The sequence below is a fragment of the Stenotrophomonas sp. 109824_Sma genome, from assembly GCF_056480025.1.
In genome coordinates this window covers 1533524-1588439 of record NZ_CM151078.1, presented here as the reverse complement: position 1 = coordinate 1588439, position 54916 = coordinate 1533524, and the positions used below count along the sequence as shown (strand labels likewise).

Sequence of the window (54916 nt, the reverse complement as noted above, 5' to 3'; positions counted from 1 at the left end):
TGCGACAGGCGCGCCTGCACCACGGCGATCGGCACGCGCAGCTCGTGCGCGGCGTCGGCAAGGAACTTGTCGCGCGCGGCATAGCCCTGCTGCACTTTGTCGATGGCGTCGTTGAACGCTTCCACCAGCGGTGCCACTTCCGTGGAGACCAGCTGCGCATCCAGGCGTGCACCGGGCTGGCCGATGTCCAGTTCCTTGGCCTGCTGCGCGGAACGGCGCACGCCTCGCATCGCACGGTGGATCACGGTCGGCATCACCAGCAGGGTGACGACGATCAGTGGCAGGAAGAACCACAGGCCGATCAGGCGCAACACCATCAGCGCGCCATCCAGCAGCCCACCCTTGGGTGCGCCACCGACCATCACCGTGATGCGGCGCCCATCCTCGTTGCGGATCATCACCCGTGCTACGTCCAGATAGGGCGGTACCAGCGAACCCAGTTCAGTGGCACCCACGGTCGGCAGGCGGGCGAGCAGCGGCGCGTGGATTGCCGGAATGGTGCCGCGCTCCAGCCACATACCCTTGTCGTCCACAGCGGCGAACCAGAGATTGCCGCCGGCGTTGGCATCGAGCTTGTCCCAGCGCGCCTGGTCCAGCACCAGGCGGCCGCCTTCGCTGTGCACCGCCTTGGCCACGGCCTCGGCAACGAACATGTCCATGCCCCAGGAGTCCTTGTCCCCCCAGGTCAGGATCAGCGCGACCACCGCGAACAGCACGGTAAAGGCCTGCGCCAGGAACAGGCGCCAGGCCAGGCCAAGGGTGATCGAACGGATCGGACGGGCCATCTCAGGCCTCCGCCAGCAGGTAGCCGACGCCCCGTATCACGTGGATCTCCACGCCGGCACCGGCCTGCTGCAGCGCCTTGCGCAGCTTGGAGATGTGCGCGTCGAGCGCATTGGACTGGATCTCATCGTCGAAACCGTACACCGCAGCCTCCAACGCACTGCGGGTGACCGTGCGCCCCTGCCGCATCGCCAACGCCTGCAGCACCAGCACCTGCCGCCGTGGCAATGCCAGTGGCTGGCCCTCCACCTGTGCCTGCAGCGATTCGAAATCGAACTCGAGCCGCCCCAGCCGCAGGCTTGGCGTCACCATCGCCGAGGGCCTGCGCGAAACGGCGCGGATGCGTGCCATCAGTTCCTCGATCGCCACCGGCTTGACCAGATAGTCATCGGCACCGACGTCCAGGCCTTCGACCTTGTCCGACAGCGTGCCCTTGGCGGTCAGCATGATCACCGCCAGGTTCGGCCGCAGCGCGCGCGCCGTCGCGACGAAGCCGGCGCCATCGCCATCGGGCAGCTGACGGTCGAGCAGCAGCAGCTGGTGCACCGGTTCGCGCAACGCGAGCGCGGCCTCGGCCAGGCTGCCGACCACGTCGGCGACCACGCCCTGCCGCTCCAGGCCCGACTGCAGGGCACGGGACAGATCAGGATCGTCTTCGACCAGGAGGATGCGCATCAGGGACTCGTCAACCGGAAACGCTGCCGATCATAGTGCCTGGCGCCGTGATTTTGCGCCCATGCATGCCGAACGCGCGGGCGCAATGTTCTGACAATGTTGCCCCGTCACCATGCGCAGCCATCCTCTGCAACGTGGCTGATCGATGCCGTCGCTGTCCCCGACCCTGCTGCGCCCGCTGCTGTTCACTGCTGCCCTCGGCGTGCCGCTGCTCGCCCATGCTGCCGGGCAGGACCCGGGCGTGCAGGCCGGCATCAGCGCTGGCGCCACCTCCGGCGCATACGCGCACTATGACGTCAAACCGCTGGTGGTACCGGCCGTTGCCTGGCAGGGCGAGCGCTTCTTCGCCAGCCCTGGCTCGCTGGGCATGTACCTCTACAAGGGCCAGGGACTGCGCCTGTCGGCGGCGGTCACGCCCTACACGCTGCGCTTCAAGACCGACGATGTGAACGATGCGCAGCTGCGCCGCCTGCACAGCCGGCAGATGTCGGCCATGGCGGGGATCAACGGTGAGTACAGCGCCGACTGGGGCATGGTCGAGGCCAGCGTGATGCGGGAAGTCACCGGCCATGGCGGCGGTATCGAGTCGCGCCTGCATTACAGCTACCCGATCCAGGCAGGTCGCTTCACCTGGGTGCCGCGGGCGGGTGTGGTGCATTCCAGTGCACGGCTGCTCGACTACTACTACGGCATCAGCGACGAAGAAGCACTGCGCTCGGGCCTCGCCGCTTACCGCCCGGGCAGTACCACGTCGCCGAGCCTGCAGATCGCGGTCAGCACGCCGCTGGGCACGAAATGGCGCGCCACCGGCGTGGTGGCCAACCAGTGGTTCGGTGATGCAGTGAAGGACAGCCCGATGGCACGACGTGGCACGCAGACGTCAGCCTTCGTTTCCCTGATGCGCGCCTTCTGAGCGCGTGCCCCCTACGGACAAGGACCCCCCATGGCCTCCGTCTCCCCCGCCACCGAAGCCCACGCGATCCTGCGCGCGCCCGACCTGGACAGCGCCGAGCGCGTCTATCTGGGGCTGATGCCCGACCTTGAACACGTGAACGCACTGGCACGCCGTGCAGTGGGCCTGTCACGCGTTGCCGACGCCGCACGCGGCTATGCGCTGTCGATGACCCTGGTCGGACTGCGCCTGCAGGAGCTGGAGATGGGCGAACCGACGGCCCGGGAACATCGCCAGGCGACCCTGCGCAGCCTGCGCCAGGCCTTCAGCGCCTGACGACACACGCACGGACACTGCCGCCGCACCCTTGCGGCGGCACCCGCATTCACTGCATCAGCAGAGAAGCCCGCGCGGCAGCGTCGCTCAGCGCAGCGTGGTCCACGCCAGCAGCGCGCACAGGATCGCAACCCAGATCACTGCCTTGAACGTGCCTTCCAGCATGTTGCCGCCGAACAGGCGTTCCAGGAACGGATTGGGCCTGGACACCGGGACGTGATCGCTCATGCGGCAGCTCCTTGCAGTGATGGCGCGGTTGCGCGGTAGCGCCGAGTCTACGCCTGCGCGGCCCGGATTCATCGGCGCCTGCCTGCCTTTGGCGACGCAATCCCCGCCTTCGTCGCAGGCCGGCTGCGGTGCCCGGCCGGCCATGCCAGCCTGCATGCACTTTCCCGCTGGAGCACCGTGCCATGCCGATGCTTGCCCTGATCCTGCTGTTCTCCAGCCTGTTCGGCAACGGCAGCGGGCCCACCGAGGATGCCCTGCGCAGCCAGATCCTGCGCACCGAGGGCCCGCAGGACACGCATGAAGCGCTGCCCCTGCAGCTCTATCACCTGCGCCAGGACCGCGTGCTGCGCCTGGGCAGCCAGCAACCGGCAGGCGACCACGGCGGCAGCCCTCATGCTGCGCTGGCCCGGGTACGTGTGGCGCAGCTGTGGGAGCGCATCGATGGCCACTGGCGGATTCAGCGTTCGATCACCATCACCCGCTGATTTCACGCCACTGAACCGGTAGGGAGGCGGCTTCGCGGAAACGCCGGGGCACTGTCCCCGGAACGAAAAAAGCCGGCCCCGGGGCCGGCTTTCATCCTTTCCACCGCTACACCGGCAACGCCGGGAGCAGGTGGTGGGCGGTACAGGGTTCGAACCTGTGACCCCTACCATGTCAAGGTAGTGCTCTACCGCTGAGCTAACCGCCCATCTTGTTCTTGCCGCCCGAAGACTGGCCTTGTTACGTAAAAACCCGGCGCCAGGGCCGGGCTTTGCAGTTCACGACAGCCCTCCTGCGAGGACTTCGTGGTGGGCGGTACAGGGTTCGAACCTGTGACCCCTACCATGTCAAGGTAGTGCTCTACCGCTGAGCTAACCGCCCGTTTTGCTTCTGCATTTCCGCGATTGCGTAGGTGCAGGCCGCGTATATTACGGATGCCGGCAGGGAAGCGCAACACTTTTGTGAAGATGATGCTGCACTGCCGCGTTCAGCCCAGGCTGGCTTCCTTCAGCTGCCGGATCTGGTCACGCACGCGCGCGGCATCCTCGAATTCCAGGTCCTTGGCGTGCTGGTACATCTGCTGTTCCAGCGCCTTGAGACGGACCCCAAGCTGCGCCGGCGACAGCGAACGATAGTCGGCCGCCTCTTCGGCCACGCCCGCCCGACCCTTGCCCTTGCCCTTCTTGGATTCCTTTTCCGCGGCATCCGAACGCGCGCCTTCGAGGACATCGACGATCGGGCGCGCCACCGAGCGCGGCACGATGCCATGTTCTTCGTTGTACTCGACCTGCTTGGCGCGGCGACGGTCGGTTTCATCGATTGCCGCCTGCATAGAACGGGTGATCCTGTCGGCATACAGGATCGCCTTGCCACGCACGTTGCGGGCAGCGCGGCCGATGGTCTGGATCAGCGAGCCGGTGGAACGCAGGAAGCCCTCCTTGTCGGCGTCGAGGATCGCCACCAGCGATACCTCGGGCATGTCCAGGCCCTCGCGCAGCAGGTTGATGCCGACCAGCACATCGAACTTGCCCAGGCGCAGGTCGCGGATGATCTCCACGCGCTCGACCGTGTCCACGTCCGAGTGCAGGTAGCGCACGCGGATGCCATGCTCGGTCAGGTATTCGGTGAGGTTCTCGGCCATGCGCTTGGTCAGCGTGGTGACCAGCACGCGGTCACCCGCCTTGATGCGCTCGTTGGCCTCGCTCATCAGGTCGTCGACCTGGGTGCCCACCGGGCGGATCTCCACCACCGGGTCGATCAGGCCGGTCGGGCGCACCACCAGCTCGGTGATCTCGTCACCGGCCTCGCGGTATTCGTAAGGCCCCGGCGTGGCAGACACGTAGATCGCGCGCGGGCAGCGCTCCTCCCATTCCTCGAAACGCAGCGGACGATTGTCCAGCGCCGACGGCAGCCGGAAGCCGAACTCGACCAGGGTCTCCTTGCGTGAGCGGTCACCCTTGAACATGGCGCCGATCTGCGGAATGGTCACATGCGATTCGTCGATGACCAGCAGCGCATCCGCCGGCAGGTAGTCGAACAGGGTCGGTGGCGGCTCGCCGGCGGCCTTGCCGGTCAGGTGCCGGGAGTAGTTCTCGATGCCGTTGCAGTAGCCGACCTCGGCCATCATCTCCAGGTCGAACTGGGTGCGCTGCGCCAGGCGCTGCGCCTCCACCAGCTTGTTCTGCGCGTACAGCTGCTCCAGCCGTTCCTTCAGCTCCACCTTGATCGTCTCGATCGCCGCCAGCACGCGCTCACGCGTGGTCGCATAGTGCGTCTTCGGGTAGACCGTGAAGCGCTGCATGTTGCGCAGCGTCTCGCCGGTCAACGGATCGAACAGGGTGATCTTCTCGACCTCGCCATCGAACAGCTCAAGGCGCAGCGCTTCGCTGTCCGATTCGGCCGGGAACACGTCGATCACTTCGCCGCGCACGCGGAAGGTACCGCGCTGCAGTTCGTACTCGTTGCGTGTGTACTGCAGCTGGGTCAAGTGGTTGATCAGGTCGCGCTGGTCGATGCGCTCGCCCCTGGACAGGATCAGGCGCAGCGACAGGTAGTCTTCCGGTGCACCCAGGCCATAGATCGCCGACACCGTCGCCACCACGATCGCATCCGGGCGCGACAGCAGGGTCTTGGTTGCGGCCAGGCGCATCTGCTCGATGTGCTCGTTGATCGAACTGTCCTTCTCGATGAAGGTGTCCGACGACGGCACGTAGGCTTCCGGCTGGTAATAGTCGTAGTAGCTGACGAAATACTCCACCGCGTTGTGCGGGAAGAACGCCTTGAACTCGCCATACAGCTGCGCCGCCAGCGTCTTGTTCGGCGCCATGATCAGCGTCGGCTTCTGCACGTTCTGGATGACGTTGGCGATGGTGTAGGTCTTGCCCGAGCCGGTCACGCCGAGCAGGGTCTGCTTGGCGATGCCGGCCTCGAAGTTGCTGGTCAGCTTCGCGATGGCATCGGGCTGGTCGCCCGCCGGCGAATACGGCGAGACAAGTTCAAAACTGTCGCTCATGGTGTTGCCAGTTCCCGGGAATGATGAGTATACGGGGCGAGGGGTGACGGCTGGCTGAGGGTTCGCCGGGCAGTCCGCCACGGGGATTCCCGATGGCGGCCGCACAGCCCGGCGCGGAGGCTGGATACATGTACTCGACCCATGCCCCCTGCCCCCTCGGCCCCCGCTCAGCGCGGGGCGTGCACCTGACTGAACTGCTGGTGGTCATCGCCGTGCTGGCGGTGCTGCTGGCCGCGTCCTGGCCGGCGCTGCAGCCCCTGCTGCTGCGGCAACGCGCCGATGCACTGCAGCTGACCCTGCACGCGAGCCTGTCCAGCGCGCGCAGCGAGGCAGTGCGCAGGCGTGAGCTGATCGGCCTCTGCGCCAGTGTCGACGGCCTGCGCTGCAGCGACGACTGGAGCGCAGGCTGGATCATCTACCGCAGTGGCGACCGGCGCGGGGAGCCGGCGTCGTCGGAGGTGATCCTGAGCCATCACACTGGGCGCTCGGACGTCTCGATCCATGCCCAGGCCAGCAGTGGGCGCCCGCAGCTGTTCTTCCAGGCAGATGGACGCAGCCCGGGGGCCAACCTGACCCTGCGCATCTGCGCAGGCAACCGGCTGCACGGTGCGCTGATCGTCAACAATGGCGGCCGCGCCCGCAGTGAGCGCGTGGACCGCGATACACCCTGCTGAATGCTCTCGCAGAAAAGCAAAAGCCGCGATTTCTCGCGGCTTTTGCAGTATCTGGCGCCCGAAGTTGGACTCGAACCAACGACCCCCTGATTAACAGTCAAGTGCTCTAACCGGCTGAGCTATTCGGGCGGGGAGGCGCATTGTACTGGTCGATTACAGGAAGATCAACACCTGTTTCACCAGCAGCTGGCAACGCCGCCGTCAGCCGTCTTGCGGTTGGCCTGGTCCACGCTCATCGTGCCGCAGCTGTCCTTGGCCTGCGTGCCCTGCGGGGTGGCGGTGATGGTGAAGCTGGTGCCATCCCCCTTGTAGTCCAGGTTGTAGCGCACGGTACCGCCATCACGCGGCGACACCTTGGTCGGCAGCGCGTAGCCGGTGTAGGAGTTGTTGCTGGTGTGGTAGCGCTCGGCACGCTGCGCGTACTCGGCCAGGTCCGCCTTCACCACCGCACGATGCGATCGGCGCACGTACTCCTGATAGGACGGAATGGCGATCGCCGCCAGGATGCCGATGACGATCACCACGATCATCAACTCGATCAGCGTGAAGCCAGCCGCGCGGCGAGGCATGGGAGTGTGCAACATGAGCGTGGATCCTCGCACTGGGGTTACTGGAGCTGGCGCCAGGACTGGCGACCGCACGGGTAAGGCAGATACAGCGACTGGCTGCCCGCCGCACCGACGGCCATCCAGCAGGTGCTGCCTCCGGGCGGCCCCTTGTTTTCCGTCGGACGTGGCAGCACGGACAACGAGACGTCACGCACCGGCGCGGTTCCCCCGGTCTTCAACGCGATCGCCGCGGTCCCTGATCCGGGCTGGCTACCGGCCGGCGAGCCGTAGCGGACGTTCTCCAGCATCGGCAGGCCGCTGATCGACGACAGTCCGAACAACCAGTTCGAGCCACTGGTCGAACAGCCGACCGTTTCCATGTTGGGCACATAGGTCGGCATGAAGACGATGCCACTGACCAGGGTCGGATTGCCAACCGCGCGCTCGCCATTGCCGGCAGGCAGCTGGATCATCCAGCCGCGCGCATTGGCTGGAGCCGCACCCGCCGTGATCTTGCGCTCATCGGCCCCTGCAGCGGCGGCTGCTGCCGTGTACGGAACCAGGTTGGCAGCGGTCACCGTCGAGGTCACCGTCTTGCCCGACAGATCGTTCACGGCATACAGCGCCTGCTGCGCCTTGTCATCCTTGTCGCTGGTGAACGAGAAGCTGCCGGTGCCGAAATACAGCATCACGCCACCGGAGGGCCCGGTCGCGGCGGTCATGCCACCGGTGATCGGCTGGCGGTAGGTCTTGTTGGAGGAGTCCTGGGCCGCCTGGCTGGTGAACATCGGCACGGTCAGCGTGGTATTCGCACTGCTGGTCAGGTCGAACTTCCACACCGCGCCACGCTGATCGGCTGCATAGACGGTGTCGGCCAGTCCATCACGGCCGCGCGCATCCTGGCTCGCGCCGGTCCAGCGATCGACCACGACCACATTGCCCAATCCATTGTCCCCGGAGATGCCGGCGCCTGAGGTGCCCTCGACCGCTTCGATCATCCGGATGTCGCCGGTGGCCATATCGACCACGAACAGCACCGCCTTGCCGTTGGCGCTGCCGTAGCCATTGCCGAAGATCGCCTTCCAGGCCACGCCGGTACCACTCTTCACCGGCACGATGACCGGCTTGCCCAGCACGAAGCCGATGTTGTTGCGTACCTCGTCCCTCAGCGACGAGTTGATGTCGCTGATTTCCCACAACACGTTGCCGGTGCCGAAGCTGTCCGGCGTGGTGACGTCCAGTGCGAACACCGAACGGCCACCGGCACCGGTGGTACCCACCAGGCTGGTCTGCCAGCTGCTGCCATTGAAGGTATCGGACACGGCAACCGGGCCATCGACGTAATAGCGATGACGGAACGTCTGATCGGCGGTGTCGGACTTATAGGGGAACAGCAGGTTGGCCATATGGCCCAGCGCGGTAGCCGGGATGTAGGCAAAGCTCTCCTTGCCACCCGTGCCATCCTGCTTGGCATCAGCCTTCATGCCGCCATCGAAGGCATGCAGCATGCCGTCGTTGGCACCGACATACACCATGTACCGCTGCGACTTGGCCTTGGTGGCCAGGTAGTCCGTATAGCTCTTGGCGTAGGTGCCACCGAGCTGGCGGTAACCGTAGTCGTCCAGCGGCGAGCTCACCACCGGCGCCGAATTGACGATGTCACCCAGCGGCGTGGTCCGGTCGCGGTACTTGCCGCCGTTGCGGACTTCGGTCGAGCTGTCGGCACTGAGATAGTTGATGGCGCTGGCCAGGTCGGCCTTGATCGTCGTCAGCTTGTCGCTGGAACAGACCAGCATCGTCGCGTACTTGCCGCTGGGCTTGCTGCACAGATCCTGCAGGCTGATGCGGGCGCTGTTGAAGTCCACCGGCGAACCCAGCTTGTTGGCCACGATCCGGCGACCGGACGATGTCAGGCGGCTGGAGGCTTCCCACACCTCGGTGAGTTCCGCCACCTGGTCGGCGTTGACCTTGACGCTGGATGCGGTCAGCTTGCTCGACCAGTCGGTGCCACTGTTGGTGATGTCATAGCGCGGGGTCACCGCCAGCGAGCCGGTGCCGATGCGCGCACCACTGATGCCGATCGTTCCCGACGGCGATGCACCACCGGTGATCGAAGACAGCACCCGGCGCATGGCCTCAGTGACATCTGCCGGGGTCTGTGCGTTGATGAATTCGCCACGGCTGTTCACGGCCGCGTGCCACAGTTCATCGATGACGGTACCGTCATCGACATTGATCGGGTTGCCGTTGCCGGCCCAGTTCGGCGGGTTCTTGTAGGGATCGTCGGTCGCTGCCTGGTTGACGCCATAGATCTTGCCCTGCGCGCCCAGGGTCACGCCGTAGAAATTCATGTGCAGGTCGGTCTGGCAGTCCAGGCGCTTCCAGTCCGGGCTGCTCTTGTCCAGCGAATTGCACTTGTCACTGACCGGCACCTGCCCGGCCGGGAAGCTGGTCCCGGTACGCAGGGGCGTGCGGGAACCGGCATAGGCCGCCGCCGCGATGTCGGCGATGGTATTGCTGTAGCCATCGGCGAACGGAATGGACGGCAGATGGGTCGAGTTCACCGAATCGGCATCACCGAAACCGCTGTTCGCCGTGTTGCCGGAGTTGGTGTAGCCGTCGGTGAACAGCATGCCGCCGTTGCGCTGGCAGGCCAGCTGGACCGGCGCGCCGCTATCGGTACGGCGGAACTGGTCCACCAGGTACTCCACGGCGCGACGATTGGGCGTGCCGCCACTGGCGGTCAACCCGTAGATCTGCGAGTACAGATCAGCACGGTTGGTGACCATGTCGTACATGGTCGCGTTGCTGAGCTTGTTGATGGTGAAGTAGCCCACGCGCATCGTGTCCACGCTGACCAGCGCGGCCGTCGACGAACCGACGATCGCCAGCACACGGTTGCGGTGGTACTGGAACCAGTTGGCAAAGTTCTGGATCGCGGCGTTGTAGGCCGCGGAACTTGAATAGTTGCCCGACTTGATCTGGTAGCGGCGCATGTCGCAGCCGGGGCCACATGCCCCTGCGATCAGCGGCCGGCTGGCATTGTCGGTCTTGTAGCCCGCCGGTGCCGGCGCCGCCGCTGGCAGGTAGAACGTGGCCGGGAAATAGGTCACCGCATAGGTGGTGTTGCCGGTGTTGCTGATCGCCGCCGTACTCCAGCCACGGCCGGTGTAATAGGAGTTACCGGTGCCGGACAGGTCGGGAATCCGCATGCCGCTGACGAACTGGAACTGCTCCGCCGTCGTGGAACGGTCGGTCGTCATGTTGTACACGGCGTTGTAACCGCGCTGGCCCGAACGCGGATCGGCGCGGGTCTGGGTGAGCACCGCGTCAGCCCAGAGCGTGCCATCGGCATTGGTCCACGGGCGGTAGGTCACGTCCGGGTTGAAGTAGCTGGCGTTGTAGACATGCGAACGGGCGAAGCCGTAGATGTCCAGCGGCGGAATGGCGCGACCCGGCGAATACTCCTTGTTGAAATCCGCGTGCGGGTACAGGTAGAGATAGCAGTCCACCGAGTTGTTGGCGCACGCCGTACCCACGCTGAAGAAGCTTCCATCGTTGTTGAAGAAGCTGCCGTTGCTGGAATTCCAGCGCATGCGGCCGTCACCACCGGGGAACATGCGCTCGAAGTTCATCGAACCCGAATCGTCCACCGCCATGATGAACGCCGGTGTCGCGCGCGTCTGCACGTTCATCGGCTCCTGCGCCAGCACGCCCTGCGCCTGTGCGGCAAACAGGGTATGCGCCAGATAGCCGCCAGCGGCCAAGACGGCAAGGCCAACGCCTGCCAGGATCCTGCGGTTGCGAGTGTTCATGGGCTCCCCACCCTCACAGCTTGAATACGGTATCGATCGCCGCACGCGACGTCGCATCACTGGTGGTATCACCGGCATACGTCGTGATCTGGTAGACCGGCGTTGGCTTCTCCACCGACTTGCCCATGTCCAGCGCACCCTCCCCCTGGATGCAGCCCTGGATTTCACGGACATAGATCGCCGGCTTGCTGCCCAGCTTGGTTTTCGCGACCCACCCCGAAGGATCGAAGCCGTCATCGCACTGCTGGCTGATGTCGGCGGACGTTACGGCCGGATTGGTACCGGCATCCTTCCGGTTGGCGATGTTCTCCACCGCGTTCTCGGCGCTGCGCGCCGCACCTTCGGCGTTCTGGAACGCCATGTTGGTCGCCCGGTAGCCGGCCGCCATGCGCTCCTGCATGCCGGCCACCTGCATGCCGATCACGCCCAGCAGGGCCAGCAGCACCAGCATGATCAGCGCGACGTAGAGCACGGCGCCCTGCTGCCGTGCCTGGGCAACGAAGGGACGGCGCCTGGAGGAAGGATGAGTGCGCATGGTCGTCAGTTCCCGAACAAGCGGTTGCGCAGCGCAACGGACGCTTCATAGGCGCCACGATGGCGCTGGTCGTAAGGATCGGCCGGGGCAAAACCCACCCCCAGGATGGCCGGATAGGTGGCCGCGCTGCCCGGCGCTTCGGCCGCCGCACGCTGCGGACTGCGCGCCAGCAGGCCCACCTGCACCATGCCGACGCGGCGCCACTGCCCCGCGGCGGCGGCATCGGTGCCGGTACTCACCGCACTGGCCACGCGCTGGTCCACGATGCGACCGGTCGGCGGCGTGGGCAGGGCAATGTTCGTGGTGGCATCCAGGCCATACAGGAACTGCATGTTCTCGATGCCTTCCACCAGCTCCTCGCCATCGGCGTAGCCGCCGGCGCCATTGGCGCGTGCCCGGTAAAGCGCCGGCTCGCCATTGGGATTGGTCGCGATGTAGTACGCCATGCCATCGGCGCGATACAGCATGGTCATCGCGTTGTTGACCGAATAGTTGCTCAGGTCGACCTTGTCGACCTTCACCGTCGAACCGGTGATGGTGGCGGGGAATACGTCCGCACGGGTGCAGTCGGCCACGCCGAAGACCGTCGGCGTGCCTGCGGCATTGGCCTTCAGTCGGGCCATGCCATCACTGGAGACGGTCAGTGTGGTCGCGCCCGCGGCCACGGATATGCCGGTGACGACGGCCCCTTCCGGACTCATCAGGCGCAGTACCAGGATGTCGCTGCCCGGCAACGGTGCCGGCTTGAGGTTGGCGATGCTCTTCGGAACCGACTGCGCCGCGCTCCACGCACGGCCCAGCGTCAGCGTGGCGCCCGGCGCCGTACCTGCAGCCTCGTATCCCTGCACGGGAACCGAGAAATCCTGCGGGTCGCCACTGCCCGAGCTGATGCCCAGGTGGTAGCCGACATCGCCGGTGTTCTTGACCACGTGGGCCTGGTCGTTGACGCAACCGAAATGGCCGGCCATGCGCAGGTCACGCTGCAGGAAATCCAGCGCGAAGCGCGCGTTCTCCTGGGTGCGGGCCGCGCCTTCGGACAGGCGTGACGCCGCACGCGAGGCGATGAAGATCTGGGTGACGCCAAGCATCAGGACCAGACCGATGACCATGGCGATCATCAGTTCGATCAGCGACAGGCCTCGGGCTCGCGAAATTGGACTCATGGGCGCGTTCACAGGAAGGTCGTCAGGCCGAAGGTGGTAAGGCTGTCGGGATCCTTCGGATCCCAGCGCTGGTCACCCCAGCTGATGGCCACGGTGACCTGGCCGGTGCTCTGCACGAAGGTCACCTGCGCGCTGGCCTTCTCGCCCAGCGTGCGTGCGACCTCGCACTGCCAGCGCGCCACGTTCGTCTTTGGCGTCACGGCGGCGCCGGTCGGCCAGGAACAGGCGCCGCTGGGCTTCACCGAGCCGGCCGAGAACGAGGCCGAGGAATAGGCGCCACCGGCCAGCGTGTCGGTACGCTGGGCGCGCATCAGCTCGATCAGATCGTTGGCCAGGTTGGTGGCCTGGGTACGGTAATTCGCGCTCTGCACGAAGCGGACGTTGGTGGTCTGCAGCAGGGCAAAGCCCAGCAGCCCGAATGCCAGGATCAGCACCGCCACCATCACTTCGATCAGGCTGAAGCCGCCCTGTGAAGACCGTGGGCGGGCCAAGTTGCGGCGGCTCATGAGCAGGTTCCCTTGGTCACCCGGACCTGGCCGGATTGGTTGATCGTCAGTGTGCTTTTCGATTCACCGGCCTTGCACGCATCCGGCGACAGCACCAGCGTCTGGTCAGCAACCGCCCGGCGTCGGCCGCGCCCGTCGAAGGCGATGACCGCACCCGGCGGACCCACCACGCTGAGCTGCGGGTTGCCCTGCGAAAAGCGCAGCGCGACATCATTACTGCCCATCTGGCCGTCGCCATCGAGGTCCGACCAGGCCAGTACGCCCTTGGACCAGTCGCCATCACAGGCCTTGCCATCGGCGCTGCCACAGACACCGCCACCGTTGCTGTTGCGGATGCCTTCACTGCGGGCCAGGTTGGCCAGCGCGATCAGTTCATTGTTGGCGGTCGCCAGCCGGTTCGAGCGGATCATCCCGCGGAAGCTCGGATAGGCGATCGACGCCAGGATCACGAAGACGGCCAGCGTGACCATCAGTTCAACCAGCGTGAAACCGTTTTGCCGGCGCAAAGACATTGGACGCTCCCCAGCGTGTTGGTGGCCACGATGGGCCATCGCCCCGCCACCGGCAAGCGGCGGCAGGATGAACGGTCAATCCGGGGCGACGGGCGTCAAAGGCTTGACGACCCGCCCTCCCCTGCCAGTGCCGGCGCGATCCCCATCGCGCCGGCCCGGATTCAGGCCAGCACCTGGTAGCAGGGCTGGTATTCGCCGGAGATCTTCATCCGGCGCTGCTCGACAAAGGCGCGCAACAGCGCATCCAGCGCCTGCATCATGTCCGGGTCACCGTGGATCTGGAACGGCCCGAACTGCTCGATGCGGCGCATGCCGTCTTCCTTCACGTTACCGGCCACGATGCCCGAGAACGCCCGGCGCAGGTCGGCCGCCAGCGCGTGCGGGGCGCGCCCGTGATGCAGGTCCAGCGCCGCCATCGCCTCGTGGGTCGGCACGAACGGTTGCTGGTACTCCCACGGGATCTCGATCGACCAGTTGAAGAAGAACGAATCCTTCTGCGCCAGGCGGTGCTCGCGCACGCGCTTGATGCCGTTGGCCATCTTCTTGGCCACCGCCACCGGGTCACCGATGATGATCTCGTAGCGCTCGGCAGCCTCATCGCCCAGGGTCAGGCGGATGAAGCGGTCGATCTGCTCGAAGTACGGCGCGGCCACGGTCGGGCCGGTCAGGATCAGCGGGAACGGCAGGTCCTTGTTCTCCTCGCGCAGCAGGATGCCGAGCAGGTACAGGATCTCTTCGGCGGTACCGACGCCACCGGCGAACACGATGATGCCGTGGCCGATGCGGACGAAGGCCTCAAGGCGCTTCTCGATGTCCGGCATGATCACCAGGTGGTTGACGATCGGGTTCGGCGACTCGGCGGCGATGATGCCCGGCTCGGTCAGGCCGATGTAGCGTGTCACGGTACGGCGCTGCTTGGCGTGGGCGATGGTGGCGCCCTTCATCGGGCCCTTCATTGCGCCCGGGCCGCAGCCGGTGCAGATGTCCAGGCCGCGCAGGCCCAGCTCGTAGCCGACCTGCTTGGTATACAGGTACTCATCGCGCGAGATCGAGTGGCCGCCCCAGCACACCACCAGGTTCGGATCACCCGGGTTGAGGATGCGGGCGTTGCGCAGCAGGCCGAACACCGCATTGGTGATGCCCTCGGACGACTCCAGCTCGGCGGCGTAGGCCGGGCCCATCTCGATGGCCATGTAGGCCAGATCGCGCACGACGGCGAACAGCAGCTCGGCGACGCCGCGGATGATCTCGCCGTCGACAAAGGCCATCGCCGGTGCGTTGACCAGGTCGATGCGCACGCCGCGATCCTGCTGCGCCACCTGGATGTCGAAATCAGGGTAGAGATCGCGCGCGGCGCGCGGATCGTCCGAGGCGCTGCCGCTGGTCAGCACGGCCAGCGCGCAGCGACGCAGCAGCTCATGCATGCCGCCCGCGGAGGCATCGCGCAGGCGTGCCACCTCGGCCCGCGAGAGCACATCCAGCCCACCGCGCGGGTAGATCCGCGCATCCTGCACCGGCAGTGCACGGGCCGATTTTTCGTTCGTGGTCATGTCCAATTTTTCGCTTCCTTCAAGGTTTCCGACTGTACTGCCGCCCCCTTAAAAAGCAAAACGGCCGGGAAGCCCGACCGTTGGATATGTGCTTCCCGCGTTCGCCTTTCCGGGACCGCATCGGCGGCGTTGGCGCCGCGCACATTTCTGGATGCTACGCCCTTGCCTTGCACCCTGCAAGGACTTTCGCCTGAACGGGAAACGGCCGGGTTTCCCCGGCCGTTTCCGTTTACAGCACAGCTACGTCAGTGCATCAGAACTGGTAGCGGAAGCCCAGCTGCATCGACCACTGCGACACACCGACGTCGAAGCCGTCAGCATCCGAGTTGGCGACGCTCGGCAGGTCCGCGCCACGGTAGTTGTAGACGTACTTGCCGTTGTACAGGCCCTGCAGGCTGGCAACACGAGCGTTGGCGTAGAAGCCGTAGTCGTAGATGTTGCCCCACTTCTTGTTGAGCATGTTGCCGACGTTCTGGATGTCCAGCCAGATCTCCGACTTGTGGCCCTTCATGAAGCCCGGCAGCTGCTGGCTGATGCGGATGTCGAAGGTGTTGATCCAGCCGGTACGGAACTGGTTGGCCGGAGCCACCTGGCCTTCGTACTTGGCCAGCTGCGGGTTGGCCGCCAGCCAGTCGAAGAACGACTTCTCCATCGCCGCATCGGCGGTGAACTTGCCGGCGTTGGACAGGGTGCCGAACAGGACCTCGCCGCGACGCGGCACGTAGAACAGGTCGTTGCCCGAACGGCCGTCGCCGTTGGCGTCGTTCACATAGATGTAGCTGTACGGACGGCCGCTGCGGCCTTCGTACACCAGACCCACCTTGGTCTCGTAGTCGCCGAAGAACTTGTGCTTCCAGTTCAGCGAGCCCGACAGGCGGTCGCGGATCTGGTAGCGCGAGGTGTTCAGCATTTCCTCGTTGGCATTGAAGGCGTACTGGTAGCCCCAGCCCGAGCTGGCGGTGGAGCTGGTCAGGCTGCCCACTTCCTTGGCATCGGTGTAGGTGTAGCCCAGGTTCCAGGACCAGTCGCTGCTGGCGCTCCACGGCTTGCTCAGCGAGACGGTGAACTGCGAGGTACGACCCTGGTCGGTGTTGTCGATCAGGTAGACGTTGTTGAAGCCCTGTGCGGCATAACCATTGCGCGCATCGTTGGTGCCCCACGCCCTGCCGTCAGCCGAAGGCACGTAGTAGTTCACGCGACCATCGGCACCGACCTGACGGCCCTTGCCCAGGTTCAGGTGCTGGTAGTACAGGCCATCCTTGACCTTGGTCACCAGCAGCTCGGCCGAGGCGACCATGCCGTACCACGGCAGCTCGTGATCGAAGGCCAGGTTGGCCTTGTACAGCGACGGCAGCTTGAAGTCGCGACCGACGAAGTTGACGTTCTGCAGCGCACTGCCCGGGGTGGTCGGGACCGGCTGTTTGTCCTTGTCCGGATTGAACTTCTGACCGTTGTAGCGGCTGATGTTGTACGAGTCGTAGTTGAAGCCGGTGGTGGAGTAGCTGTTGCTGATCCACACCTGCGGCGCATCACCCTGGAACAGGCCGATGCCGCCGCGCAGCTGGGTCGGGCGCTCGGTGTCGAAGGTGTAGTTGAAGCCGAAGCGCGGCTGGATCAGGAACTTGCTCGGGAACACCGCACTGTTGTCATAACCGAAGACAGTCTGCGCCTTCTGGTTGTACGCCGGCGCCGGGCTCACCTTCGGACGGTCGCCGCGCAGGCCCATGGTCAGGGTCAGGTTGCTGTTGACGTACCAGGTGTCCTGCACGAACAGGGCAAGATTGCTGTACTTGTAGTCAGCCGCGATCGAGTTCGCGCTCTTTTCCTTGTTCAGCTGGTAGGTCTGCCACTGACCCTTGGCGAAATTGTCCAGGCCATAGAAGGTGTAAGCACCCCACGAGCCAGCGCCGTAGTAGTTGTAGACATCGTTGGTGTCGTACGAACCACCGAACTTCAGGTCGTGGTTACCCAGGGTCAGCGTACCGGCGGCGTAGTAGTTCCACGCCTTGGTTTCCAGCACGTTGTTCTGCGAGTTGGTCTCGGTACCCAGGAACAGCGAGTCGCCTTCCGGCGTGGTCACATCGCCGCCGCGCGGGAAGTAGATGCGGATGCTCGGGGCATTGGTCGGCACCTGGCGGACGGCCGAGTACTCGCGGTACGAAGCCTTCAGCTCGGTCGAGAAGGTGTCGGACCAGTCGCTGAAGACCTGGGCGACGTAGCTCTCGTTGGTCTTGACGTGCTGGTACCAGTACGAGCTCAGCGACGCCTGCGAGGTCGAACCCATGCCGTTGATGCGCAGCTTGCTCTGCTCGAGCTTGCTGTAACGGATGTTGGCGCGGTGGTTCTCGTTGATGTTCCAGTCGAGCTTCAGTGCGTACTCTTCCAGATCGGTGTTGCCGTTGCTTTCGATACCGCCGGCATCGAAGCCATAGCCCTTGGCGATTTCCTGGGCACGGGTCACGTCAGCCATGCTGTAGTCAGCATTGGCCTTGCCCAGCGCAGTGCTGGACAGGTCGGCGCCCGGCGCGGACTGCTTGAACTTCTCGTAGTTGGCGAAGAAGAACAGCTTGTCCTTGACGATCGGGCCGCCCAGGGTCATGCCGTAGGTCTTTTCGTCGTTGAAACCGTTGAACTTCTTGCCTTCCGGGTTCTTGCCGAACCAGTCACCGTCACGGTAGGTGCCGTAGACCGAACCGTGGAATTCATTGGTACCGGACTTGGTCACCGCATTGACGGTGGCACCCGCAGCGCCAGCGATGCTGACGTCGTAGTTGGACAGGTTGATGTCCAGCGCTTCGATGGCTTCCATGGCGACCGGCTGGCGGCGGGTCGGCATGTTGTTGCCTTCCAGGCCGAAGGTGTCGCTGGCCGAGACGCCGTCGATGTTGATCGAGTTGTAGCGCGGGTTCTGGCCACCGGCCGAGATCGAGCCCGATGCGCGGTCGATGAAGGTCACGCGCGGGTCCAGGCGCATCAGATCCTGGATGTTGCCGCCGATGGACGGCGCAATCTCGATCTGCTCCTGGCTGATGTTGGTGCCCGAGCCCATCTTGGTGGCGCTGAACACTTCCGAGCCGCCGCCGACGGCGGTGACCTGCACGGTGTCCAGGTTGGTGGCCTTGGCCATGTCGCCGGTCAGGATGGCATTGATGGTGCCGGTCTGGTTCACGCCCAGGTAGACGCCATCTTCGGTCTTGGTGCCTTCACCCGGCTTGGTGATGGTGATGGTGTACGGACCACCCACGCGCAGGCCGCGCGCGTTGTAGCGACCCGCCGCGTCGGTCGTGGCGCGCGACACGGTGCCCGACTCGGTGTGGGTGATGGTGACTTCAGCACCGGCGACGGGCTGGCCGCCGCTGGTCACGACCTGGCCGCCGACACCGGCAGTGGTGGTCTGGGCGAAGGCGGGAGCGGCAGCAAGTGCAGCCACGAGACCAAGGGTAAGCTTGGACATCCGGAGTGGGTGGGTCATTTTTCGGTAGCCTCGATGCGAGTTGGCGATGGCGGAAAAAAAGCGCATCCAATCAGCCCTGCGGGTGGCTGGTCGGAGAGTTATCTGGGGTTCCCTACCGCTTGGCTGAAGGCAGCCATAACGGTTAACACTAGATTAACACGCTACGCCATCAATGTGACGGTTGTGCGACAAACGGCACCGGATCGCAACGCAATCGTGACGGGATCTTCATTCCGCCTTACGGTCGTCTTCACGCGTCGCCAGAGGCTCCGCTGGCATCGAGGATGCGGCCCCGCCAGGCGCTGCCGGCCGGGGAAAGCAGGGTCACCGCCGCGGCCGCCGCGGCTTCCGGAGCACGGGCAGCCGGGTCCTGATCGACGGAATAGGCGCGGGCCCGCAGCGCCGTGCGCAGCGGCCCCGGGTACAGACCGCTGACCCGCACCGGGCTGCGGCCCAACTCATCGTGCAGGCTGCCGATCAGGCCGCGCAGGCCATGCTGGGCCACGCCATAACCACCCCAATAGGCCTGCCCTACCCGCTCGGGCGCATCCACTGCGAATACCAGGGCGGCATCCTCGCGCTGCCGCAGCAGCGGCAGGCAAGCCTGGGCCAGCCAGGCCGGGGCGGTCAGGGTGACATGGACCGCGCGGGCGAAACTGGCCGGGTCGGCCAGCTCGAACGGGGTCAGGCCGGGGAAATGCGCGGCGCAGGCCAGCAGGCCATCCAGCCGCCCCAGCTCGCGCTGCAGGGCCTGGGCCAGTTCGGCATAGTCATCGGGGCCGGCGCCTTCCAGGTCCAGCGGGTACAGCAAGGGTTCCGGGCCGACCGCCTGGACCTGGGCATAGACCCGATCCAGCCGGCGCGGCTTGCGCCCCAGCAGGACCACGGTAGCCCCGGCCGCTGCAGCGGCAACCGCCGCGGCACTGCCCAGCCCGCCGCCGGCACCGGCAACCAGCACCACGCGGTCCTGCAACGGGCGGCCATCGAGCGCCCCGTCAGTCGGTGACGTCGACGGCCAGGCACTCATCCCTGGGTCGCCTCTTCGACGATGCGCTTGAGCTCGCCGGATTCAAACAGTTCCATGACGATGTCGCAGCCGCCGATCAACTCGCCGTTGATGAACAGCTGCGGGAAGGTCGGCAGGTTGGAGAAGCGCGGCAGGTTGGCGCGGATCTCCGGCTCTTCGAGCACGTTGACGGTGCGCAGGGTGACGGCGCCGGCAGCCATCAACGCCTGCACGGCGCGGCTGGAAAAGCCGCACATCGGGTACTGCGGGGTGCCCTTCATGAACAGCACGAGCGGGTAACGATCGACCTCGGCCTGGATTTGCTGCATTACCGCCACAACCACACTCCTTGCTTCGCCGGACAAACCGACCGTGATGGTCGGCTAGACTGCCCACGGTAGCCGCCATTGTAAGCGGATGGAACAGGCTGCCGCCGTCCCCTGGCCACGAACCTGTCCATGCCCGTCGAATTGCCCGCCCTGCCCTACCTCTCCGGCTCCCTGCAGCCCCACCTGTCCGCGCAGACCGTGGAACTGCATCACGGCCGCCACCACCGCGCCTATGTCGACGCGGTCAACGCCGGCACCCTCGGCACCGAGTGGGAAGAAGCGTCACTGGAAGAGATCGTGCGCCATGCCCAGGGCTCGCTGTTCGATGCAGCCGCCCAGGCCTGGAACCACGGTTTCTACTGGCAGTGCCTGCGCCCGCGCGGCGGCGGCGAACCGCAGGGCCGGCTGGGCGAGCTGGTGAAGCGCCAGTTCGGTGACGCGCAGCGCCTGCGCGAGGAGTTCAACCGCACCGCGCTGGGCCTGTTCGGCTCGGGCTGGGTGTGGCTGGTGCAGCACCCGGGTGGCCAGCTGGGCATCCAGGCCACCCGCAACGCGGGCACGCCCCTGACCGGTGACAGCACCCCGCTGCTGTGCTGCGACGTATGGGAGCACGCTTACTACACCGACTACCAGAATGATCGCGCACGCTACCTGGACGCGTTCTGGCAGATGGTCAACTGGGAATTCGCCGAGAGCCAGCTGCGCTGAAGCGGCGACTCGACCATGGGTAGTGCCGGCCGTTGGCCGGCATTCCCATAGGCGCTCATGAGGTGCCGAATCTGCCGGCCAGCGGCCGGCCCTACCGGGAAGCAGAGCGTGGCATCACGCGTTCTCGTGTGCGGCCACGGCGTCCATCACCCGTGCCGAATACACCAGCGCGGCGCCGGCGTTGAGCGACACCGCCACGCCCAGCGCCTCTGCGATTTCCTCGCGGCTGGCGCCATGCTTCAGCGCCGCGTCCACGTGCACGGTGATGCAGCCGTCACAGCGGGTGGTCACCGCCACCGCCAGCGCGATCAGCTCACGGGTCTTGGCATCAAGGTGGTTGGTCTGGGCACCGGCATTGGACAGGGTGGCGTAGCCCTTGACCGTGTCGGGCGAGAGCTTGCCGATCTCGCCGATGCGGCCCTTCAGTTCCCTGCGGTAGGCATTCCAGTCGAGCATGGTCGTGACTCCTGTGAAAGGAGCTCCACGCTACCACCGGGAATGTTGCGCCGATGGCTGCACCGGTGCGCCACACCGTTGCAGCCATACAGGGGGTGCCGGCAGCACGCCGGCGCACCCATGTTCAGCGGTTGCGCAGCGCATGCACCGCCGGTGCCACCTGGGCCTGGCGGCCCAGTTCCAGGCCCACCTGGTCCAGCGCGTCGGCCAGTGCTGCGGCATCGTCATCGCGCAATGTGGCATGGCCGACCTTGCGCCCTTCGCGCGACTCCTTGCCATAGTCATGCCAGTGGCCACTGGCCTGGGCCAGCACCGGCGCCGGGTCCGGCATCGCGCCCAGCCAGTTCAGCATGCAGGCGTGGCCGAGCATGCGGGTGCTGCCCAGAGGCAGGCCCAGCACGGCGCGCAGGTGGTTCTCGAACTGCGAGGTCTCGCTGCCTTCGATGGTCCAGTGGCCGGAGTTGTGCACGCGCGGCGCCATCTCGTTGGCCAGCAGCTCACCATCACGGCAGAACAGCTCCAGCGCGAACACGCCGACGTACTGCAGGTGTTCGGCGACGCGACGGGCATAGCCGATCGCTGCCTGCCGCTCGGCGTCGGACAGCACGGCCGGGGCCACACTGGCCGACAGCACACCGTCGACATGCCAGTTGCCGGTGACCGGCCACGCCTCGAAGCTGCCATCGCGGCCGCGCACGGCGACCACGCTGACCTCGCGCTGGAAGGCCACGAAGCCTTCCAGGATCAGGCCGGTGCGCTCGACCTGCGCACCCAGCGCGTCCCACGCAGCATCGATGTCGGCTTCGCTGCGCAGGCGGAACTGCCCCTTGCCGTCGTAGCCCAGGCGGCGGGTCTTGAGGATGCACGGCAGGCCGAATTCGGCGGCCTTCGCCGCCAGCTCGTCACGGCTGCGGATGTCAGCGAAGGCCGGCAGCGGAATGCCCAGCTGCTGGAACAGGGTTTTCTCACTCAAGCGGTCCTGGGCCACGGCCAGTGCGGCCGGCGGCGGATAGACCGGCACGCGGTCGGCCAGGAACTGTGCACTGTCGGCAGGCACGTTCTCGAAATCGAAGGTGACCACATCGACCTTGGCGGCGAAGTCCGCCAGCGCCTGGCGGTCATCGAAGGCACCGACGGTGAGCGGCGCCAGCGGGCCGCTGCAGGCGTCGGCGGCCGGGTCATACAGCTCGAAGCGCAGTCCCAGCGGTGCACCGGCCAGGACCATCATGCGGGCGAGCTGGCCGCCGCCCAGGATGCCGACGGTCAGGCTCATTGGCGCGGATCGTCGTGGGCCATCACGTCTTCGGTCTGGCGTGCGCGGAACGCGTCGAGCGCCTGGCCGATCGCCGGCTGGTCACTGGCCAGCATCGCGGCGGCGAACAGCGCAGCGTTGGAGGCGCCGGCATTGCCGATGGCGAAGGTGGCGACCGGAATGCCGGCCGGCATCTGCACGATCGACAGCAGCGAATCCACGCCGTTGAGGGCCTTGGACTGCACCGGCACACCCAATACCGGCACGGCGGTCTTGGCGGCGATCATGCCCGGCAGGTGGGCGGCCCCGCCGGCACCGGCGATGATCGCGCGCAGGCCTCGCGGGCCCGCCTGCTCGGCGTAACTGAACAACACATCCGGCGTCCGATGCGCGGACACCACCTTCACTTCGAACGGAACACCCAGGGCTTCAAGCTTCTGGGCGGCGTGCTGCATGGTTTCCCAGTCGGAACGGGAACCCATGACGATGCCGACAAGCGGCGCGATCGGGTTGGGGGTCATTGGCCGTCACCTGCCTTAAAGACGTATTCTAGCCGTCTTCCACGCAAGACGAAGAACCATGGATCGCAAGCTGCTCGACCTGCTGGTGTCGCCGGACACCCGCCAGCCCCTGTCCCTGCTGGATGGCAAGGGCCTGGAAGCCCTCAACAAGGCCATTTCCGCCGGCGCGGTGAACAAGGCCGATGGCAACCCGCTGGCGCAGCCGCTGCGCGAAGCGCTGGTCACCCGCGACCGCAAGCAGGTATTCCGCGTCGACGACGGCATCCCGGTGCTGCTGGCCGAAGAAGCCATCCCGACCGCCCAGATCGCCGACTTCCCGGCCGCATGAGCATGCTGCCGACGCCGGATGCGGCCGTTGTCGCCGCCGATGTCGCGCGTGCACTGGCCGAGGACCTGGGCAGCGGTGATGTCACCGCCGCCCTGCTGCCCGACCAGGCCGACAGCGCTTACCTGCTGTGCAAGCAGGACGGAGTGATTGCCGGCCGCCCCTGGTTCGACGCCACCCACCGCGCGCTCGACCCGGACGTGCGCATCGACTGGCAGGTTTCCGAAGGCGACGCGGTCACCGCAGGCACCGTGCTGGCCCTGCTGCACGGGCGCAGCCGCAGCCTGGTCAGCGCCGAGCGCACTTCGCTGAACTTCCTGCAGACGCTGTCCGGCACCGCCACGACCACCGCACGCTACGTGGCGGCCGTGGCCGGTACCGGCACGCGCATCCTCGACACCCGCAAGACCCTGCCCGGCCTGCGCCTGGCGCAGAAGTACGCGGTGCGCTGCGGCGGTGGCGAGAACCATCGTTTCGGCCTGTACGACACGGTGATGCTGAAGGAAAACCACATCCGCGCAGCCGGTTCGCTGGCCGCCGCCGTGGCGGGCGCACGCCGGCAGTGGCCCGCGCTGCCGCTGGTGGTCGAAGTGGAGGACCTGGCGCAGCTGCGCCAGGCGCTCGAAGCCGGTTGCGAACGCATCCTGCTGGACGACTTCAGCCCCGACCTGCGCCGCGAGGCAGTGCGCATCACGGCCGGCCGCATTCCGCTGGAAGTGTCCGGCAGCGTCGGCCTGGGCGGTCTGCGCTCGATCGCCGAGGATGGCGTCGACTGCATTTCCATCGGTGGCCTGACCAAGCACGTGCAGGCCATCGATCTGTCGTTGAAGCTCGGCCCGCCGCCGGGCTGAGGCCTGGCCCGGGGTCAGATCCCTTCTCAATGGGAAAAGGGATCTGACCCCGTTCTCACACCCGGCGTTCACGACAGCGCTGCGACGCTGCAGGCATCCCCCACAGGAGCCGCGCATGCGCCGGATGCTCTTGCCTGCCTGTCTGCTGCTGGCTGCGGCACCGCTGTCCGCAGCGGCCGCCGAAGCCTGCGATGTGCCGCCCCGCTTCGGCCTGAGCCCGTTGGCGGTGGCCATCCGCAATACCGCCTGCAATGAACACCGGCTCTGGTTCCGGCCCTTCATCGATCGTGATGGCCGCGCCGCCAGTCTCAGCGTCACCGAAGCCGAAAGCGATCACTTGGCCGACAACGGGCTGATCGCCTGGCAGCGCGTGGCCGGCTACTGGCGCAACAGCGGCACGCTCAACGCAATGGGCAGCATCGCCGGCGCCAGCAGCTGTCTGGCACCGCTGGGCACGCGCTACACCGACAGCGACTGCCGCGCCTTCCTGATCGACAACCCGTGGTCGGCCGCGTTCATTTCCTGGGTGATGGTGCAGTCCGGCGTTCCCGGCTTCAACACGTCGCCACGCCACATCGACTACATCCGCGCCGCGTACCAGGGCGGACCCTCGGGCGTGCCGTACCGGCTGGTCGACCCGGCCACGGCCAAACCCGCGCCTGGCGATCTGCTGTGCTTCCTGCGTGACCGCAGCAGCACGCTCAGTTACAGCGGACTTGTGCAGGCGCTGGGCAATGGCTCGGTTGGCCACTGGAAATCGCATTGCGAAGTGGTGGTGGCCGCCAACCTCGGCGGCGACCAGACCCTGTACCTGGTCGGTGGCAACGTGATGAACACCGTGGCGATGCGGCTGCTGCCGCTGGAGCGCACCGGACTGATCAAGCTGCCGCCGGCGCGCGAACGCAACAGCACCGGCATCGACCCCAGCTGCACGCCGGGCCGCGAGGACGAATGCAGTTTCAACCGCCAGGACTGGGCAGCGCTGCTGCAGCTGACTGCCACATCGCCCGTAGTGATGCCCTCGCCCACTGCCACACCGGCACAGACCGCTCCGGCGCCGCAACCGGTCGTCGTGCCCGCGCAGCCGGTGTCTGGCGAACCACAACCGCAGCGGTGAATGCAGCGCTTGATCCAGCGCGCGTTCGCCGCCATCTTTGCGGGATCGACCTCTGACGGCTGACGCCATGCCCACCCTGCTGCTGTTGCTGATTGCCGGCGGAATCATCTACTTCTTCTGGAACGCCGCACGCTCGGCCGCCGAGCGCGCGGTCGAGCTGGGCCGCAATGCCTGCCGCGCTGCCGATGTGCAGTGGCTGGACCAGGCGGTGCACGCCACCGGCCTGCGACTGTCGCGTGGCGAGGATGGACGGCTCGGTTTCGAGCGCACCTTCAAGTTCGAATATTCCTACGATGGCATCGATCGCCACGTGGGCCGCATGGTGCTGCGCGGCGACCAGCTGATCTCGTTCACCGGCCCCGGTGCCGCGCGGATCAGCCAGATCCGGCCGGATGCGGAGGATGCCGAGGACGTATAAGGGCTTTGAGTGCCGACCAACGGTCGGCACCCACCGGTAAATCCTGCAAAGAAAAACGCCGCCCATCGGGGCGGCGTCGGAATGGTTACTTGACCACGCGCAGGTTCGGGCGGCCCTTCGGCGGCGGACTGGCCGGCGGCGTATCGTCCGGCGGCGTGCCTTCCTCGTGCAGCAGCTCATCGCTGGTCGGTGCGGTTTCGTTGCCCGGAATGTCATCCGGCAGCGCCATGCCCTGCCCGGTCTCGCGGGCATAGACCGCCAGCACGGCACTGATCGGCACCTGCACCGGGTAGCTGGTGCCGGAGAAGCGGGCCGAGAAGCTCACCATTTCGTTGTCGATCATCAACCGCACGACGGCACGTTCGGCGATGTTGAGCACGACCCGGCCATCCTTGACCGCCGAAGGCGGGACCTGCACGCCGGGGACGCCGGCGTCGACCAGGATGTGCGGGGTCAGCTGGTTGTCGTTGATCCATTCCACCAGCGCCCGCAGCAGGTACGGGCGGTGGCTGGTCATGTGGAAGAAGTCTTCGGTCATGCGTGAAGTGTACGCGCCCGGCGCCCCGCCGGGGCGGATCGCCTGCACGCCGGTCGGCGTGCAGACGGGTTACGCAAGGTCGGATCAGACCGGCAGATCGCGCAGCTTCTTTTCCTGGTCGGTCAGGCTGCGGACGAAACCCGGGTGGCGGAAGATGCGGTTGCCATAGTCCTCGATCGCCTTGCCATCCTTCGGCAGCGGCACGTCCAGCGACTGCAGCCGCCAGATGATCGGCGCCATCGCGCAGTCGGCCAGGCTCATTTCCGGATTGAGGAAGAACTTGCTGGCCTTGAACAGCGGCAGCGAGGCGGTCAGCAGTTCCTTCAGGCGCTTGCGGCCGGCCTCGGCTTGGGTCTTGTTGCCCAGCTGGATGGCCTGCACCTGCGGTACCCAGTCGTGCTCGATGCGCAGCATGGCCAGGCGGATGCGCGCACGCGAGAGCGGATCGACCGGCATCAGCGGCGGATGCGGATAGCGTTCGTCCAGGTATTCGCTGACCACCGACGCGGCGTACAGCACCAGCTCGCGCTCGACCAGGGTCGGAACCGAGTGGTACGGATTGAGGTCGATCAGGTCTTCAGGCGGGTTCTGCGGATCGACCGGAACGAAGTCGAAGGTGACCCCCTTGGCCGCCAGCACCAGGCGTACCCGGTGGCACAGTACGTCGTCGTTCGAGGAAAACAGCGTCAGTGTATTGCGCATGCGTACGCTCGCCGCCATCAAAGGCTCTCCCACGACAGGAGACCGCCTGCCGCATCGGCGCCGCCGGCACCGTGCCAGCGGTCGACTCCTCCCCGAGTGTGCAACCGACCATCACAAAAGCCAATAGGCCCGTGCGATGGCCGGCGGCAGAATCAGTGAACGTCCTTCCAGTATTCCTTCTTCAACAGGTACAGCAGGAAGGTCAACAGGGCCAGGAAAAGGATCACCCAGACGCCCAGCTGCTGGCGCTTGAGTGCGGACGGTTCGCCGGCGTATTCGAGGAAGTTGGTGATGTCCCGCACGGCCTGGTCGTACTGGCCGGCATCCACCGAACCGGGCGTTTCGATGCGCAGGCCGGTCACCGGCGGGTCCATGCCGGGGGCCTCGGGCTTGCCATGCACGGCATGCTGCAGGCCCTGCATCTCCCACAACGGGTTGGGCATGGAGGCATTGGCGAACAACGCGTTGTTCCAGCCCAGGGGCCGGCTGCTGTCCAGGTAGAACGACTTGAGATAGGTGTAGACCCAGTCGCTGCCTCGTACCCGCGCGATCAGGCTGAGGTCCGGCGGCATCTTGCCGAACCACTTCTCGGCGTTCTCCTTGGGCATCGCCACCGGGATCGGGTCGCCGATCGCCGAGCCGGTGAAGTTGAGGTTGTTCATCACCTCTTCTTCGGTCAGGCCCAGGTCCTGCGCCATCCGCGAATAGCGCAGGTACTTCAGCGCATGGCAGCCGGAGCAGTAGTTCATGTACAGCTGCGCCCCGCGCTGCAGCGAGGCGCGGTCACCGAGGTCGTTGCCGGCCTGCAGCAGCTTGGTGCCGCCCTCGGCGGCGGAGGCCAGGAAACTGCCCAGCATCAGGGTGGCCGCCAGGGCCAGCCGGACCATCCAGCGCTCAGTCATGCGTGGTCACCCTCTCCGGTACCGGCTTGGTCTTGTCCAACCTTGTCCATAGCGGCATGGTGATGAAGAACGCGAAATACAGGAAGGTCAGCACCCGCCCGATGTAGGTCTCGTGCACGTCGGTGCCCGGGCCGGAACCAATCACGCCCAGCCACACGAAGCACACCGCCAGCACGCCCAGCATCACCTTCGAGATCCAGCCGCGGTAGCGCACCGACTTCACACGCGCCTTGTCCAGCCATGGCACCAGGAACAGGATCGCGATGGCCGAGAACATCACCAGCACGCCGCCCAGCTTGTTCGGCACCACGCGCAACATCGCGTAGTAAGGCGTGTAATACCAGACCGGCTTGATGTGCTCCGGCGTCACCAGGCGGTTGGCCTCGGTGAAGTTGTCATGCTCCAGGAACAGGCCGCCGAAACCGGGCGCGAAGAAGATGATGAAGGCGGCGATGATCAGCAGGAAGCCGGCGCCGACGCCATCCTTGAGCGTGTAGTACGGGTGGAACGGAATGCCATCGGCCGGGGCGTTCGGCGACCAGCGGTTGCCCTTCGGCCCCTTCTTGATCTCCACGCCATCCGGATTGTTCGACCCCACTTCGTGCAGCGCGCCCAGGTGCAGCACCACCAGCAACAGCAGCACCAGCGGCAGTGCGATGACGTGCAGCGCGAAGAAGCGATTGAGCGTGGCGTCACTGGGCAGGTAGTCGCCCATGATCCATTCGGTCAGGCCGTTGCCGATCACGGGTATCGCGCCGAACAGCGAGATGATCACCTTGGCGCCCCAGAACGACATCTGGCCCCACGGCAGCACGTAGCCCATGAAGGCTTCGGCCATCAGCACCAGGTAGATCAGCATGCCCAGGATCCACACCAGCTCGCGCGGTTTCTGGTAGCTGCCGTACAGCAGGCCGCGGAACATGTGCAGGTAGACCACGATGAAGAACAGCGAGGCCCCGGTGGAGTGCATGTAGCGGATCAGCCAGCCCCACTCCACATCACGCATGATGTATTCGATGGAGCCGAACGCCTCGGCGGCGTTGGTCTTGTAGTGCATCGTCAGGAAGATGCCGGTGACGATCTGGTTGACCAGCACCAGCAGCGCCAGCGAACCGAAGTAGTACCAGATGTTGAAGTTCTTCGGCGCGTAGTACTCGGTGACGTGCTTGCGGTAGACCGGCATCAGGCCCGGCGCGCGGGCGTTGACCCAGTCGGCCACGCCGCTGGCGGTACGAGCGAGGATATTGGCCATCAGGCTGCCCCCTGCGGATCGACACCGATGATGATGGTGTTGTCGTCCTGGTAGTGGTGCGCGGGCACCTTCAGGTTGATCGGCGCCGGCACGTCCTTGAAGACGCGGCCGGACATGTCGAAGCGCGACTTGTGGCAGGGGCAGAAGTAGCCGCCCTTCCACTGCGGGTCATAGGGTTCGGGCCGGATCTCGGCGACCATTTCCGGCGAGCAGCCCAGGTGCGTGCACAGGCCGACCAGCACCGAGATGTCCGGTTTGATCGAGCGCAGCTCGGGGTTCTGCTTCAGCACGTAGTCCGGCTGCTGGTCCTTCTCTCCGGACTCGGGGTCCTTGAGGCGGCCATCCAGCCCGTGCAGCGCATCGAGGATCGCCTTGGACCGCTTGACGATCCAGATCGGCTGGCCACGCCACTCCACGATCAGGCGTTGGCCTTCCTGCAGGGCGCTGATGTCGGCCACCACCGGTGCGCCGGCAAGCTTGGCACGGGCACTGGGGTTCCAGGATTTGATGAAAGGAACTGCGGTGAATCCGACGCCGACGGCGCCCACCACGGCTGTGGTGGCAGAAAGAAAACGCCGACGTCCGGTGTTGACTGGATCGTGTACCCCATCGTTGGCCATCCGGCACTCCGATATTGATTAGGTAGCTTTAAGGCTGCCAGCGGATCCGGTGGGGGCCAGAGCCGCATTGAATCATGGGCGAGTGTAGCGGAACCGTCGCGCGCCACACAACGCATTGCAACAACTTTAGATTGCGGGGTTGCCGGCCAGCGGCCGGCACTACCTTTCAAATGAGTGCCGACCAACGGTCGGCACCCACCCGTTAGCGGCACCTACTGGTGACTCAGGGCGGTGCGGTAACGCTCGGCCAGCTGCCCGACCCGGCGCACGTAGTACTGGGTCTCGCTGTAGGGCGGCACGCCACCGTGGCGGTCGACCGCGCCTTCGCCGGCGTTGTAGCCGGCGGCAGCCAGGGTCAGGTCGCCATTGAAGCGTTTCAGCAACCACGCAAGATACTGCACGCCACCGCGGATGTTCTGCCCGGCATCGTAGGAGTCGCTGACCCCGAAACGGGCCGCGGTCGGCGGCATCAGCTGCATCAGCCCCTGCGCGCCGGCGCGGCTGAGCGCGGTCGGGTTGTACGCCGACTCGGCGTGGATGATGGCGCGAACCACGGCTTCGTCGACGCCGAACTCGCGCGCGGCCGAGGAGATCTCGGTCTGGAACGCGGTGGTGTTCAAGCGCACCGAACCAAAGTCCACGCGCGGGTTGACGCCACAGGCGTAGCAGCGCTCCATGAAACTGTAGCGGATGGTGCGCACCGGGCCGAGGTTGGCCACCTGGGTCGGCCGCGCACTGGTGTAGTGGCGCACGCCATCCTTCATGAAGGAATAGACCTGGCCGCTGACCATGCGCCCGCTGCGCGAGGCGACCGGGGTCGCGGGTACGGCGGCTGGCGCAGCCGTCGGCGGGGGCACAGCCGCCGGTGCCGCAGCGCTGGCTGCCACCGCCACCGGGTTGCGCTCGATGCTGGCCACGGTGGTCGGCGCCGGCTTCGGCGCGGCCACCACCGGGCGCGGTGCCGGGCGGAGGTCGCGGCTGTAGCTGATGGCGCTGCAGCGGGCCCCGGCCACGCGCTTGCTGACGTAGCTGGTGACGCCGTCGGCGCCCTGGCACTTGAACAGGGTGCCCGCGCTGGCCGGCGCAGCGGTCAGCGCAGCGATGATGATCGCCGTTGTCCCCAGTATCCCCTTCATGCCGGCGAGTGTCCCAGCTTCGCCGGGGCTTGCCAAGCGACGCGGCTCAGCCTGTGACCGGCGGCACAGCCAGCACCTGCCCCAATCCGGCCAGGCGCTGTGCCAGTTCATCGCGCAGGCCCGGCGGCGTGGTCCACAACGCCACCGGCACCCGGTCCAGGCTGAGGATCTGCGCCAGCATCATGCCGCGGCTCTCGGCGCCCATGCGCAGCAGGCAATGGTCGGGCCCATCGGCCTCCAGCACACCACACCAGGGCGGGATGCGGCCTTCCAGTTCGGCACGGCTGCCGGCCAGGCGGACGATGGCCTGCAGCGCGAACGGGGCCTGGCTGACCGCCTGCCGCACCATCACGTCCGGCGGTGCGGGCGTACGGCGGTGCATGCCCGGCTCGGCGCATTCGCGCACCGCGCCCATCCGGTCCACGCGCAGGGTGCGCCAGTCCTGCCGGCCGAGGTCCCAGGCCAGCAGGTACCAGCGCCGCCCGTAATTGACCAGGTGCTGCGCCTCGACCTCGCGCTGGGTCACCGCTTCCTGGGCACTGCGATATTCGAAGGCCAGCCGTGACGCCTGCCGGCAGTGCTGGGCCAGCCGTCCGAGCAGGCGTGCGTCGGTGGACGGGAGGTCGGACAGGGTGGCCGTTGCCGCATGCACCTCGCCGGCCTGCTGGCGGCGACGGGTCGGCACCAGCGGGTCGAGCTTGGACAACAGGCCGCGTGCGGTGTCGTCGATGCCGGCGACGGTCGCCGAGGCCGCGCGCAGGGCGATGGCCAGGGTGGTCGCCTCCTCCTCATCCAGCAGCATCGGCAGCACCGGCGCCCCTGCCCCCAACTGGTAGCCGCCGCCAACCCCGGACGAGGCCTGGACCGGATAGCCCAGTTCGCGCAGGCGCTCGATGTCACGGCGGATGCTGCGCCGGTCCACGCCCATGCGCTCGGCGAGCTCGGCCCCCGACCACTGGCGGCGGGCCTGCAGCAGGGCGATCAGGCGCAGCAGTCGATGGGCGGTATGGCGCATGAAGGATCGAGGACAGAAGTCGTCCGCAATAGTGCCTCAGGATGGCCTCCAGTTCACCACCTACCGCAAGGAGCAATGCCATGACCTCACGCCAGATCACCCTGTACCACGCCGCCCGTTCGCGCTCGAGCGGCGCCGTGGCCCTGCTCGAAGCGCTGGGTGCGGACTACCGCATGCAGGTGCTGGACCTGAAGGCCGGCGCCAACCTGGCCCCGGCCTATCTGGCCATCAACCCGATGGGCAAGGTGCCGGCCATCGTCCACAACGGTGCGCTGGTGACCGAACAGGTGGCGATCTACCTGTACCTGGCCGACCTGTATCCAGAGGCCGGTCTGGCACCGCCGATCGGCGATGCCCTGCGCGGCCCCTACCTGCGCTGGATGGCCTTCTACGGCGCCTGTTTCGAGCCGGCGATGATCGACAAGGCGATGCACCGCGAGCCGCCGCCGCGCCTGATGTCGCCGTACAACGACGCCGAGACCGTGCTGCAGGTGATCGAGGCCCAGCTGGCGCAGGGCCCCTACCTGCTCGGCGAAACGATGAGCGCCGCCGACGTGCTGTGGGGCAATGCGCTGGCCTGGACAACGGCCTTCGGCCTGGTGCAGCCTGCGCCGGCCACGGCTGATTACATTGCACGGATGAGCGCGATGACCGCCTTCGACCGTTCGCGGCAGATCGATGCGGAGCTGGCGGCGGCGTAATCGCGTCGCGCCACCGCCGGGGCCGACCAACCACCGGCGGACGGCGGAAGGGCCGGGATGCGGGTAGAATTGCCCGCTTTCCCGCCACCCGAATGGATTAAGCGCCATGACCGGGACGCCAGACGTCTTTCCGCCCGCCACGCCGGGCGGTACCCCGCTCGTTGCCCTGCCCGCCGGTCCGCGCAAGCCCGACCAGGTGAAAGGCAAGCTGTACATCAAGACCCACGGTTGCCAGATGAACGAGTACGACTCGGCCAAGATGGCCGACGTGCTTGCCGCCAGCGATGGCCTGGAACTGACCGACAGCCCGGACGACGCCGACGTCATCCTGGTCAATACCTGCTCCATCCGCGAGAAGGCGCAGGAGAAGGTGTTCAGCCAGCTGGGCGTGTGGAAGGGCCTGAAGAACAAGGGCCGCGAGGTCATCATCGGCGTCGGCGGCTGCGTTGCCTCGCAGGAAGGTGAAGCGATCATCAAGCGCGCGCCGTTCGTGGACCTGGTATTCGGCCCGCAGACCCTGCACCGCCTGCCGGAGCTGATCCGTGCACGCCGCGAGCAGAAGCGCCCGCAGGTGGACATCAGCTTCCCCGAGATCGAGAAGTTCGACCGCCTGCCCGAGCCGCGTGCCGAAGGCGCTTCGGCGTTCGTGTCGATCATGGAAGGCTGTTCCAAGTACTGCTCGTTCTGCGTGGTGCCCTACACCCGCGGCACCGAAGTCAGCCGCCCGTTCGAGGACGTGGTGGTGGAAGTGGCGCAGCTGGCCGCGCAGGGCGTGCGCGAGATCAACCTGCTCGGCCAGAACGTCAACGCCTATCGCGGGCCATATGGTGACGGCGAGTTTGCCGACCTCGGCCTGCTGATCCGCACCATCGCCGAGATCGATGGCGTCGGCCGCATCCGCTTCACCACCTCGCATCCGCTGGAGTTCAGCGATTCGCTGATCGACGCGTTCCGCGACGTGCCGCAGCTGGCCAATTTCCTGCACCTGCCGGTACAGGCTGGCAGCGACCGCGTGCTGTCGGCGATGAAGCGCGGCTACACCGCGCTGGAATTCAAGTCGAAGATCCGCAAGCTGCGCGCGGTGCGCCCGGACATCTCGATCAGCTCGGACTTCATCGTCGGCTTCCCCGGCGAGACCGATGCCGATTTCGAAAAGACCATGAAGCTGATCGAGGACATCGGCTTCGACCACAGCTTCTCCTTCATCTATTCGCGTCGCCCGGGCACGCCGGCCGCGGACCTGGAGGACACGATCAGCGATGCCGAGAAGCACGCGCGCCTGTCGCGCCTGCAGGAACGCATCAATGCGCACGCTGCCGGCATTTCCGAGAAGATGGTCGGTACCGTGCAGACCGTGCTGGTGGAAGGTCCTTCGCGGAAGAACCCGAACGAGCTGACCGGCAAGACCGAGAACATGCGTTCGGTGAACTTCCCGGCGCCGGCGCGATTGATCGGCCAGTTCGTGGATGTGGTGATCACCGAAGCGCTGACCAATTCGCTGCGCGCGCGGGTGGTGGCGGAATAAGGCGTGCCGACCAACGGTCGGCACCCGCCCGGGTAGATGCCGACCGTTGGTCGGCATTCCCTAATCCAGGCGTTTGCGGAAGCGCAGGATGGCCAGGGTCATCATCACCACGATGAAGGCCAGCAGTGCCAGTGCGTCGTGCCACAGCTCCCACAGCGAGGCGCCGCGCAGCATGATGCCGCGCACCAGGCGCAGGAAGTGGGTCAGCGGCAGCACCTCGGCCAGCCACTGCACCGGCCGCGGCATGCCGGCGAACGGGAACATGAAGCCCGACAGCAGGATCGACGGCAGGAACAGGAACAGCGTCATCTGCATCGCCTGGAACTGCGAGCGCGCGCGCGTGGAGATCAGCAGGCCCAGCGCCAGGTTGGCCAGCACCAGCAGCACCGCGGCCAGGTAGATGTCCAGCAGGCTGCCGCGAATGGGTACCTGGAACAGCCAGGTGCCCAGCACCAGTACCAGCGTGGTCTGCAGCAGACCGATGGCCGCATAGGGCAGCACCTTGCCGACCATCAGTTCGCTGCGCGAGACCGGCGTGGCGATCAGCAGCTCCATGTTGCCGCGCTCGCGTTCGCGCACCACCGCTACCGCCGTGAACATCACCAGGGTCATGGTCAGGATCACCCCGATCAGGCCCGGCACGATGTTCACCGCCGAGCGCCGTTGCGGGTTGTAGAAGCTGATCACGCTGACCGGACCACTGGCGATGCTGCCTTCGCGCAGCGGACGCGTGTTGCTGGTCGGACGCGTATCCAGCGGCACCTGTGCCAGCTGGATCGCCGCGCTCTGCACCACGGTGTCGCTGCCATCGACCAGCACCTGCACCGCTTCGCGACCGTCGAAGCGGCGACGCTCGAAGTCGGCCGGCACCACGATGCCGACACTGATCTCGCCACGACGCAGCGCCTGCATCAGCTGGTCCGGCGTGTAGGCTTCGCTGCGCGGCGTGATCACGCCGGTGGCCACCATGTCCTGCACCAGCGCACGTGACGCCGCACTGTTGGCCTGGTCGGCGACACCGGCGTCGAGATGGCGCAGGTTGAGATTGATCGCGTAGCCGAACAGCAGCAGTTGCATCACCGGAATGCCGACGATCATCGCCAGCGTGATGCGGTCGCGGCGCAGCTGCCGCAGCTCCTTGAGCATGATCGCCCACAGCCGGCGCAGGTTCATGCCGCCGGCTCCCGGCCACGGCCACGGGTGGCGGCCACGAATACGTCTTCCAGGTTCGGTGCGACGGCGTCGATCCTGGCCTGCGGATCGGCACTGGCCAGCGCTTGCCGCAATGCGGGCGTGTCGGCAGCCCCCTCGCTGCACAGCACGCGCAGCTGGGTGCCGATCTGCGCCACGCTCAGCACCCCGGGCAGTTCGGCCAGCGCGCGGCTGGCCTGGCGCGGCTGCGAGGATGTCACCTGCAGCGTGCGCCCCTGCAACCGCGCGCACAGCTCGGCCGGCGTGCCATCGGCCACCAGCGCGCCACGATCGAGGATCGCCAACCGGTGGCAGCGCTCGGCTTCGTCCATGTAGTGGGTCGATACCAGCACCGTGGTTCCGGCGTCGGCCAGCTCGAACAGGGCCTCCCAGAAATCGCGGCGCGATTCGGGATCGACCGCGCTGGTCGGCTCGTCCAGGAACAGCAGTTCGGGCGAATGCACCACGGCACCAGCCAGGGCCAGGCGCTGCTTCTGCCCACCACTGAGCGTACCGGCCAGCTGCGGCTGCCGGTCCTGCAGCCGGTACTGCTGCAGCAATGCGTCCACCCGTTGCCCGGCCTGCGCACGCGGCAGGTCCTGGATGGCGGCGAGAAACTCCAGGTTTTCGCGCACCGACAGGTCTTCATACAAGGAGAAACGCTGGGTCATGTAGCCGATGCGCCGGCGCAATGCCTCTGCCTGCTCGGGCACGGCCAGGCCCAGCACCTCGATCTGCCCCGCGCTGGGCTCCAGCAGGCCGCACAGCATGCGGATGGTGGTCGACTTGCCGGACCCGTTCGGGCCGAGGAAGCCGTACACCTGCCCGCGCGGCACGGTCAGGTCGACGTTGTCCACGGCCAGAAGATCGCCGAAGCGACGCGTCAGCCCGCGTGCGTGGACCGCGATGTCCTCGCCGGTATTCAGAAGCGCACCTGCACCGGCAGCCCGGCCGGAAGCCTCTGCATGTCGGCGGCCGCGTCCACTTCGATCTCGGCCAGATAGCTCAGCCGTTCGACGTCATCCCCGGTCAGTGCGTAGTACGGGGTGAACGAGGGCTCGCTGCGGATCGAGCGCACGCGCCCCTTCAGCACGGTGCTGCCGCCTTCCAGCTGTATCTGCGCGGCCTGCCCGACCTTGACCTGCAGGCGCAGCGGCTGCGGCAGGTAGACACGCGCGTAGGGGCGTTCGCCGACCAGCATCACTGCCAGCGGCGCCCCGATCGGTGCCTGGTCACCCTGCCGGTAGGGCAAGGCATCGACCACGCCATCGCGCGGTGCGCGCAGCTGCAGCTTCTGCAGGTTGACGCCCTGCACCACCTGCTGCGCCTGTGCGGCGTCGGCGGCTGCCTGGCCCTGGGCGATGTCCTGCGCGCGGCTGCCGTGCACCAGTTCCAGCCAGGCCTGCTCGGCGGCACGCACGCTGGCCTCGGCATTGCCGGCAGCGGCCCGTGCACGGTCCAGCTCGGCGGCGGCGATCAGGCGCTGCCGTGCCAGCGGCTGCACCCGGCGGTAGTAGGCACTGGCTTCGGCGGACTGCGCGCGCAACGCGGCCAGCTGCGCCTGGGCCTGTGCAATCTGTTCCTGGCGCGGGCCGATCTTCAGTTCTTCCAGCTGGGCCTGCGCGCGTACCGTGTCGGCCTGCGCTGCGGCGAACTGCGCGTCGCCGCGGGCGGGGTCGAGCTGCATCAGCACCGTCCCGGCCTTGACCTGCTGGCCCTCGCGCACGTCCACGGTGGCGATCACTTCGGCCGCCGGTGCCGGCACCGTGATCCGGTCCCACTCCAGCGTGCCGAGTGCTGCAGGCGGCGCCTGCCCGCATCCCGCCAGCAGGCCGATGCCCGCCAGTCCGATTCCACGCATCCCATTGCCGATGCCCATGCCATCCTCTCCTGCGACGGCGCCACGGTGCCATGCGCCCTGTGCACCCGCAATGATCCCGATCAGGGCTGACGGTTTTTTCACCACGCAGCGGCGAGCCGCTTGCCACAAGGCTCCGCGCCACCTATCCACAGGTTCGCTGCAACGCCGTCCACATCGCATGTGGAAAACCCGTTCGCGCCTGGCCATATTTTCACCACGGCATCATCTTCCTTGTGGCACAAGCGCTGCGAAGGACTATCCACAGCTTTCTGCAACGCCGGTCCACACCCGGTGTGGAAAACCGCGTGGCGCCACACCGTTCCGATGCCCGCGCTGGCCGCCCGCCCGGCACGCGCGTAACCTTGTCATCCCGAGTCCATCGCGGTGGACGGCGAACCCGCCCCACCCCAAGCAATGAAAAGCATCGAGCATCGAGACTTCACCCTGTCGCCGGAAGACAACGAGCGGCTGGCCAACCTGTGCGGCCCCTTCGACGGCCACCTGCGCCAGATCGAGCTGAAGCTCGGTGTGGAGATCGCCAACCGTGGCTTCGTGTTCCGCATCAGCGGACCCAACGAAGCCATCATCGAGGCGCAGAAACTGGTTGAAGCGCTGTACGCCGAAGCCGGCGAGACCGTCTTCGACAACCATGCCATCCACCTGCGCCTGGCGCAGGCCAATGTCGAGCAGATCGCCGAGCGCTCCTACGAAGCGCAGGACGTGGCGATCAAGGTCAAGCGCGGCACGGTACGTGGCCGCGGCGCCAACCAGGGCCGCTACCTGCACCAGATCGCCACCCATGACATCAACTTCGGCATCGGCCCGGCCGGTACCGGCAAGACCTTCCTGGCCGTGGCCAGCGCGGTCGAAGCCCTGAACGAATCACGGGTGCAACGCCTGATCCTGGTGCGCCCGGCAGTGGAGGCCGGCGAGAAGCTGGGCTTCCTGCCCGGTGACCTGAGCCAGAAGGTCGACCCCTACCTGCGACCGCTGTACGACGCCCTTTACGAGATGATGGGCGTGGAGAAGGTGGTCAAGCTGCTGGAAAAGAACGTCATCGAAATCGCACCGCTGGCCTACATGCGTGGCCGCACGCTCAACGATGCCTTCGTGATCCTGGACGAAGCACAGAACACCACCATCGAGCAGATGAAGATGTTCCTGACCCGCCTCGGCTACGGCTCCACCGCCGTGGTCACCGGTGACCTGACCCAGACCGACCTGCCCAAGCACGTGAAGTCCGGCCTGCGCGATGCCATCGACGTGCTGCGCGAGGTCGAGGGCGTCAGCTTCACCTTCTTCGAATCCCGCGACGTGGTCCGTCATCCGCTGGTGGCGCGCATCGTCAGCGCCTACGACCGCCGCGACCTGCATCAGATCCAACCTGGAGCAACTCCATGACCCGTGGTCCCGTGCGACTGGACGTCGCCGTCAGTTATGCCTTGCCGCGCACCGGCCTGCCGGCGGCGGTGAGTTTCCGCAAGTGGGTGGCCGCTGCGCTGAAAGGCCGCATCCGCGAGGCCGACCTGGCCATCCGCGTGGTCGATGCCAAGGAAGGGCAGTCGCTGAATCGCCATTACCGCGGCAAGGACTACGCCACCAACGTGCTCAGCTTCCCGGCCGAAGTGCCCGAAGGCCTGCCCAAGGGCGTGAAGTTTCCGCTGCTGGGCGACCTGGTGATCTGCGCACCGGTGGTCGCCCGCGAGGCCAATGAACAGGGCAAGGCGCTCAACGCCCACTACGCGCACCTGACCGTGCACGGCGTGCTGCACCTGCTCGGCTGGGACCACGAGGACGACAAGGAAGCCGACGCGATGGAACAGCTGGAGCGCGAGATCCTGGCCGAGCTCGGCATCGCCGACCCCTACGCCGGCGAGCGCTGAAGCCCACGCACACCGGGTTCTTCACGGAGGACGACCCCATCGCGCTGCTGCCCGCACTCATCGCCGCTCTCCTGCAGGTGACCACTGCCCCGGGCATCGACCCCGACCGGGAACGACCGTCGCCGTTCCCGGCCAGCGACAGCGCCGCCGACATTGCCGCCAAGGTCGCGGAGATGCAGGCCTTCTTTGATGTCAGCCAACAGACGGCGCGCCGAGCGGTCGCCGGGGCGCAGCAGTACGCTTTGATGGAACGTTTGAAAGCGCGCCACGCGGCACGCCTCGCCGGAATCTGGGTGGACAACGCGGCAGGTTGGAACGTCGTCGTTCGACTGACTGGTCCAGCACCCGCGGCCGATGAGACACATCCAGGGGCGGATGGCCCGCAACGCGTGCGCTACATCACCGGCGCTGCGCTGACGGAGGCCGAAATGCAGCACCGCCTTCATGCACAGCAAGGCTGGTTCGTGCCACAGCTGCCCGAGCTGATCGGCTATGGCCTGGACGTCATGACCGGTGAACTGGAGCTGGAACTCCGGGATACCGCAGGTGCACGCGCAACAGTGGCGGCCGTGCGCGACCACCTGCAGGCGCAACTGGGCTACCCGGTCAGGCTGCGCTGGCACCCAGCGGCATCGCACCTGCAATCCCGCTGACTGCATGAAGGCGCTCGCGATGGCTGACCGGGACCGGTACGATCACCGGCCTGCCTTCCGTTGCGGATCCCGTGCCCGTGCTGCGTATTGCCCTGCCCCTGCTGCTCGCCGTGTCCGCCCCGGCCGCTGCCCTGGACCTGCCGGCCCTGATCGAATGCCGTCAGGGCGTAGCCGATCAAGCTGCGCTGGCGCCGCTGCTGGCCGATCCGCTGAAGGCCGTCGCCCAGGGCCTGCAGCCGCTGCCACAGGGCAACCAGTTCATGAGCGAGTACCGGCTGGCCCAGCCGATCAGCGTGTTCGGCACCCGCACCGAACGGGTCGCCGTGGCCGGGTCCAGCGTCATGGCGATCCTCGACCAGGCCGATCCACGGCCGCTGGCCAAGCGGCTGGGGCTGGAGACCGGCTACGACCAGGACGGCAAGTTCATGGCCGGCCGCGAGCTGGTCAGCCGCGACGTGACCGACCCGAAGTCCGGTGAGGCCCAGATCGAGTCGATCATCCTCAGCGTCTCCACCGTGGCCTCCCATCCCGGCAAGACCCTGGCCGGCTGTACCTACAGCCTGGACCTGCCCGAGGAAGAAGCGCCCGCCCGGCCTGAGCTGGCCCCGCCGCCGATCACCGGACCGGGCAGCGACGGTCACTGACAGGCCGCTACATCCTGCTAGACTGGGGCCAACGCCCGGCCTGCCGGGTGCCTTTTTTCCAGAGATGTCAGAAGACGACAGTAGTAGCTCCGCACAGGAGCCCAGTGAAAAGAAGCGCGGCTGGCTTGAACGCCTGACCTCCGCCTTCTCCGGCGAACCCCATACCCGCGACGAGCTGGTCGCTGTCCTGCACACCGCGCAGGAAGAGGGCCTGATCGCCGCCGATACCCTGAAGATGATGGAAGGCGCCATTTCGGTGGCCGAGCTGACCGTGGGCGACGTGATGATCTCGCGCTCGCAGATGGTCTCGCTGCCGGTCGAAGCGCCCTTCCTGGAACTGATGAAGCAGGTGGTCGAATCCGGCCATTCGCGCTTCCCGGTGCACGGCGAGAACAAGGACGACATCCTTGGCATCCTGCTGGCCAAGGACCTGCTGCGCGGCGTGGTCGCCGACAACGGCCCGGCCAACGTGCGCGAGCTGCTGCGCCCGGCGGTGCTGATCCCGGAGGCGAAGAAGCTCAACGTGCTGCTGAAGGAATTCCGCCTGTCGCGCAACCACATGGCCATCGTGGTCGACGAGTACGGCGGTGTCGCCGGCCTGGTCACCATCGAGGACGTGCTGGAACAGATCGTCGGCGAGATCGACGACGAGCATGACGAGGCCGAGGACCCGTCGGCGCAGATCGCCATCCAGTCCGACGGCCAGTACGTGGTCGACGCGCTGACCCCGATCGGCGACTTCAACGAACGCTTCGGCGCGACGTTCTCCGACGAGGACTACGACACCATCGGTGGCCTGGTCACCGAGGCCGTGGGCCACCTGCCGGAAGTCGGTGACGAACTGGCGCTGGACCGCTTCATGTTCCGCGTGGCCCGCGCCGATGCGCGCCGGGTGCAGGCCTTCCACGTGACCGTGCTGCCGCCGGACGCGCAGGACGACGCTTGAAGCGCGGTGGCCCCCTCCTGGCACTGCGCCTGACGCTGTGGCTGGCACTGTGCGTGCTGGCCACCGCCCTGCCGCTGGCCGCCTTCGCGCAGCCGGCGGCAGCCACACCCGCACCTGTTGCGCCTGCCGCCAGCGCCGAGGCCCCCGCCCCGCGTATCGGCGTGGTGACCATGCAGCCGGGCACGGTGTTCTTCGAGCGCTTCGGCCACGACGCCATCGTCGTGATCGATCCGGTCAGCGGCGAAGCAACCTCGTACAACTTCGGCTACTTCGATCCATCCGAGGACGATTTCATCAGCCGCTTCGTGCGCGGCGACATGATGTATTACCTTGTAGCGCTGCCGCTGCAGCAGGACCTGTCGTACTACGACGAGACCGGCCGTGGCGCCAGCGTGCAGTGGCTGGACCTGCGCCCGGACCAGGCACGTGCACTGGCCGCCGACCTGGCCGAGCGGGCCAAGCCGGAAAACGCGCGCTACCACTACGACTACTACACCGCCAATTGCGCCACGATGGTGCGCGACACGGTGGACAAGGCGCTGGATGGCGGCCTGCAGTCGCAGCTGTCGGGGCGCTCGCGCGGCAATACCTACCGCAGTGAATCGGTGCGACTGGCCTCGCCGGCGCCGTGGATGTGGCTGGGCTTCGATGTCGGCCTCGGGCCGTTCGCCGACCAGCCGCTGTCGCGTTGGCAGGAAGCCTTCGTGCCGATGCGCCTGGCCGACGCACTGCGCCAGGCGCGCAACAGCGATGGCCGCCCGCTGGTGCAGTCCGAACAGGAACTGCTGCCGCACCGCATCGACCCGGAGCCGAAGGAATTCGCGCGCCGCTGGTGGCCGTGGCTGCTGTGTGGCCTGGTGATCGCCGCCGGCATACTGGCGCTGCGCAGCCGGCCGCGCCTGCTGGCCGGGCTGGCCCTGCCGTTCTGGCTGCTGTGTGCCATCGCCGGCAGCCTGCTGGTGTTCCTGTGGGTCTTCAGCACCCATTACGCCGCCTGGGCCAACCGCAACCTGCTGCTGCTTTCTCCGCTGGCTGTGCTGCTGCTGCCGGGTGCGATCAGCCTGCTGCGCAGGCGCGTGCCGGGCCGCATGTTCAGGATCGTGCTGTGGCTGCTGGCGGTGCAGGCGGTGGCCGCGCTGGTGCTGCACTGGCTGAGCCTGCAGGCGCAGTACAACGTGCAGTGGATCGTACTGCTGCTGCCGGTGCATGTGGCGCTGGCGTGGGTACTGGGGCGCCATCCTCACTTGTCCGAAACACGGCACTGACGCACGATGGCGGGCATGTCATTGCCCGCCTCCGCTTCCGCCCCTGCCTCGGCCAACCCCGCCTGCGTCATCAACTGCGTCCACTACGATGACGAGGGCAAACGCCACGACATCAGCCTGGATGCCATCAGCGATGTCATTGCCAGTGGCAACGGCTTCGTCTGGGTCGGTCTGTACGACCCCAACGACGATGTGCTGCTGAAACTGCAGGAAGAATTCTGCCTGCACGACCTGGCCATCGAGGACGCGCGCAACGCGCACCAGCGTCCCAAGGTCGAGACCTACGGCAATTCGCTGTTCGTGGTGGTAACCACCGCACAGATGGTCGACGAACGCATCCAGTACGGCGAAACCCACGCCTTTCTCGGCCCGCGCTTCCTGGTGACGGTGCGCCACGGCGCGTCGCTGTCCTACGCGCCGGTACGTGCACGGGTGGAGCGCGAGCCGCAGTTGCTGAAGATGGGCCCGTCGTACTGCCTGTACGCGGTGACCGACTTCGTGGTCGACAACTACCTGCCCATCGTGCACCGCTTCCGCGACACCCTGGACCTGCTGGAAAAGGACATCTTCGCCGACAACTACAAGCGCAGCACGGTGGTGCGGCTGTACGAGCTCAAGCGCGAACTGAACAAGATGCGGATGGCGGTGGCGCCGCTGCAGGATGTGCTGGCGCAGCTGCGCCGTTACCAGGGCGACCTGATTCCCGATGAAGTGAAGCTCTACGTGCGCGACGTGCACGACCATGCGGTACGCATCAGCGATGTGATCGACACCCTGCGCGAGATGCTGGGCACCGCACTGAGCGTGAACCTGTCGCTGGTGACGCTGGCGCAGGGCGAGACGGTCAAGCGCCTGGGTGCATGGGCCGCACTGCTGGCGGCGCCGACGCTGATCACCAGCTGGTACGGCATGAACTTCAGCCACATGCCCGAGCTGAGCGAGCCGTGGTCCTACCCGCTGATGATCATCGGCGTGGGCGGTGTGTGCGTGGGGCTGTACCGGTTGTTCAAGCGCGCGAAGTGGTTGTGAGGGGTATCGACCAACGGACGATACCCACCGGACCGGTAGGCCACGACCGTTGGTCGTGGCACATGACCCGCCTTGGGTAGTGCCGGCGGCTGGCCGGCAACCAGGCAATGCCGGCCAGCGGCCGGCACTACCGTTCGGAATCAAGCCACGTAGACGGTCTTGATGTTCATGAACTCATGGATGCCGTGGTCGGCCAGCTCCCGACCAAAGCCGGACTGCTTGCTGCCACCGAACGGCAGCCGCGCGTCGCTCTTGACGATGGCGTTGACGAACGCGGCACCGCATTCCATGCGCTGGGCGAAACGTTCGCCGCGCACCGGATCGCGCGTCCACACGCTGCCGCCCAGGCCGAAGCGGGTGTCATTGGCCACGCGCAGTGCCTCGGCCTCATCCTTGACCCGGATCACCGCAGCGACAGGTCCGAACAGCTCCTCGTCGTAGGCCGGCATGCCCGGGCCGACCTGATCGAGCACGGTCGCCGGATAGCCCGCGTGCGTGCCGGCAATGGGCTCGCCACCAACCAGAATGCGCGCGCCCTTGGCCACGCTGCCCTGCACCTGTTTGTGCAGCTCATCGCGCAGGTCCGCACGTGCCATCGGCGCCAGCGTGGTGCCACGTTCATTGGGATCGCCGTACTGACGCTCACCCGCGGCTTCAACGAAGCGCCGGGTGAACTCATCGGCCACCGCATCGACCACGATGAAGCGCTTGGCCGCGATGCAGGTCTGCCCGCTGTTGTCGAAGCGCGACTTCACCGCCGCCGCCACGGTCTTGTCGAGGTCGGCATCGTCGAGCACCACGAAGGCATCGCTGCCGCCCAGCTCCATCACCGATTTCTTCAGCTGGCCGCCGGCATTGGAAGCGATCGAGCGCCCTGCCCGCTCGCTGCCGGTCAGTGTCACCGCCTTCACCCGTGTGTCGCGCAGCACCTCGGCGGCCTGCTCGTTGTCGATGTGCAACACGTCGAACACGCCGTCGGGCAGGCCGCCATCACGGCACACCGCCAGGATCAGGTCGGCGCACTGCGGCACGTTGCTGGCGTGCTTGAGCAGGGCCACGTTGCCGGCCATGAACGCCGGCGCGAGGAAACGGAACACCTGCCAGATCGGGAAATTCCACGGCATCACCGCGAACACACAGCCGATCGGCTCGTAGCGCACATAGCTGCGCTGTGCTTCGGTATCGATCAGCTGCGGCTTCAGGTAGTCGGCAGCATGGTCGGCGTAGTACTCGCAGGCGGCCGCGCACTTGTCGACCTCGGCCAGCGCTTCGGCCTTGAGCTTGCCCATCTCATGGGTCATCGCCTGCTGCAGATCGTCACGGCGCGTGCGTAGTTGCGCGGCGATCCGGCGCAGGATGGCACCGCGATCCTGCAACGAGTGATCAGCCCAGCCGGGGAAGGCATCGGCAGCGGCCTGCAGGCGCTGCTCGATGTCGGCAGCACCCATCAGTTCATGGCGGTAGGTCACCAGGCCGGTGGCCGGGTCGACGATCTCGACGGTCATGGGGGATCTCCATCTGGAAGATCCCCATTGTGCGCGGTTGCCCGTGAGCCGGATGTTGCCGGCACTGTCGACAGGCCGTGTGCTCAGCCGTTTTCCTGCCGCGCCAGCTGAAGGTCGCGCTGGCGTCGCTTCTCGGCGCGGGCATTGATGTACCAGCCGATCACCGCGGCGATCGATACCGCCGACACCAGCAGCGTGGCCAGCGCATTGATCTTCGGGCTGATGCCCATGCGCACCGAGGCGAACACCTTCATCGGCAGCGTGGTCGAGCCCGGCGTGGCAACGAAGCTGGCCACCACCACGTCATCCAGCGACAGGGTGAACGCCAGCAGCCAGCCCGCCACCAGCGCCGGTGCGATGATCGGCAGGGTGATGCGGCCGAACACAGTCAACCGGCTGGCGCCCAGGTCCATCGCCGCCTCTTCCAGCGACAGGTCCATTTCCTGCAGCCGCGAGGACACCACCACGGTGACGAAGCACAGGGTGAAGGTGACGTGGGCGATCCAGATGGTGGTCAGGCCACGCGCCGGGAAGCCGGGAATCGCGCCCATCGAGGCCAGCAGCGCCATCAGCGAGAAGCCCAGGATCACATCTGGCATCACCAGCGGCGCGGTCACCAGCGCGCCGAACAGCGGCTTGCCACGGAAGCGCTTGAAGCGCGTCATCACCATCGCCGCCAGCGTGCCCAGCACGGTGGCCGTGCAGGCAGTCCAGAACGCCACCACCAGGCTGGTCCACATCGCATCCATCAGCGCGCGGTCGGCGAACAGGTCGCTGTAGGCACGGGTGGAGAACCCGGCCCAGACCATCGCCAGCCGCGAGCTGTTGAACGAATAGAACATCAACAGCAGGATCGGCAGGTACAGGAAGGCGAAGCCGAGCAGCAGCACGCCCAGCCCCAGGCCCTTGGCGGTACGCGGGCTCATGCCTGCTTCCCTTCCAGCAGGCGCTGCTGGGAACGGTTGAACAGCAGGATCGGCACCAGCAGCAACAGGATCATCGCCACCGCCATCGCCGAGGCGCCCGGCCAGTTGCGGTTGTTGAAGAACTCGTTCCACAGCTGGCGGCCCACCATCAGCGTCTCCGAGCCACCCAGCATTTCCGGGATCACGAATTCACCAATGGCCGGAATCATCACCAGCATGCAACCGGCGATGATGCCGGCCTTGGACAACGGCAGGGTGATGCGCAGGAACGCCTGCCACGGCTTGGCACCAAGGTCGTAGGCGGCTTCCAGCAGGCGGTGGTCATGCTTGACCAGGTTGGCGTACAGCGGCAGCACCATGAACGGCAGATAGCAGTAGACGATGCCGATATAGGCGGCGGTCGGGGTATCGATCAGCTGCAGCTTGGGCAGGCCCATGCTGGTCATCAGCGTCTGCAGGCCGGTGAACTGCAGGAACTGGTCGAGCAGGCCGTTGCGGTCCAGGATCGCCTTCCATGCATACACGCGGATCAGGAACGAGGTCCACGATGGCAGCACCACCAGCATCATCGCGACGTTGCGCGCGGCCGGCGACAGGCGGGCGATGGCATAGGCCATCGGGTAGCCGATCAGCAGGGTCAGGAAGGTCGAGATCGCCGCGATCTTGATCGAGCTCAGGAACGCCTGCGCATAGATCGAATCGCGGAACAGCGCCAGGTAGTTCTCCAGGTTCAGCTTCAGCGAGAAGCCGCCGTCGGCGTACTGCAGCAGCCAGGTGTACGGCGGCGAGCCGACCCGGCTGAGCGAGAAGCTGATCATCAGCACGATCAGGAACGGCACTGCGAAGAACAGCAGCAGCCACAGGTACGGAATGCCGATCACCGTGGCACGCAGCCCCGGCAGCCAGCGCTTCAGGCCGGCGACGCTCATGAGGTCAGCACCACGCCGTCGTTGTCGCGCCAGTGCACCCATACGCTGTCGCCCCAGGTCAGGCCATCGCTGGCCCAGCGCTGCGAGTTGGCGAAGTTGGCCAGCACCTTGGCGCCGCTGGGCAGGCGCACGTGGTAGACCGAGTGGCTGCCGAAGTAGGCAATGTCCTCGATCACGCCCTGCGCCTTGTTGGTATGCCCTTCCGGCTCGTCCTTGCCGATCATCACCTTCTCCGGGCGCAGCGCGAACGCGACCGGCTGCCCTTCATAGCCGGTGATGCCATGGGCGATGTAGATCGGCGCCGGGAACAGCGGCGAGCGTACGGTCACGTACTCCGGCAGGTCCTCGTCGATCACCCCGTCGAACAGGTTGACCGAACCGATGAACTCGGCGACGAAGCGGTTGGCCGGCTGCTCGTAGACCTCATCCGGCTTGCCGACCTGCTGGATCCAGCCGGCATCCATCACCGCGATGCGGGTGGCCATGGTCATCGCTTCTTCCTGGTCGTGGGTGACCATCACGCAGGTCACGCCCGACGACTCGATGATGCTGACCAGTTCCAGCTGCATCTGCGAGCGCAGCTTCTTGTCCAGCGCGCCCATCGGCTCGTCCAGCAGCAGCAGCTTCGGCCCCTTGGCCAGCGACCGCGCCAGCGCCACGCGCTGCTGCTGGCCGCCGGACAGCTGGTGTGGCTTTCGCTTGCCCAGGTGGCCCATCTGCACCAGCTCCAGCATCTCGCCGACGCGCTTGCTGATCGCGTCCTTGCCCAGGCCATCCTGCTTCAGGCCGAAGGCGATGTTCTGCTCGACCGTCATGTGCGGGAACAGGGCGTAGGACTGGAACATCATGTTGACCGGCCGCTGGTACGGCGGCAGCGCGTCCAGGCGCTGGCCATCGAGGGTGATGCTGCCCTTGGTAGGCGTCTCGAAGCCGCCCAGGCAGCGCAGCAGGGTCGACTTGCCACTGCCGGAGCCACCGAGCAGGGCAAAGATCTCGCCCTTGCGCACGTCCAGGTTGACGTCGTCGACGGCGACGAAACCGTCGAATTCCTTGCGCAGGTCACGAATGGAGAGATAGCCGGGCGCACCGGTCGTTTCGACGACGGCGGCTACCGGCTGGGCTTCAACGGGCATGGGGGCTCCGGGAGCGGGCGGTGGACAGCGGCCGCCATTCTACCGGCCGGGGGCCGATGGGGATATGACGGCAACGGGTGGCACCCACCGGGCCAGGGGGATCTGCAGATCTGGTGGGGGCCGACCGTTGGTCGGCCCTGCCGGAAAAGCATGCCGACCAACGGTCGGCACCCACCTGCCAGCCAGCCCTTAGCGCCCGGTCTTCACCTCGGTCCACAGCCGGGTGTAGAGCTTGTCGGTCTCCGGCGTGTTGATCGAATAGGTGAACATCTTCTCGGCCACGTCGGCCGGCGGGTAGATGGTCGGGTCGGTACGGATCGCCTCATCCACCAGCGGGGTCGCGGTCGGCACCGGGTTGGCGTAATGGATGAAGTTGGTGTTGGCTGCGGCAACCTTCGGCTGCAGCAGGTAGTTGATGAAGGCGTAGGCCGCCTCCGGATGCTTGGCATCCTTCGGGATCGCCAGCATGTCGAACCACTGCGGTGCGCCTTCCTTCGGAATCGAATAGGCCACGTGCACGCCATTGCTGGCTTCCTCGGCGCGGTCGCGGGCCTGGATGATGTCACCCGACCAGCCGACCACCAGGCAGGTACCGCCGTTGGCCAGCGAACCCACGTACTGCGAGGAGTGGAAGTTCTGCACGTACGGGCGGATCGACTTCAGCAGGTCGGCGGCCTTCTGCAGCTCGGCCGGGTCGCCACTGTGCGGGTCCAGACCCAGGTAATGCAGTGCGATCGGGATCATGTCCGCCGGCGTGTCCAGGATGGTCACGCCGCAGTCCTTCATCTTGCTGATGTTCTCCGGCTTGAACACCAGGTCCCAGCTGTTGGCGATGTCGGCGCTGCCGCCGAAGCGCTGCTTCAGCATGTCCACGTTGTAGCCGATGCCGGTGGTGCCGATCATGTACGGCACGCCGTACTGGTTGCCCGGGTCCTGGGTGGCGATGCGCTTCATCACCGCCGGATCGAGGTTGGCCAGGTTCGGGATCTTGCTCTTGTCCAGCGGCAGGAACACGCCGGCCTGGATCTGGCGGCCGAAGAAGTTCAGGGTCGGCACCACCACGTCATAGCCGCTGTTGCCGGCCAGCAGCTTGGTCTCGACCATCTCATCGCTGTCGAACACATCGTAGGTCACCTTGATCCCGCTCTCCTTCTCGAAGGTCGGAATGGTGTCCTCGGCGATGTAATCGCTGTAGTTGTAGACGTTCAGGACCTGGCTGTCCTGCGCGCCGCCGTTGCCACCGCTGCAGGCGGCGAGCATGGCGGAGGCCAGGCCGAGCGTGAGGATACGCAGCTTCATCGGGTGCTCCAGAATGCGGGAAGGGGGGCCGGCGGGGCCGGCGACGGGTGCCAGCCTACCCCCCGGCGGCGGATTTTTCTATTCCGGATGCTCAGACGTTCAGCAGCAGGAACTCGCGCTCCCACGAGCTGATGACGCGGAAAAAGGTCTCGTATTCCTTGCGCTTGACCGAGATGTAGGCCCGGCAGAAGCGCTCACCCAGCAGGGCCTGCAGCTCGCTGCACTGCTCCAGCCCGTCCAGCGCCTCGCCCAGCGAGCGCGGCAGGTTGTACCCCAGCTCTTTGGCACTGCCGGTCACCGGCGCATCCGGCGCCAGCCGCTCACGGATGCCGAGCAGGCCGCAGGCCAGGGTCGCGGCCATCGCCAGGTAGGGATTGGCATCGGACCCGGCGAAACGGCTCTCCACGCGCATGTTCTCCGGCGTATCCAGCGGCACGCGCAGGCCGCAAGTGCGGTTGTCGAAGCCCCAGTGGACGTTGCTCGGCGAGACTTCGCCGAACACCAGCCGGCGGTAGGAGTTCACGTTCGGCGCGAAGAACGCCATCGCCTGCGGTGCGTACTTCTGCAGGCCGCCCAGGTAGTGGCCGAACACCGGGCTGAACTCGCCCTCGGCATCGGTCTCGCCGGCGAACACGTTGCTGCCATCGCTCACCCGCACCAGGCTCTGGTGGATGTGCATGGCACTGCCCGGTTCGTTCTCCATCGGCTTGGCCAGGAACGTGGCATAGACACCGTGGCGCATCGCCGCCTCGCGCATGGTGCGCTTGAACAGGAACACCTGGTCGGCCAGGTCCATCGCATCGGCGTGGGTGAAGTTGACTTCCAGCTGGGCCGCGCCGGATTCGTGGATCAGGGTGTCCACGTCCAGCTTCATCGCATCGGCATAGTCGTACATCAGGTCGAGGATCGGGTCGAACTCGTTGACCGCATCGATGGAGTACGACTGCCGCGCGGTTTCCGGGCGCCCGGAGCGGCCGGCCGGTGGCAGCAGCGGGAAGTCCGGGTCGGTGTTCTTCTGCACCAGGAAGAACTCCAGCTCCGGCGCCACCACCGGACGCAGGCCCAGTTCGGCATAGGCCGCCAGCACGCGGCGCAGCACGTTGCGCGGTGCCAGCTCATGCGGCTCGCCGTTCTTGGTGTAGCAATCGTGGATGACCTGCGCGGTGGCGTCGGCCGCCCACGGCACCATCCGCACCGTATCCGGATCGGGGCGCAGCATCATGTCCGAGTCCGACGGCGAGGTCAGCTCGTAGTAGTCATCGGGAAACTCGCCGGTGACGGTGGTGGCGAAGATGCCTTCGGGCAGCCGCGTACCGTAGTCATGCGAGAACTTGTCGGCGGGAATGATCTTGCCGCGCGCGTTGCCGGTGATGTCCGGCACCAGGCATTCCACCTCGGTGATGCGCCGCTCCTTCAGCCAGCGCAGCAGCGTGCTTTCCTGCGGTGCGGGGGGCGTGGCCGTCTTGCGCGGGCGCGTTCGGGAACTCATCGGGAATCCAGTCGGTTCTGTTGGTGCTGCCGGCAAGCTTGGCCGAACGCACGGAAAATAGCGTGATAGAACGGCGCCTGCATGACACGCCACTCCGGGTGCCACTGTACGCCGAGCACGAAACCATGGTGCAGGCTGCGTGCCGCTTCGACCAGCCCATCGTCGGCCACGGCTTCCACCCGCAGCCCCTGCGCCAGGCGGGCGATACCCTGCCCGTGCACCGAATTGACCTGCGCGCGGCCACTGCCGTGCCACTGCGCCAGCCAGCCATCGGCGGCCAGGGTCACCGCATGGGCCGGCCCATACTGCACTTCCACCGGCGCCTGCGGGTCTTCGCGATGGTCGGCCAGGCCGGGCACCGCATGCACCTGCGGATGCAGGCTGCCACCCAGCGCGACGTTCAATTCCTGGAAACCGCGGCAGATCGCCAGCACCGGCAGATCCAGTGCCAGTGCCTCGTGCAGCAACGCAAAGGCATTGGCATCCCGGGCCGGGTCATGCGGATTGCCTGGCCAGCTGCGGCCACCTTCGTAGTGCTGCGGTTCGATATTGCTGACCGCACCGGTCAGCAGCAGGCCATCCAGCCCCTTCAGCCAGTTACCGGCCGGCAGCGGTGGCTGCAGGCTGGGCAACACCACCGGGGTCACCTCGGCCGCCTCGGCCAGCGCGCGCACGTACTTCTCGCCGGCCATCGCGAAACGGTGATGGCCGAGCACGGTGCTGTCGGTGGGCAGGCCCACCCAGGGCAGGCGGCGCATGGGAAAACTCCTTGGCGTATGGACACGTTACCCGTCGGCCAAAGAACGCGGCAAGTCATCACCGTCACGCCATGGCCGTCACGCATCGGCGAAACTACGCGGGTGAACACCGATCACCCTCCCCCACTCCGACCATCTGCTCAGCAAGCGCGAGGCCAGCAGTGAGCGCCGCCTTCCCGCCCAGCTGGTACGCCGCCAGTCTCCCCGAGCCGGCCGCGCTGCCCCCTTTGCAGGGAGATGTGCAGGCCGATGTGGCGGTGCTCGGCGCCGGCTACACCGGCCTGACAGCCGCGCTGGAACTGGCCGCCCGTGGCCAGCGCGTGGTGCTGCTGGAAGCGCAGCGGATCGGCTGGGGCGCATCCGGCCGCAACGGCGGGCAGGCGCTGGTCGGCTATGGCTGCGAGGTGGACGAGCTGGAGCGCCAGCTCGGCCGTGAAGACGCGCGCCATCTGTTCGACTGGTCGCGCGATGCGGTGCAGGCCATGCGTACGCGCATCGACCGCCATGGCATCGACTGCCATTGGGTGGAAGGCCATGCCAGCGTCGCCATCCGCGAACGCCATGAGCGCGACCTGCGTGCCAACTGCGAGCACCTGCAGCGCCACTACGACTACCCCATGCAGTGGTGGGACCGCAATGCACTGCGCGCGCAGCTGGACAGCCCGCGCTACCGCGCCGCAATGTTCGATCCGCTCAGCGCGCACCTGCACCCGCTGGCCTACGCGCGCGGGCTGGCCAATGCAGCGCGCGCGGCCGGCGTGGTGATCCATGAGAACTCCGCGGTGACCCGCGTGCAGCGCGGACCGCAGCCTGCCCTGCACACCGCACAGGGCAGCGTGCGCGCCGTGCATCTGGTGGTCGCCGGCAACGCCTGGCTGCAGGGCCTGCTGCCCGAGCTGGAGCGGTGCATCATGCCGGTCGGCACCTATATCGGCGCCAGCGCGCCGCTCGGCGCCGAGCGTGCCCGTGCCCTGATCGGCAACAACATGGCCGTGGCCGACACCGCTTGGGCACTGGACTACTTCCGCCTCAGCCACGACCACCGGCTGCTGTTCGGCGGCCGCGCCAGCTATTCGGCGCTGCCGCCGCCCGGTCTGCGCGGGGTGATGCAGCGGCGCATGCATGAGGTATTTCCGCAGTTGGCTGACGTGGCGCTGGACCAGGTCTGGGGCGGCTATGTGGACATTACCCGCAACCGTGCCCCGCACTGGGGCCGGCTGGACGGCAACCTGTACTTCGCGCAGGGGTTCTCCGGCCATGGGGTGGCCGCCGCCGGACTGGCCGGCGAGGTGATTGCCGCTGCCATCGCCGGGCAGAGCGAGCGCCTGGACGTGTTCCAGCGCCTGCGCCATGCGCCCTTCCCCGGCGGCCGGCTGCTGCGCACGCCGCTGCTGGTGGCGGCGATGTCCTGGTACAAGTTGCGGGATGCGTTGTGGTAGCCGAAGCCTTCCCGCCCCCATGACTTGATCCATGGCCGCTCTTTGTTTGCATAATCGGCCCAGGAGCTGGGGGAGCACGTGGATGCAGTGGTGGAAGGACGGCCTGCTGGTGAGGATACGGGTCAGCCCCGAGGGGCTGGCACTGGCGCTGGTCTATGCCCTCGCCTGCTGGGCTGCGCGCAAGCTGTCGCTGGACCAGTTCTTCCTACCTGCTGGCGTGCGGGTGGCCGCCCTGCTGCTGTGTCCGCCCCGTCTTTGGCCCTACCTGCTGATCGGTGAATACGCCTACTTCGCGCATCTGCGCATCCCCCTGATCAGCAAATACAACCTGACCTGGGTGATCCTCGCCTCGGTGTTCCTGATGCCTGCCGTAATGCTGATCGTGCGCCTGCACCGCAAGCTGCTGGCGCGCACCACGATCGTCGGCGTGATTTCCATTGCGATATGCGCCGCGCTGGTCATCAGCCTGCTCAACCTGGGAATTTCCTACCTGCTCTGGGAACCGTTGCGTGAAGCGTCATTCATCACCAACGTGTTGCGTTATGCACTGGGCGACTTCACCGGCATCCTCATCCTGGCGCCACTCGCACTGCTCTGGATCCGTCGCGCCGAGGAACAATGGATGCCCCGGTCCGTTGCTGCCGTGGCAGGAGCACTCGGAGCCATGCTGGTCATTGGCCTGCAGGCGACGCCGGTACCTGCGTCGATCACGGCCCCGGGCTCCCTGCAGCTGTTGTTGATCCTGCCTATTCCCGCGATCGCCCTGACCTGCCTCCTGGGATGGCGTGGAGCGGCCATCGGCGTCGCTGCCATGAACATGATCCTTGGCTTGAGTACCCCTTCGGACCACCCCGCGTCATTCGATCAGGCGACCTTCGCCACACAACAGGCCATGACCATCGCCAGCATCGCCCTGCTGCTGCTGGGCGCACGCATCACCCACTTCCAAAACCAGCATCGGTTGCGCGAGGAAGATGGCCGGGCAGCCCTGCAGCTTGCGCGGAATTCACACCTGGCCAGCGAGATGGACCTGCGTGAACGGGCGGCGCACCTGCGCCAGCTGGGCGATGGCATGGACCTGTCACTGAACGAGATGGTGAACTGGTTGCATGCGCAGGGGCATCACGCCGTGGCCGATAGCCTGCGACATACGTCGGAGGTGCATTCGCGCCTGTTCAGGGCCCAGGCCAGCATGATCTATCCCGCTGCGCTGGAACGACTGGGCCTGTACGTGGCACTGCAGGCAGGTGGGGTGCGCGAGGCGTGGGGCAATACCCACCGAGTCAATCAACCCTGGTTGATGGGCGATCCCTGCGCCCTCAGTCCCGGCTTGCAGTTGGCGGCCTACCGCTCGATCGTCGAGGCGATATCCATCCTGCTTGGCAACGAATCCGGCCAGCTCACTGTGCGGGCGCGCTGCGGCCGCCTTGGCACACAGCAAGGCATCTTGCTCGTTGCGGCCACGCTCAATCCACGCCAACGTCTTTCGCAGGCGACAATGGCCATGGTCACAGATCAGTTGACCGGCCGCGTGCTCGCATACCGCGGCACGATTCAATGCCGGAGCAATCGCGCCCGGATACACCTCATCGAGACGGTAGGCACTCCCCATACCGAGTCCCGCCCCGTTCGTGAAGCCCACCGGGACAGTTCGCTCGGCCCGATTGTCCCTCCCTCACGGACCTGACCCCCGGAGCAGAAAACTGAGATGGACTTCACAGCCGCTTGGTGACTTCCAACGGAGGCGTCTTCACAGCTGATGAGCGTGCGCCTGGCGTCCCCCAACATGCAAGATTGCACCCATCGGCATCAACAGATACTGTCGAGGCTGAAGGACGCATTCGGTGTCGCCGGGACTGCGATGGCGCGGGACGAGCAAGGGAGGCTTGAGTTTGAGTTGGTTGAAGAGTGGATTTGAACTGAGCT

General features: G+C 66.6%; 55 protein-coding genes and 3 tRNA genes (2 of these 58 cut by a window edge). 21 read left to right on the top strand and 37 right to left on the bottom strand.

The genetic code is table 11. From position 1 onward, the window contains the following. A protein-coding gene (locus tag ACZK1G_RS07365) for a sensor histidine kinase (RefSeq protein ID WP_014036617.1) crosses the window boundary here: on the bottom strand, window positions 1-785 show its 5' portion. 559 nt of this gene lie to the left of the window's left edge; the window shows 785 of its 1344 coding nt (coding positions 1-785); its start codon is at window positions 783-785; its stop codon lies beyond the left edge, outside the window. A gap of 1 nt (window position 786) precedes the next feature. Continuing rightward, on the bottom strand, window positions 787-1458 hold the full coding sequence (locus ACZK1G_RS07360; RefSeq protein ID WP_005415973.1) for a response regulator transcription factor: 672 nt from the start codon (window positions 1456-1458) through the stop codon (window positions 787-789). A gap of 145 nt (window positions 1459-1603) precedes the next feature. Between ACZK1G_RS07360 and ACZK1G_RS07355 the strand changes: the two genes are divergently transcribed. Next, the gene (locus ACZK1G_RS07355; RefSeq protein ID WP_014036616.1) at window positions 1604-2371 is read left to right on the top strand and encodes a MipA/OmpV family protein; all 768 of its coding nucleotides are present in this window, start codon (window positions 1604-1606) and stop codon (window positions 2369-2371) included. Between the two features lie 30 nt (window positions 2372-2401). Then, on the top strand, window positions 2402-2686 hold the full coding sequence (locus ACZK1G_RS07350; RefSeq protein WP_014036615.1) for a hypothetical protein: 285 nt from the start codon (window positions 2402-2404) through the stop codon (window positions 2684-2686). Between the two features lie 87 nt (window positions 2687-2773). On the opposite strand, the gene ACZK1G_RS07345 is transcribed toward ACZK1G_RS07350, so the two are convergent. Then, complete coding sequence (locus ACZK1G_RS07345; protein ID WP_162838510.1) at window positions 2774-2914, bottom strand: hypothetical protein; 141 nt, start codon at window positions 2912-2914, stop codon at window positions 2774-2776. Window positions 2915-3096: 182 nt separating this feature from the next. Between ACZK1G_RS07345 and ACZK1G_RS07340 the strand changes: the two genes are divergently transcribed. Further along, window positions 3097-3399, top strand: coding sequence for a hypothetical protein (locus ACZK1G_RS07340; protein WP_101765234.1), 303 nt, complete (start codon window positions 3097-3099; stop codon window positions 3397-3399). A 131-nt stretch (window positions 3400-3530) separates the two neighbouring features. On the opposite strand, the gene ACZK1G_RS07335 is transcribed toward ACZK1G_RS07340, so the two are convergent. The 3 genes from ACZK1G_RS07335 to uvrB all read right to left on the bottom strand — a co-directional run bounded on the left by ACZK1G_RS07335 (window position 3531) and on the right by uvrB (window position 5909). After that, window positions 3531-3605: transfer RNA gene (locus tag ACZK1G_RS07335), tRNA-Val, on the bottom strand. A gap of 98 nt (window positions 3606-3703) precedes the next feature. After that, a tRNA-Val gene (locus tag ACZK1G_RS07330) sits at window positions 3704-3778 on the bottom strand. 106 nt (window positions 3779-3884) lie between these two features. After that, window positions 3885-5909: an excinuclease ABC subunit UvrB gene (gene uvrB / locus ACZK1G_RS07325; protein ID WP_101765233.1), complete on the bottom strand. Its 2025-nt coding sequence runs from the start codon at window positions 5907-5909 to the stop codon at window positions 3885-3887. Window positions 5910-6037: 128 nt separating this feature from the next. Between uvrB and ACZK1G_RS07320 the strand changes: the two genes are divergently transcribed. Then, window positions 6038-6583, top strand: a complete 546-nt coding sequence (locus ACZK1G_RS07320) for a GspH/FimT family pseudopilin (RefSeq protein WP_101765232.1) — start codon at window positions 6038-6040, stop codon at window positions 6581-6583. A 52-nt stretch (window positions 6584-6635) separates the two neighbouring features. Here ACZK1G_RS07320 and ACZK1G_RS07315 read toward each other — a convergent pair. The 11 genes from ACZK1G_RS07315 to grxD form a co-directional block, all read right to left on the bottom strand. Continuing rightward, a tRNA-Asn gene (locus tag ACZK1G_RS07315) sits at window positions 6636-6712 on the bottom strand. Window positions 6713-6759: 47 nt separating this feature from the next. Further along, window positions 6760-7167, bottom strand: a complete 408-nt coding sequence (locus ACZK1G_RS07310; protein WP_014036610.1) for a type IV pilin protein — start codon at window positions 7165-7167, stop codon at window positions 6760-6762. A 23-nt stretch (window positions 7168-7190) separates the two neighbouring features. Then, complete coding sequence (locus ACZK1G_RS07305) at window positions 7191-10946, bottom strand: pilus assembly protein (protein WP_049446008.1); 3756 nt, start codon at window positions 10944-10946, stop codon at window positions 7191-7193. Between the two features lie 13 nt (window positions 10947-10959). Then, on the bottom strand, window positions 10960-11481 hold the full coding sequence (locus ACZK1G_RS07300) for a pilus assembly PilX family protein (RefSeq protein ID WP_049446006.1): 522 nt from the start codon (window positions 11479-11481) through the stop codon (window positions 10960-10962). A 5-nt stretch (window positions 11482-11486) separates the two neighbouring features. Further along, window positions 11487-12644, bottom strand: coding sequence for a PilW family protein (locus ACZK1G_RS07295; RefSeq protein WP_101765231.1), 1158 nt, complete (start codon window positions 12642-12644; stop codon window positions 11487-11489). 8 nt (window positions 12645-12652) lie between these two features. Next, on the bottom strand, window positions 12653-13150 hold the full coding sequence (gene pilV / locus ACZK1G_RS07290) for a type IV pilus modification protein PilV (protein WP_014036606.1): 498 nt from the start codon (window positions 13148-13150) through the stop codon (window positions 12653-12655). Further along, window positions 13147-13662, bottom strand: a complete 516-nt coding sequence (locus ACZK1G_RS07285) for a pilus assembly FimT family protein (RefSeq protein WP_014036605.1) — start codon at window positions 13660-13662, stop codon at window positions 13147-13149. The genes pilV and ACZK1G_RS07285 overlap by 4 nt, the downstream gene beginning before the upstream one ends. Before the next feature lie 161 nt (window positions 13663-13823). Beyond that, on the bottom strand, window positions 13824-15212 hold the full coding sequence (gene ppnN / locus ACZK1G_RS07280; RefSeq protein WP_014036604.1) for a nucleotide 5'-monophosphate nucleosidase PpnN: 1389 nt from the start codon (window positions 15210-15212) through the stop codon (window positions 13824-13826). Window positions 15213-15465: 253 nt separating this feature from the next. Then, complete coding sequence (locus ACZK1G_RS07275; protein WP_197621945.1) at window positions 15466-18666, bottom strand: TonB-dependent receptor; 3201 nt, start codon at window positions 18664-18666, stop codon at window positions 15466-15468. 250 nt (window positions 18667-18916) lie between these two features. After that, window positions 18917-19693 (bottom strand): SDR family NAD(P)-dependent oxidoreductase, encoded by a 777-nt coding sequence (locus ACZK1G_RS07270; protein ID WP_049445999.1) that lies wholly within the window; start codon window positions 19691-19693, stop codon window positions 18917-18919. Then, entirely contained in the window at window positions 19690-20010 is a 321-nt protein-coding gene (gene grxD / locus ACZK1G_RS07265) for a Grx4 family monothiol glutaredoxin (RefSeq protein ID WP_005415957.1), read from the bottom strand. The genes ACZK1G_RS07270 and grxD overlap by 4 nt, the downstream gene beginning before the upstream one ends. A 120-nt stretch (window positions 20011-20130) precedes the next feature. Here grxD and ACZK1G_RS07260 point away from each other — a divergent pair, with 120 nt between their 5' ends. Continuing rightward, window positions 20131-20709 carry a superoxide dismutase gene (locus tag ACZK1G_RS07260; RefSeq protein ID WP_101765229.1) on the top strand — a complete coding sequence of 193 codons (579 nt, stop codon included), beginning with the start codon at window positions 20131-20133 and terminating at the stop codon, window positions 20707-20709. Between the two features lie 114 nt (window positions 20710-20823). Here ACZK1G_RS07260 and ACZK1G_RS07255 read toward each other — a convergent pair whose 3' ends face one another. From ACZK1G_RS07255 to purE, 3 genes are all read right to left on the bottom strand, one after another. Next, the gene (locus ACZK1G_RS07255; protein ID WP_101765228.1) at window positions 20824-21165 is read right to left on the bottom strand and encodes a carboxymuconolactone decarboxylase family protein; all 342 of its coding nucleotides are present in this window, start codon (window positions 21163-21165) and stop codon (window positions 20824-20826) included. 124 nt (window positions 21166-21289) lie between these two features. After that, window positions 21290-22438: a 5-(carboxyamino)imidazole ribonucleotide synthase gene (locus tag ACZK1G_RS07250; protein WP_101765227.1), complete on the bottom strand. Its 1149-nt coding sequence runs from the start codon at window positions 22436-22438 to the stop codon at window positions 21290-21292. Beyond that, complete coding sequence (purE, locus tag ACZK1G_RS07245; protein ID WP_049446095.1) at window positions 22435-22938, bottom strand: 5-(carboxyamino)imidazole ribonucleotide mutase; 504 nt, start codon at window positions 22936-22938, stop codon at window positions 22435-22437. The genes ACZK1G_RS07250 and purE overlap by 4 nt, the downstream gene beginning before the upstream one ends. Window positions 22939-22996: 58 nt before the next feature. Here purE and ACZK1G_RS07240 point away from each other — a divergent pair, with 58 nt between their 5' ends. The 4 genes from ACZK1G_RS07240 to ACZK1G_RS07225 all read left to right on the top strand — a co-directional run bounded on the left by ACZK1G_RS07240 (window position 22997) and on the right by ACZK1G_RS07225 (window position 25649). Then, on the top strand, window positions 22997-23266 hold the full coding sequence (locus tag ACZK1G_RS07240) for a Trm112 family protein (RefSeq protein ID WP_005408847.1): 270 nt from the start codon (window positions 22997-22999) through the stop codon (window positions 23264-23266). Continuing rightward, entirely contained in the window at window positions 23263-24114 is an 852-nt protein-coding gene (gene nadC, locus ACZK1G_RS07235) for a carboxylating nicotinate-nucleotide diphosphorylase (RefSeq protein ID WP_014036598.1), read from the top strand. The genes ACZK1G_RS07240 and nadC overlap by 4 nt, the downstream gene beginning before the upstream one ends. Before the next feature lie 115 nt (window positions 24115-24229). After that, window positions 24230-25231, top strand: a complete 1002-nt coding sequence (locus ACZK1G_RS07230; RefSeq protein ID WP_101765226.1) for a DUF2272 domain-containing protein — start codon at window positions 24230-24232, stop codon at window positions 25229-25231. Between the two features lie 67 nt (window positions 25232-25298). Next, on the top strand, window positions 25299-25649 hold the full coding sequence (locus tag ACZK1G_RS07225; protein ID WP_049423257.1) for a DUF3301 domain-containing protein: 351 nt from the start codon (window positions 25299-25301) through the stop codon (window positions 25647-25649). 85 nt (window positions 25650-25734) lie between these two features. Here the strand turns inward: ACZK1G_RS07225 and ACZK1G_RS07220 are convergent, their stop codons facing one another. The 7 genes from ACZK1G_RS07220 to ACZK1G_RS07190 form a co-directional block, all read right to left on the bottom strand. Continuing rightward, window positions 25735-26187 carry a ClpXP protease specificity-enhancing factor gene (locus tag ACZK1G_RS07220; protein WP_005412806.1) on the bottom strand — a complete coding sequence of 151 codons (453 nt, stop codon included), beginning with the start codon at window positions 26185-26187 and terminating at the stop codon, window positions 25735-25737. 84 nt (window positions 26188-26271) lie between these two features. Further along, complete coding sequence (locus ACZK1G_RS07215) at window positions 26272-26907, bottom strand: glutathione S-transferase N-terminal domain-containing protein (RefSeq protein ID WP_005408842.1); 636 nt, start codon at window positions 26905-26907, stop codon at window positions 26272-26274. 134 nt (window positions 26908-27041) lie between these two features. Further along, on the bottom strand, window positions 27042-27791 hold the full coding sequence (locus ACZK1G_RS07210; protein WP_014036596.1) for a cytochrome c1: 750 nt from the start codon (window positions 27789-27791) through the stop codon (window positions 27042-27044). Next, on the bottom strand, window positions 27784-29043 hold the full coding sequence (locus ACZK1G_RS07205; protein ID WP_005415946.1) for a cytochrome b: 1260 nt from the start codon (window positions 29041-29043) through the stop codon (window positions 27784-27786). The genes ACZK1G_RS07210 and ACZK1G_RS07205 overlap by 8 nt, the downstream gene beginning before the upstream one ends. Continuing rightward, window positions 29043-29663 carry a ubiquinol-cytochrome c reductase iron-sulfur subunit gene (petA, locus tag ACZK1G_RS07200; RefSeq protein ID WP_004151998.1) on the bottom strand — a complete coding sequence of 207 codons (621 nt, stop codon included), beginning with the start codon at window positions 29661-29663 and terminating at the stop codon, window positions 29043-29045. The genes ACZK1G_RS07205 and petA overlap by 1 nt, the downstream gene beginning before the upstream one ends. Window positions 29664-29875: 212 nt before the next feature. Further along, entirely contained in the window at window positions 29876-30799 is a 924-nt protein-coding gene (locus ACZK1G_RS07195) for a lytic transglycosylase domain-containing protein (protein ID WP_101765225.1), read from the bottom strand. A gap of 46 nt (window positions 30800-30845) precedes the next feature. After that, window positions 30846-31814: a helix-turn-helix transcriptional regulator gene (locus tag ACZK1G_RS07190; RefSeq protein WP_049446105.1), complete on the bottom strand. Its 969-nt coding sequence runs from the start codon at window positions 31812-31814 to the stop codon at window positions 30846-30848. A gap of 80 nt (window positions 31815-31894) precedes the next feature. On the opposite strand from ACZK1G_RS07190, the gene ACZK1G_RS07185 reads away from it, so the two are divergent. Beyond that, entirely contained in the window at window positions 31895-32515 is a 621-nt protein-coding gene (locus ACZK1G_RS07185) for a glutathione S-transferase family protein (RefSeq protein ID WP_012510589.1), read from the top strand. 106 nt (window positions 32516-32621) lie between these two features. Next, window positions 32622-34040, top strand: coding sequence for a tRNA (N6-isopentenyl adenosine(37)-C2)-methylthiotransferase MiaB (miaB, locus tag ACZK1G_RS07180; protein WP_049399909.1), 1419 nt, complete (start codon window positions 32622-32624; stop codon window positions 34038-34040). 60 nt (window positions 34041-34100) lie between these two features. Here the strand turns inward: miaB and ACZK1G_RS07175 are convergent, their stop codons facing one another. The 3 genes from ACZK1G_RS07175 to ACZK1G_RS07165 form a co-directional block, all read right to left on the bottom strand. Next, entirely contained in the window at window positions 34101-35213 is a 1113-nt protein-coding gene (locus ACZK1G_RS07175; protein WP_049446108.1) for an ABC transporter permease, read from the bottom strand. Further along, window positions 35210-36088: an ABC transporter ATP-binding protein gene (locus tag ACZK1G_RS07170; protein ID WP_049446110.1), complete on the bottom strand. Its 879-nt coding sequence runs from the start codon at window positions 36086-36088 to the stop codon at window positions 35210-35212. The genes ACZK1G_RS07175 and ACZK1G_RS07170 overlap by 4 nt, the downstream gene beginning before the upstream one ends. A gap of 65 nt (window positions 36089-36153) precedes the next feature. Further along, window positions 36154-37110, bottom strand: a complete 957-nt coding sequence (locus ACZK1G_RS07165) for an HlyD family secretion protein (protein WP_101765224.1) — start codon at window positions 37108-37110, stop codon at window positions 36154-36156. 396 nt (window positions 37111-37506) lie between these two features. On the opposite strand from ACZK1G_RS07165, the gene ACZK1G_RS07160 reads away from it, so the two are divergent. The 7 genes from ACZK1G_RS07160 (at window position 37507) to ACZK1G_RS07130 (ending at window position 43512) form a co-directional block, all read left to right on the top strand. Further along, window positions 37507-38493, top strand: a complete 987-nt coding sequence (locus ACZK1G_RS07160) for a PhoH family protein (RefSeq protein ID WP_049446114.1) — start codon at window positions 37507-37509, stop codon at window positions 38491-38493. Then, window positions 38490-38975, top strand: coding sequence for an rRNA maturation RNase YbeY (gene ybeY / locus ACZK1G_RS07155; RefSeq protein WP_101765223.1), 486 nt, complete (start codon window positions 38490-38492; stop codon window positions 38973-38975). The genes ACZK1G_RS07160 and ybeY overlap by 4 nt, the downstream gene beginning before the upstream one ends. Window positions 38976-39052: 77 nt before the next feature. Continuing rightward, entirely contained in the window at window positions 39053-39628 is a 576-nt protein-coding gene (locus tag ACZK1G_RS07150) for a hypothetical protein (protein ID WP_233490846.1), read from the top strand. 77 nt (window positions 39629-39705) lie between these two features. Continuing rightward, window positions 39706-40272, top strand: a complete 567-nt coding sequence (locus tag ACZK1G_RS07145) for a hypothetical protein (protein WP_101765221.1) — start codon at window positions 39706-39708, stop codon at window positions 40270-40272. A 64-nt stretch (window positions 40273-40336) separates the two neighbouring features. Continuing rightward, window positions 40337-41218, top strand: a complete 882-nt coding sequence (locus tag ACZK1G_RS07140) for an HlyC/CorC family transporter (RefSeq protein ID WP_014036584.1) — start codon at window positions 40337-40339, stop codon at window positions 41216-41218. Then, window positions 41215-42483: a lipoprotein N-acyltransferase Lnb domain-containing protein gene (locus ACZK1G_RS07135; RefSeq protein WP_101765220.1), complete on the top strand. Its 1269-nt coding sequence runs from the start codon at window positions 41215-41217 to the stop codon at window positions 42481-42483. Before ACZK1G_RS07140 ends, ACZK1G_RS07135 begins: the two co-directional genes overlap by 4 nt. 6 nt (window positions 42484-42489) lie before the next feature. Beyond that, window positions 42490-43512, top strand: coding sequence for a magnesium and cobalt transport protein CorA (locus ACZK1G_RS07130; protein ID WP_101765219.1), 1023 nt, complete (start codon window positions 42490-42492; stop codon window positions 43510-43512). Between the two features lie 140 nt (window positions 43513-43652). Here the strand turns inward: ACZK1G_RS07130 and ACZK1G_RS07125 are convergent, their stop codons facing one another. The 7 genes from ACZK1G_RS07125 to ACZK1G_RS07095 all read right to left on the bottom strand — a co-directional run bounded on the left by ACZK1G_RS07125 (window position 43653) and on the right by ACZK1G_RS07095 (window position 51551). Continuing rightward, window positions 43653-45017 (bottom strand): NAD-dependent succinate-semialdehyde dehydrogenase, encoded by a 1365-nt coding sequence (locus tag ACZK1G_RS07125; RefSeq protein ID WP_101765218.1) that lies wholly within the window; start codon window positions 45015-45017, stop codon window positions 43653-43655. An 83-nt stretch (window positions 45018-45100) separates the two neighbouring features. Continuing rightward, window positions 45101-45943, bottom strand: a complete 843-nt coding sequence (locus ACZK1G_RS07120; protein ID WP_049446123.1) for an ABC transporter permease subunit — start codon at window positions 45941-45943, stop codon at window positions 45101-45103. Continuing rightward, window positions 45940-46872 (bottom strand): ABC transporter permease subunit, encoded by a 933-nt coding sequence (locus tag ACZK1G_RS07115; RefSeq protein ID WP_049399899.1) that lies wholly within the window; start codon window positions 46870-46872, stop codon window positions 45940-45942. Before ACZK1G_RS07115 ends, ACZK1G_RS07120 begins: the two co-directional genes overlap by 4 nt. Next, window positions 46869-48005, bottom strand: a complete 1137-nt coding sequence (locus tag ACZK1G_RS07110; RefSeq protein WP_101765217.1) for an ABC transporter ATP-binding protein — start codon at window positions 48003-48005, stop codon at window positions 46869-46871. Before ACZK1G_RS07110 ends, ACZK1G_RS07115 begins: the two co-directional genes overlap by 4 nt. Window positions 48006-48194: 189 nt before the next feature. Continuing rightward, on the bottom strand, window positions 48195-49304 hold the full coding sequence (locus ACZK1G_RS07105; RefSeq protein WP_014036578.1) for a polyamine ABC transporter substrate-binding protein: 1110 nt from the start codon (window positions 49302-49304) through the stop codon (window positions 48195-48197). Between the two features lie 91 nt (window positions 49305-49395). Beyond that, window positions 49396-50793 carry a glutamine synthetase family protein gene (locus ACZK1G_RS07100; RefSeq protein ID WP_014036577.1) on the bottom strand — a complete coding sequence of 466 codons (1398 nt, stop codon included), beginning with the start codon at window positions 50791-50793 and terminating at the stop codon, window positions 49396-49398. Further along, window positions 50790-51551: a gamma-glutamyl-gamma-aminobutyrate hydrolase family protein gene (locus ACZK1G_RS07095; RefSeq protein ID WP_101765216.1), complete on the bottom strand. Its 762-nt coding sequence runs from the start codon at window positions 51549-51551 to the stop codon at window positions 50790-50792. Before ACZK1G_RS07095 ends, ACZK1G_RS07100 begins: the two co-directional genes overlap by 4 nt. A 161-nt stretch (window positions 51552-51712) precedes the next feature. Here ACZK1G_RS07095 and ACZK1G_RS07090 point away from each other — a divergent pair, with 161 nt between their 5' ends. The 3 genes from ACZK1G_RS07090 to ACZK1G_RS07080 form a co-directional block, all read left to right on the top strand. Further along, window positions 51713-52990 (top strand): NAD(P)/FAD-dependent oxidoreductase, encoded by a 1278-nt coding sequence (locus tag ACZK1G_RS07090; RefSeq protein ID WP_101765215.1) that lies wholly within the window; start codon window positions 51713-51715, stop codon window positions 52988-52990. Window positions 52991-53072: 82 nt separating this feature from the next. Continuing rightward, complete coding sequence (locus tag ACZK1G_RS07085; protein ID WP_101765214.1) at window positions 53073-54677, top strand: MASE1 domain-containing protein; 1605 nt, start codon at window positions 53073-53075, stop codon at window positions 54675-54677. A 157-nt stretch (window positions 54678-54834) separates the two neighbouring features. After that, window positions 54835-54916, top strand: the start of a protein-coding gene (locus ACZK1G_RS07080) for an MASE1 domain-containing protein (protein WP_233490845.1). 1556 nt of this gene lie beyond the right edge of the window; only the first 82 of its 1638 coding nucleotides appear in the window; it begins with the start codon at window positions 54835-54837; its stop codon lies beyond the right edge, outside the window.

Excerpts from the sequence above, each read along its gene's own strand:
- ACZK1G_RS07360 (WP_005415973.1), bottom strand. The coding sequence starts at position 1,458 with ATGCGCATCCTCCTGGTCGAAGACGATCCTGATCTGTCCCGTGCCCTG.
- ACZK1G_RS07355 (WP_014036616.1), top strand. The coding sequence starts at position 1,604 with ATGCCGTCGCTGTCCCCGACCCTGCTGCGCCCGCTGCTGTTCACTGCT.
- ACZK1G_RS07350 (WP_014036615.1), top strand. The coding sequence starts at position 2,402 with ATGGCCTCCGTCTCCCCCGCCACCGAAGCCCACGCGATCCTGCGCGCG.
- ACZK1G_RS07345 (WP_162838510.1), bottom strand. The coding sequence starts at position 2,914 with ATGAGCGATCACGTCCCGGTGTCCAGGCCCAATCCGTTCCTGGAACGC.
- ACZK1G_RS07340 (WP_101765234.1), top strand. The coding sequence starts at position 3,097 with ATGCCGATGCTTGCCCTGATCCTGCTGTTCTCCAGCCTGTTCGGCAAC.
- uvrB (WP_101765233.1), bottom strand. The coding sequence starts at position 5,909 with ATGAGCGACAGTTTTGAACTTGTCTCGCCGTATTCGCCGGCGGGCGAC.
- ACZK1G_RS07320 (WP_101765232.1), top strand. The coding sequence starts at position 6,038 with ATGTACTCGACCCATGCCCCCTGCCCCCTCGGCCCCCGCTCAGCGCGG.
- ACZK1G_RS07310 (WP_014036610.1), bottom strand. The coding sequence starts at position 7,167 with ATGTTGCACACTCCCATGCCTCGCCGCGCGGCTGGCTTCACGCTGATC.
- ACZK1G_RS07305 (WP_049446008.1), bottom strand. The coding sequence starts at position 10,946 with ATGAACACTCGCAACCGCAGGATCCTGGCAGGCGTTGGCCTTGCCGTC.
- ACZK1G_RS07300 (WP_049446006.1), bottom strand. The coding sequence starts at position 11,481 with ATGCGCACTCATCCTTCCTCCAGGCGCCGTCCCTTCGTTGCCCAGGCA.
- ACZK1G_RS07295 (WP_101765231.1), bottom strand. The coding sequence starts at position 12,644 with ATGAGTCCAATTTCGCGAGCCCGAGGCCTGTCGCTGATCGAACTGATG.
- pilV (WP_014036606.1), bottom strand. The coding sequence starts at position 13,150 with ATGAGCCGCCGCAACTTGGCCCGCCCACGGTCTTCACAGGGCGGCTTC.
- ACZK1G_RS07285 (WP_014036605.1), bottom strand. The coding sequence starts at position 13,662 with ATGTCTTTGCGCCGGCAAAACGGTTTCACGCTGGTTGAACTGATGGTC.
- ppnN (WP_014036604.1), bottom strand. The coding sequence starts at position 15,212 with ATGACCACGAACGAAAAATCGGCCCGTGCACTGCCGGTGCAGGATGCG.
- ACZK1G_RS07275 (WP_197621945.1), bottom strand. The coding sequence starts at position 18,666 with ATGTCCAAGCTTACCCTTGGTCTCGTGGCTGCACTTGCTGCCGCTCCC.
- ACZK1G_RS07270 (WP_049445999.1), bottom strand. The coding sequence starts at position 19,693 with ATGAGTGCCTGGCCGTCGACGTCACCGACTGACGGGGCGCTCGATGGC.
- ACZK1G_RS07260 (WP_101765229.1), top strand. The coding sequence starts at position 20,131 with ATGCCCGTCGAATTGCCCGCCCTGCCCTACCTCTCCGGCTCCCTGCAG.
- ACZK1G_RS07255 (WP_101765228.1), bottom strand. The coding sequence starts at position 21,165 with ATGCTCGACTGGAATGCCTACCGCAGGGAACTGAAGGGCCGCATCGGC.
- ACZK1G_RS07250 (WP_101765227.1), bottom strand. The coding sequence starts at position 22,438 with ATGAGCCTGACCGTCGGCATCCTGGGCGGCGGCCAGCTCGCCCGCATG.
- purE (WP_049446095.1), bottom strand. The coding sequence starts at position 22,938 with ATGACCCCCAACCCGATCGCGCCGCTTGTCGGCATCGTCATGGGTTCC.
- ACZK1G_RS07240 (WP_005408847.1), top strand. The coding sequence starts at position 22,997 with ATGGATCGCAAGCTGCTCGACCTGCTGGTGTCGCCGGACACCCGCCAG.
- nadC (WP_014036598.1), top strand. The coding sequence starts at position 23,263 with ATGAGCATGCTGCCGACGCCGGATGCGGCCGTTGTCGCCGCCGATGTC.
- ACZK1G_RS07230 (WP_101765226.1), top strand. The coding sequence starts at position 24,230 with ATGCGCCGGATGCTCTTGCCTGCCTGTCTGCTGCTGGCTGCGGCACCG.
- ACZK1G_RS07225 (WP_049423257.1), top strand. The coding sequence starts at position 25,299 with ATGCCCACCCTGCTGCTGTTGCTGATTGCCGGCGGAATCATCTACTTC.
- ACZK1G_RS07220 (WP_005412806.1), bottom strand. The coding sequence starts at position 26,187 with ATGACCGAAGACTTCTTCCACATGACCAGCCACCGCCCGTACCTGCTG.
- ACZK1G_RS07215 (WP_005408842.1), bottom strand. The coding sequence starts at position 26,907 with ATGGCGGCGAGCGTACGCATGCGCAATACACTGACGCTGTTTTCCTCG.
- ACZK1G_RS07210 (WP_014036596.1), bottom strand. The coding sequence starts at position 27,791 with ATGACTGAGCGCTGGATGGTCCGGCTGGCCCTGGCGGCCACCCTGATG.
- ACZK1G_RS07205 (WP_005415946.1), bottom strand. The coding sequence starts at position 29,043 with ATGGCCAATATCCTCGCTCGTACCGCCAGCGGCGTGGCCGACTGGGTC.
- petA (WP_004151998.1), bottom strand. The coding sequence starts at position 29,663 with ATGGCCAACGATGGGGTACACGATCCAGTCAACACCGGACGTCGGCGT.
- ACZK1G_RS07195 (WP_101765225.1), bottom strand. The coding sequence starts at position 30,799 with ATGAAGGGGATACTGGGGACAACGGCGATCATCATCGCTGCGCTGACC.
- ACZK1G_RS07190 (WP_049446105.1), bottom strand. The coding sequence starts at position 31,814 with ATGCGCCATACCGCCCATCGACTGCTGCGCCTGATCGCCCTGCTGCAG.
- ACZK1G_RS07185 (WP_012510589.1), top strand. The coding sequence starts at position 31,895 with ATGACCTCACGCCAGATCACCCTGTACCACGCCGCCCGTTCGCGCTCG.
- miaB (WP_049399909.1), top strand. The coding sequence starts at position 32,622 with ATGACCGGGACGCCAGACGTCTTTCCGCCCGCCACGCCGGGCGGTACC.
- ACZK1G_RS07175 (WP_049446108.1), bottom strand. The coding sequence starts at position 35,213 with ATGAACCTGCGCCGGCTGTGGGCGATCATGCTCAAGGAGCTGCGGCAG.
- ACZK1G_RS07165 (WP_101765224.1), bottom strand. The coding sequence starts at position 37,110 with ATGGGCATCGGCAATGGGATGCGTGGAATCGGACTGGCGGGCATCGGC.
- ACZK1G_RS07160 (WP_049446114.1), top strand. The coding sequence starts at position 37,507 with ATGAAAAGCATCGAGCATCGAGACTTCACCCTGTCGCCGGAAGACAAC.
- ybeY (WP_101765223.1), top strand. The coding sequence starts at position 38,490 with ATGACCCGTGGTCCCGTGCGACTGGACGTCGCCGTCAGTTATGCCTTG.
- ACZK1G_RS07140 (WP_014036584.1), top strand. The coding sequence starts at position 40,337 with ATGTCAGAAGACGACAGTAGTAGCTCCGCACAGGAGCCCAGTGAAAAG.
- ACZK1G_RS07130 (WP_101765219.1), top strand. The coding sequence starts at position 42,490 with ATGGCGGGCATGTCATTGCCCGCCTCCGCTTCCGCCCCTGCCTCGGCC.
- ACZK1G_RS07125 (WP_101765218.1), bottom strand. The coding sequence starts at position 45,017 with ATGACCGTCGAGATCGTCGACCCGGCCACCGGCCTGGTGACCTACCGC.
- ACZK1G_RS07120 (WP_049446123.1), bottom strand. The coding sequence starts at position 45,943 with ATGAGCCCGCGTACCGCCAAGGGCCTGGGGCTGGGCGTGCTGCTGCTC.
- ACZK1G_RS07115 (WP_049399899.1), bottom strand. The coding sequence starts at position 46,872 with ATGAGCGTCGCCGGCCTGAAGCGCTGGCTGCCGGGGCTGCGTGCCACG.
- ACZK1G_RS07110 (WP_101765217.1), bottom strand. The coding sequence starts at position 48,005 with ATGCCCGTTGAAGCCCAGCCGGTAGCCGCCGTCGTCGAAACGACCGGT.
- ACZK1G_RS07105 (WP_014036578.1), bottom strand. The coding sequence starts at position 49,304 with ATGAAGCTGCGTATCCTCACGCTCGGCCTGGCCTCCGCCATGCTCGCC.
- ACZK1G_RS07100 (WP_014036577.1), bottom strand. The coding sequence starts at position 50,793 with ATGAGTTCCCGAACGCGCCCGCGCAAGACGGCCACGCCCCCCGCACCG.
- ACZK1G_RS07095 (WP_101765216.1), bottom strand. The coding sequence starts at position 51,551 with ATGCGCCGCCTGCCCTGGGTGGGCCTGCCCACCGACAGCACCGTGCTC.
- ACZK1G_RS07085 (WP_101765214.1), top strand. The coding sequence starts at position 53,073 with ATGCAGTGGTGGAAGGACGGCCTGCTGGTGAGGATACGGGTCAGCCCC.